This is a genomic window from Thiohalorhabdus sp. Cl-TMA (genome assembly GCF_041821045.1).
Classification (GTDB): domain Bacteria; phylum Pseudomonadota; class Gammaproteobacteria; order Thiohalorhabdales; family Thiohalorhabdaceae; genus Thiohalorhabdus; species Thiohalorhabdus methylotropha.
The window spans coordinates 171,959-229,629 of the sequence record NZ_JBGUAW010000001.1 but is presented as its reverse complement, the minus strand read 5'-3'; the positions used below and the strand labels follow the sequence as shown (position 1 = coordinate 229,629).

The window sequence follows — 57,671 nt, the reverse complement described above, 5'->3', positions numbered from 1 at the left end:
CTTCCGATACATCTTCCCCCAAAAACGGAAGAGGCTTGTTCGTCTTGGTTAACTAGGCTAGCCCTCGCCCATGGCACCAATTTAAGAACTTTGCTTCTTTGGATTTTTGGAGAAAAGGAGAAGTTACCTATTGACCTGGAAGCCGGCCTAGGTTTTAAGCATATCCGATTAATAGGAAAAGCCACAGGCTTCAAACCAGAGGAGGTGTCGAAAACAACATTATATAATGAACAAAGTAGCCCAAATGAGATTCACCTTATAAAAAACTGGGTCCTTCCAAATACCAGCTTAAATGGGCTTGATAGATTTCCTACCTTTCAATTTTGCCCTCTATGCCTAACCCAAACAAACGAACCATATTTTTTAAAAAAATGGCGCCTAAGTTTTTACCTTGTCTGCCCCGAACACAAAAATTTTTTAAGCTCCGGGTGCCCCCATTGCTATAAAAATGTTGGGTTCCAAACCTCTATCTTTAGAGCTTTTAGATTGAACATATGCCTCCATTGCGGTAAGGATATAACAAGAAAAATTGAATACACAGGAAAACTCGACAATTCAGTATATGAATTATTAAAAATTCAAGAATCCGCCTTAAAAAGAGTAAAATTTCCTGACGAAGAAATTTCCAATTACAGCCAAAAAGAATATGAACACCATTTTGAAAAAGCGATCCAACTTGCCAACTTCCCCTTATTAAAAAAGGCTACAACCTCCTTACATAACTTTTCTTATAACTCATTATCATGGGCGCAATTACTTAATAAATATAATTTTCCCACTATTTTTAATAAGGCAAAACAACATGAAAGAGCCTCAAAATTAAGGCTCGCTTCAAAATTTTTAAGGCATTTTCAGGATTACATTTACCAGTCAAACAGAAACGAAAGTATAGAAATACTAGAAAATATTAAGTTAAATTATATTCATTGGGCTATTGGAGAAATTCTCAATGGAAAAAAGCTGATCGACCTAAGTTTTATATTTGAACTGGAGAAATATAAATTTTGGCTGGCGGATGATGGCAGGTTAAAAAATTTTAATTTTGAATGGTCAGGAGAGTGGGATTTTCCCCAACCTGGGCGGTGGGGAATATTAAGTCAATTTCGGGAGGACCATTTAACACGCATTGGGATGTGCCCAGGGAAGGTCTTATACCTTTCAATAAAAGGAAATTTATAAGTCAATTTTTTCGTATTTTTTTATTAAAGGCCCAAATAATTTTTCCGAAAAACTTTAAAAAATTTACCTTCACTTCACTCTTAAAGGGGTTTTCTATTTATAAATTCTCCCTACCCCATAACAAGTCCCACGACCCATACAACAAACCCCACCCCTATAAAGCCAAGTCCAGCCTACAAGAATATTATCAGAAAAAATCAAACCGGATTCTGAGGAATAAACCATCTTCCTAGGAAACTAGGGACCCTTTGAAGGGCCACTTTGTCTATATAATTTTTTCCCCTTATATTTAATAATTCTTCCGAGGATAGTCCAGGTCGCTTAACTGGTGCTTATTAAGATTCTTCCTGGAATCACCCGTTGTAGATTTTAATATGCCGCTACTTTATTGGCTTGCTCGCGTGGAAAAGCTTGAGATGCGTGCCATTTTTGTAAGGCCAAACGCCCAGTGGCTTGTCGGTGAGTTCCGCGCCCGGATCTGTCCGAATGACCAACGGTAAGCCCCGAAACCAGCAGCCCTCCTCCATGATCCCAATCACGGGCCAGCCAGAGCCAACCTTATAGACGACACCTATTGTCTTCTTGTTGAAGCCAGCGGCAATGGCCAGGGTATTGACTCACCGTCCGTTGGTCGGCCGTCCATAAACTAGCCATCATGTGGTCCTGCGGGCAATTTCAGCTGCTCCGAATCCACGACCATGCCCTGCCGCTTTTTCCTGCGGCAAACCACCAGCCTCGTGACGTGAAAAAGTCGATACGACCTGGAATCCTAAAACGGATCAGCCCGGCCTTATTCATTTTTAGTAATGGAATGTTTTTGTGACAAGGTGCATTTATTGCTATTTTCGAAGCCGCGCCCGTTAACTTAGATACCAACATATCCTTAATGGAGGCAATTTCTTGCAAAAAGGATCGTTCACCTCGGGTTGGAGTTCCCTGATAGCAGCCTCTAACTAGCCAAGTTGAAGATTTCGTATTCTGGGAAGCTCTTAGAATTTCAACTCTACTCACGGTATTCGGAAATATCTGATGAAAATCGAGCGCGTATCGTTAACAAATTTTCGGTCCTTTGGGCCGGGATCAACCGTCATTGATTTTGAGAGGGCTGTTACTTGTTTAATCGGGAGCAATGGCGCTGGAAAAACCGCCGCTTTCCTGGCTCTCTCCAGGATTTTTGGCACCGGGTCAAATCAAAGAAAGGTTCGTCGGCAAGACTTCCACATTCCGGCTGCCACCGAAGAGCTTGAATCTGGGGCGTCCCTCGGCGTTGAGGTGGTCCTGGGTTTTCCGGAACTTGATGGCGAAGAGGATGAAGATGTCGCGGACGCCGTGCCCGAGTTTTTCCGCCAGATGGCCGCCTCAGGCCCAGGGGAAAGCCTAAAGTGCCGATTGGCTCTTCGAGCAACATGGACGGATGACGGGACACCGGAAGGTAATGTGGACGAAGAACTCCGGTGGATCACCACCCTTGGGGACGATTTCGAATGGTCCGAATGCCCCCAGGTGCAAGCCGTAGAACGTGGTTCGATTCAACTCGTTTATTTACCGGCGAGCCGGGATGCTGCTACCCAGGTTACTGCCCTGCTAAAGGGCCGGCTTTGGCAGGCAGCACGATGGTCCGACAATTTCAGGGAATGCAGTACCCAGTCAGCAAACGACCTCCAAAATGGATTTGAAAGAGAGGCGCCCACAGAGTTCATTATCCATCGCCTTAATAGACGATGGCAGGAGGTACATGAAGGAGATACGGACACAACCCCTAGGTTGCGCCTGGTCGAAAATCGGCCGGAGGAGCTAGTCAGGAAGGCGGAATTTTCTTTCTATCCAGACGAAGCTGGACAGGAAAGGGCACTTTCAGACCTTAGTGACGGACAACGCTCCCTGTTTCATATCGCCCTGACGGCGGCGACTCTTGAGGCGGAACGTGACTCACTTTCCAGTGGACAGGATGAAAGCCCATTTGAACAGGAAAAGTTGCGCCGGGCACATCTTACCCTTCTTGCCATTGAAGAACCAGAAAATAGCCTTTCCCCATTCTTTCTTTCCCGAATCATGAGGCAAGCTCGGGACCTTGGAGAGATGCCTTCGGCACAGGTAGCCCTATCTAGTCACTCTCCAGCAATCTTAAGTCGTCTCGAGCCTGAAGAGATCCGCCACTTCCGGCTCGATCAACCATTGCGCAGCACCTCGGCACGTAAGCTGGCCTTGCCGTCAGATGACCAGGAGGCAAGTCAGTACATCCGGTTAGCCGTTCAGGCATATCCAGAGATTTACTTCGCACGCTTCGTAATACTCGGGGAAGGTGACTCGGAGCGTTTCATTATCCCTCGAGTCGCCGAGGCTATGGGGATCCCACTAGACCCCTCCTTCGTACCAGTCGTGCCGCTTGGGGGTCGCTATGTTACCTATTTTTGGAACCTCTTATCAGATCTGGGGATCCCTTTTGCCACACTCCTTGATCTCGATCTGGGACGGGCACATGGCGGAGTCGCTACGCTACATGATGTCATTTCTAAATTAACTGAAGCAGGGCAAGATTTCGGGGAGAATCCGTTTGTTTTGGCAGGCGAAATCGATCCAGAGAATATCAAGGACCTAGACCCCGAAGAACTCTTAGAGGATTATGAAAATAGTCCCTGGCTCAAGGCTCTAGCCCAAGAAGGTGTGTATTTTTCGAGCCCCCTCGACATTGATTTTTCCATGCTTTCCGCCTTTCCCACCGCCTATATGCAGCCGAGGCCTGGAGGACGTGGCCCTCGGGGACAACCTGATGATATCCAAAACAAAAAAGCGGTTTCTTTAAAAACGAGCGGAAATCCCAACCTGTATCCCCCTGACTATGACGACCATTTTAAATGGTATCCGTATCTTTTCTTGGGTCACAGCAAGCCTGAAGGCCATGTTGCTGCACTAAGCCGAATCAATGCACAGAGCTTGGCACAAAATGCGCCCCCTGAGTTGAGGGCAATTATTAAGTATGCTGGTCGGAAAATCGGACTTTGGGAAGATGAAGAATGACTTTAGTCCGGCCGGAGGACTGGTATCCTCAAGGTGTTGATGAGTTAGAGCCTAAGGCATGGGAAGCTCTTAAAGCTGCAGGGAGTGTGCTCGTTACCGCGGGTGCCGGGTCTGGGAAGACCGAGTTCCTAGCGCAAAAGGCGACCTACTTTTTGCAGACAGCCCTTTGCCCTTCACCCAAACGAATTCTTGCAATCAGCTTCAAACGTGATGCCGCACGTAATCTGGCTTCCCGAATTGAGAAAAGGTGTCCGCCGGATCAGGCTCGCCGTTTCGATTCCTATACCTTCGATGCCTTCGCAAAGGGGCTGCTAGATCGCTTTCGTGCCGCCATCCCGGACCCCTATCGCCCTTCCGGTGAATATAGAATCATCTTTCCAGGAAGGACAGAATTCGAAGATTTTCTTCAGCGCCGCGAAATTCGCAGCGTGAATACTAAGCAACTTGAGTCGGCAATTATTCGGACGCGCCTTCCAATCCGCCGCAACGGCCGATTGGGGCGAATCGTCCAATCGTATTGGCAGGAACAGCTTGAAGAAAATGAGGAAGCCCTACTCTCCTTTCCAATGATAAATCGGCTCATCGATTATCTACTGCGTGAAAACTCCACAATAAAGCGGGCATTACAGCTAACCTACCCTGTGGTTTTTATCGACGAATTTCAAGACACAACCGATACCCAATTTCAGCTCATTAGAGAAGCGTTTGAAGGAAGTGGGGCTGCTCTAACCGCCGTCGGAGATGACAAACAGCAGATAATGGCCTGGGCAGGTGCGATGCACGATGGGTTTGAACGGTTTCAGGATGCGTTCACGGCCACCCATTTTTCGCTTGTTTCAAACTGGCGCTCCCATCCGGAACTGGTCCGCATTCAACAAGCTATAGCAAGCAGGATTGACCCGACGATTGAAGAGATAGAGGCACGAGGTACAAAAACTGTCGCTGGCCACATAGCCGCTATTTGGGATTTTTCTAACCGGGAAGAGGAAGCCGCAACAATCGGGGCCTGGGTTTCTCAAGAGATATTCTCAGGGGAGGTGAAGCCGCACAATATTGCGTTGCTTGTACGGATGAAGCCCAACGAAGTAGAAGAGGAGATCCGTCCCGAGTTGGCCCGCCATGGATTAAGGCTAAGAAACGAAGCACGTGCTGTCGGGGACATCCCCATTCAGGACCTTCTCGGAGAAGACCTTACGGAGATTTTTTTGCCACTCCTTCGCCTGGGTGCTTCTGAAAGGGACGCTTCCAGTTGGAATACCGCCCTTCGTAATTTCCAATACCTAGAGGCGGCTGATCCGCAAAATGATTTCAAGCAGCAGGCCATTCAACAGAACTTGGAGTCTTTCGTCCGAGTCCTTCGCGGGATTATGCGCCGTAATCCGCCTACGAGGGAAATTGCTGATGAACTGGCTTGCCAATTGCTGGAGAAGGTCGACGAAGACAAGTTACGCCAAGCTTTTCCGTTTTATCGTCGACAGCGGGATTTCGACAGGGTATGGGGCGGATTTCGCCAATTGCTAACAAAGTGTGCAGAGCAATCGCCAACCTGGTCCCAAGCCATTGACGAGTTTGTCGGTTACGGCCAAATACCCCTTATGACCATCCACAAGAGCAAGGGGCTTGAGTTTCACACAATGATCTTTTTAGGCTTGGATAACCAAAGTTGGTGGAGTCTTTCCCCCGACAAACCACAAGAACTGAACGCTTTTTTCGTAGCGTTCACCAGGGCAGAGCAACGAGCATTTTTTTCCCTTTCTAGGGAGCACGGACGGCCCGTTACGTGGCTAGAAAATCTTCTCGAGCCAGCAGGTATGGAGCGAATTCACGGTGGCAGTTTAACCGAGAGCTGAGGCTTTGATTCCTGACTTTTCCATATTTCTGTTCCTCGATCCCTGATTCAACTGCCATAAGTGAACGGTATAAATGGGGCCACCAAAACGAAATACGTTTCAGGACTGGTAACAGGTCAGAGTCTTCTTCTAGTTTTACTAGTAGGGGTGTGTACTTTTGCAGCGTACGGGCATCCCGGCGGTACCGATGATCTAGGTTGCCACAACGAAAGACAGGAAGGTGGCTATCACTGTCATTCCGGCCCCCTTGAGGGCCGGGAGTTTGCCTCGGCTTGGAAGGCGGAGAGTGCCCTTGCGGCGGAGCGTCGGGCTGGGGGACCCCATGCTACAGGCTATGAGCGGGACGCCTATGGGGGTTGGACCGACACCGATAGGGATTGTCGGGATACTCGGACCGAGGTTCTTCTCGACCAGGCCCGGGGACCGGTGGAATGGGAGACGGCGCGGGAATGCGAGATCGCAACGGGCATCTGGAGGGGCCCCTATACCGGGGAGATCTTCCGTGATCCTTCCGAACTCCACATTGACCATGTGGTACCCCTGGCGGAAGCTCATGAAAGCGGGGCCGCCACATGGCCTTCGGATAAAAAGCGTGAATTCGCAAACGATCCGGCCAATCTGCTTGCCGTGGAGTCGGGTGCCAATATGAGCAAAGGAGCGGAAGGGCCCGCCGACTGGATGCCCCCCCGTCATGCTTTTCACTGCACATACGTGAAGCGGTGGAGGAAAGTGAAAGAAAAGTGGGATTTTAAGTATGACTATATAGAGGCGACGCGAATAGAGCGAGTCCTTGAAAGGTGCGCTCAATAAGTGGCTTCGGGATTCCAGGATGGTAACCGGGGGTCGTATGACGGAGAACGTTTTCGGTGGGGCGTGGACTTTATTAAAATTGGGGGCATTAGAGGACTACCTTCACGGTTTTACCACCGCACTGAAAAAGCAAAAATTTAAGCTGCTTTATATTGATGCCTTTGCGGGTAGTGGGGCGGTTAAAACAAAATATGGGGACCCAAAGGAAGCTAAGGGGTCAGCGCAGGTGGCCCTGGATAACGGGGGATTTGATTATTATTTTTTTATTGAAAGTGATGAAGAAAGATACGAGGGTTTGAGGAGTATTAGAAAAGAACATAGCGATAAGAAAATAGCGGTTCAACTGGGGGATGCGAATTCTGTTTTGCAGGAAAAACTCCCCAATCTAAATACAACGAATTGGCGCGGAGTGATTTTCCTTGATCCTTATGGGATGGAATTGGATTGGAGAACGCTTGAAGTAATTTCAGCCACCCAGGCCCTGGATGTTTGGTATTTGTTCCCTTTGAGCGGGGTTTACCGGCAGGCTGCGCTTGATTTTTCATCCATGGATGAGGATAAGAAAGCGGCCATGGATCGGATTCTTGGTACGCAGGAATGGCGTGAAAAGATATACAAAGAGGTTGATCAAGGGGAACTGTTTGGTTCTCGACCAGTTCGAAGGGAGCCGGGCCCTGACGATCTAGAAAACTTTGCCCGAGAACGCTTGGATGGGCTATTTTCGTCGGTTCTGCCTCCCAAGCGACTATGTATGGAGAATTCCCCCCTGTTTTCACTCTTTTTCGCCACCTCCAACCCCAACCCTAAAGCGATTGGGCCAGCAAAGCGAATCGCTGGTCACATATTAAACAATCTCAGGTAATGCTGGCATTTCGTCCCAAGTTTTCCCACCTAGGTCCCGGCCGTTGGCCTTTTTGCTTCGAAGGACTCCATCTGGCCCCCAAGCCCCCCACTGTTTAAAGAAAAATGGAACTCCCTGGTCTTCGCAACGGTTTTTGATGTTCTCCACCCATGACGGTTTCATAGGCCTAGCCTTAGGCCCAGATTCTCCCCCAACGATAACCCACTGAATTCCCTCCAGGTTTATATCTCCCAGGTCCTCCAGTAAGGGCTCCGCAGATAGAAACCGCACGGGAGCAGCTACCTGCCGGAGTAGCGGGATTCTTGGCACTCCATACCTTTGGTCTTCAACTGAGACCCCTAACCAAAGGTTTTCGGGACACTCCCTCTTTTCAAAAAAGGCGGGCAGAACCTCCGCCCGCTTGGTTAGCACCTGATAGGTGTGCTGCGGCGTCCTTCGTATGACATCCAGCACCTGATCAATGAATTCCGCTGGCACTCCCTCCTGAAAGAGATCGGACATGGAATTCACGAAGTAGATGGTAGGCCGCCTACGTTTCAGAGGTTGCTCTAGGCGCTCGGACTGAATGCTCAGCTGGAACCCGTTTTCATAGCCGGGGACCCCCATCCCCTGGAGCCGGATGGAAAGGGTTTCGGCGTAGCAGTGCTTGCATCCCGGAGAAACCTTGGTGCATCCGGTAACCGGGTTCCAGGTCTCCTCGGTCCACTCGATCTTGGACATACGGCCTTTCCTAGCTAGTCCCTGACCATGGTACTGAGGTTTTTCCTGAGGAGAAAGACTAGCACTCGTTCTCTATTCGTTCTACACCCGTCTCCGATGGAACGGCAATCGTGAGAACCGGACCACCTCTGCCCTGTGCTCAAGTCTCAGAGCCCCAGCGGGCGGATGCGTCCTCGTCAATTTCCAACTTCGGAAGCTCTGCCACAATGCGACGGGTTTGCAGGCTAACCTGTACCAGGCACTTAATAAGATTGACGATGTAGTAAGGGTCATTGGAATAAGCATTAGGGTCGTTGGTGATCCCGCTCTTGTCGTCCGTGGTGACCTGATACCGCTCCAGGACCCACTCAATGGGGGATTTGCCGTTGACCTGGTAGTCGTAGGCTTCCAGTGGGATGCCGCGAAGAGTGAGGGTGTCATTGACCACAATGGTGGTCTTGTCCGGAGTTCGAGTATTGCCGCCGAAGCGCATTTTGTCGTGTACCCGGGGGTCCCGCGTTTTCCCCGGGGTAATCACTTCCTCAAGGCGAGAGGGCTGGACGTTCTCATAATTCAGGTGCCAGTCACCCAACTCTCGGCCAGCATTGCTGAAGGCCCAGAAATCGGTCACGAACGGGATCCTTGGAAGGCCTCGGCGGAGGTTGTTGCGGAATCGCTCTCGGTAGTCGTCGCTGTGGAGGAGACCATAGACGTACCAGAAGATGGCCTCCTTGGTTATGGAGGAATCTTCGTAGTGCTGCCGATAGGCCTCCAACGCCCAGTCGGTTATGGCCTCATGGCGGATGTAGCCGTGCTCATCCGGGATAGCCTCACCTGCAAGCAAGTGTTGGCCCGAGGCAGTATCCTGTCCGGCCAGGAGGTTGCCCTGTTCGCCAGGAGAGGCCGAATGCCCAACGTATTCATACCAGTAGAGGGGAAAGCACTGGCCCTTGGAAATCATTTCAAGGTCAACCACAGTATCGGCTGCCATTACCGAGAATGGTTTGGCAGCTCCTTTGCCTGTGACGGCAATCACCCAATTGGCATGGTGGGGGGTGGGGAATAGGCTAGGGAATAGATAAAGTCGGTTATTAAAAAGCCGATCATAATAGTAGAAGTCTTTGGTGAAGGGTCGATACACGGCCCGGACAACTTTTTGGGCCTCAAAGAGCTCTTTTTTGCCTCGTCGAGCGTCGTTGAATAGGTCGTCATCCCAGGCGATACGGGCAGGGTCGGTGTCCACGCTCCGCTTGGCTTCATCCAAGGAATCCGCCCCACCCGCTTCTTCAAGCTGGTCCACCTCCCTGTTGTAGGCCTTGATCATGCCGGTCATGTTTTCTTCAAGGGCCTGTCGGGAGAAGTTATAAACCCACCAATCTCTGCCGCTCATAACAGCCCGGGAATAGGTCCCGAAAATGGCCGGACCTTCTTTTTCCTTCTTGCGCCCGATAGCCGGGAAGGTGTCGAAGGCTGGATCTCCCTGATTGACCCATTCCCCTCGATTAGTGGGGCGAACAACGGTCATGGGGATTCCGCTCAGGTCCTTGTAGTGGCTCAACCAACCCAGCTTCTGCTCCCGGGTTAGGTAGTCCCCGATGTCGTGATAGAGGAGCTGGCATCCCCCTTCATGGTTTGGATCCTTGACCATTAGGGTGATGGCAACCGGTGCTCGGGAGCCTTGCCCGAAGACCTTTCCACCCTCCCGGCGGGATTCTTCCCCGGAGGTCCGTTGGTTGCCCCTTAGGTTTACCACATAGAGGTAGCTGAACTCCTCCACCAAGCTCTTGCGTAGGCCATCCGCCGCGTTCCCATCGATGAAGGAACCGTTGGTCACGAAGGCCACCACACCCTGCTCTCCGATCCGGTCTGAGGCCCACCGAATGGCGCGGATGTAACTGTCGTAAAGGCTGTTCCGTAGCTGAGCGGAAGAGTGAGCCGCATAGGTTTCCCGGATTCGCTCATCCAGGGCCGGATAGGGCTGGTTGGCGTTGGTCTCGTGTCCGCTTTCCTGCCAAGCGGAATAAGGGGGGTTGCCGACAATCACCTGTATATCGGTTTTCCGCTGCCGACGGGCCCGCTCACTGTTGGCCGCCAGCCATTCCTGCTCGCGGATATCGTCCCGCTGTGCCCCTTCGGCCATGGCGAAGGTGTCCGTCAGAACCATTCCCGAGAAGGGTCGGTGTTCCCTGGTGGCCTCGTGATAGGCGGTTTCGATGTTTATGGTGGCGATATAGTAGGCCAGTAGCACGATCTCGTTGGCGTGCAGCTCCGAGTCCATCTTTCGGGGAAGGTCTTCCGCGTCCATGAGCTGGAGTTGGAGCATCCTCACAAGGAACATGCCGGTGCCGGCGAATGGGTCGATGATATGAACCCCCTCGTCGCCTAGATTCCGGCCGAAATGCTCCTGGAGGGCGTGCTGGGCCGACCGGTTGATGAAGTCCACCACTTCGGTCGGTGTGTAGACGATTCCTAGGCGGTCCGCGATACCGGGGAAAGCTCGCTGGAAGAAGGTATCGTAGAGGTTTCGGATCACGTCCTGCTTGGACTTGTCGCTCTTGGCAAGCCGTATACGGTCCTGAACCTGGCTGTAGAAGCGTTCCAGGCCCCCGGCCTCCTCCGTGAGGGCGTACTCGTCCAGGCGCTGCATCATCCGATCAAGAGCCGTGGCCACCGGGTTGGTCTCGGTGAACTGGTTGCCCTCGAACAGGGCATCGAACACCGGGCGGGTGATGACGTGCTGGGCAAGCATCCGGATGGCGTCCGGCTCGGACACCGAGGGGCTGATGCTGCGGTGAACCTCCCCCATGAATTCATCGAAAGCGGCCCGGCCGTCCGGTTGGGCCACAACCCCCTCAATCCGTTGTATGAGCCGCTGGGCCATATCCGCGACCTCTTTGGCCCAGTTGGCCCAATATTCCCGATCGCCGAGCTTCTCCGGGATAACCGCGTAGACCGAATCGGCGATGTCTTCGATGGGTAAGGGTTGGAGATCCAGGGTAAGCTGATCCTGGCCCTCCTTTTCGTTCCCCTCACCCGAATTGCTGTCCTCAGCGGTCCCGTCTTCCACCTGGATCTTGCGTCGAAACTCGGCCTCATCCACGAGGGACTCGTCATGGGCTCGCAGGGCCTTGATGACCTTCCAAATGCCTTTGAACTGGTCATCCTTGCGGATGTAGTTGTCGAAGTTGCCCACCTGATCCCGCGGGATCCCGACGGGAAGGATGATGTAGCCGTATTCCTTGCCTTCCACCTTCCGCATGACCCGGCCCACCGCCTGGACGATGTCCACCATGGACTCGCGATTGTCGAAGAAGATCACCGAATCCAGGGCCGGCACATCGATCCCTTCGGAAAGGCAGCGAGCATTAGATAGCACGCGGCAGGTGCTGGGCTCGGCATCGCTTTCCCGGAGCCAGTCGAGGGCCTCCTGGCGCTCCATGGCGTTCATGCTGCCGTCGACATGCTGGATATCACAGGCCAAAGCATCGCTTCCGGAACGGCCAGTCTGCTCAAGGTAGGTATCCGTCAGGCCCTGGAAGGTGTCGCGAACCCGTTTGGATTGCTTGATGGACTGGGAAAAGGCGACGGCCCGCTGCATGGGTTCAGGGTCGCTGGTGAGGTCCCGTTCTTCGCCTTCCGTGGTGAGCTCCCGGACAGTGTGCTTGGCCAGCCCCTTATAGGCCCCGATGATCTTCTGGGCGAACTTGGTGTCGATGGCCCGTGTGTTGCCTTCGCGGGCGTACCTGTTGGCCAGATCCCCCATGGCCTCCTGGTCCACCGCCACGATGAGGACCTTGTAATCGGCAAGCAGCCCTCGCTCCACGGCTTGCCCGAAATCCAGGCGATGGAATTCCTCTCCGAAGGTGTCGGGGTCGTCCATGGAGTACATGGCGGCGTCCCGCTCGTCGGCCCTCTTCTTGGAAGGCTCGGCGTAAATGCGCGGGGTGGCCGTCATGTAGAGGCGCTTGGCACCAGCCACGTTGCGGTTGTCGTGGACCCGAACGAAGTGGGAGACCTTGTCGTCCTCGGGCAGGGTGAGCCCCGTAGTGCGGTGGGCCTCGTCACAAACGATCAGATCGAACTCAGGTAGTACCCCGGCGGCTTGGGCCTGTTCGATCGTTTCAATGGACTGATAGGTGGAAAACACCACGCGACGCCGGCCGTCGTCGGTGCGTTCGAACTGAGTGCCGAGGGTCTCCGGATCGGTGGTGGCGGGGAAGGCGAGGTCGTGAACCGCCAGGTCCTCGGTCTCCCGGCTCACCTTGGTATCGGAGCACACGGCGAAGGCATGGAAAGGAGCCTCAGCCTGTTGAGCCCACTCCCGGAGGGTCTGGCCCACCAGAGAAATGGATGGCGCCAGCACCAGCACCCGTTGCGCTCCCATTCGCTCCATCAGACGCAGGGAGGTGAACGTCTTGCCAGTACCGCAAGCCATGATGAGCTTGCCGCGGTCGTCGGATTCGAATTTCTCCAGGGAGGCCTGGATGGCTTCTTCCTGGTGGGGCCGGACGGATTTGGTGGGGACCAGCGGGATTTCGGTGGCCCTGGTCGGATCGAAGGCAGACCAGTCCACCCGACTTTCCTCCAGGTCCCGGAGAAACAGACGGGCGACGGGAGGCGTCTGGTTCTCCAGGGCCTTTTCCGCGTGGGAGGACCAGTGGTCGGTCGTGGAAACGATGAGACGCTGAGCGAAGTTGTGTTCCTCGCCGTCACTCGTGGCGAATCGGCGGCCCGAAGCCGTGAAGAAGGCGTCGATATCGCTGCGGCTTACGGTCTGGTCGGGCGCATAGAACTTGCACTGGATAGCCCAATAATCCCCGGTGGTGGTACGGGCCACCAGGTCGATTCCCACATCGGTGCTCCAGCGGTCCGGCCATTCGCCCCAGAGCCAAACCTCTTCGAACATGTCGCTGTACGGCGGGTGGACCCGGAGGTACTCCTGGAAGAACCGCTCGAACATGCGGCCCTTGCCGTGCTCGTCACGAGCTACCTCACGGATTTTGGCTAAGAGGCCTTTAACCGTAACCGCACTCTGGGGTTCAGTCATTTCCCACCCTTCTTCCTGTTGGTTTGGGCCGCCGGTTATTTGTCCTTCACTGTCCTGCGGAGGAACCGGATTCTACCGGGACACAAAGCGGGCCTGGGCGCATCATTTTCCACTTGGTGGTGGTTGGGATACGGGGGTAGAGGGTAACGGGTTCAGGACAGAAAATCAGGGGATGAACAGCCCCTGCTAGATATTGCAAAAAGAAAGGATGGTGATGTTTTTCCTCGACTGTGAGGCTTCCAGCTTGGATGAAAAGCATAGCTAACCCATCGAGGTGGCATGGATGGACCTTACCACTGGAATCATCCGGTCTTTCCTGATCAACCTTACCGGTATTGAGGATTGGACCGATTGGAACCTCGCTGCCCAGGGGGTGCACGGCCTGTCCCGAGCCTACCTAGCGAAACATGGGCTGCCCCCACGCCAGGTGACCGAGGAGGTCTTGTGACAGCTTGGTAGGAAGACAGTGATGGGAATGACGCCCTCAGGTACTTGGTCGACCTCGCCCGTGGGGACGTCACCGCTTACCAGATGGCCCGGGAACGGCCAACCAAAGGGCATTTACACCCACCGAGGCGCCAACGACGTGCACCACCTCCTGGAGGTCGCCAAATCCTGCTGGGAGACTAACATGGCCCTATTCTGCGCTTTTGAGGCTGTTGCGATCGGGGAATATGAGTCTTCCGTACAACAGTTTTAGGGTCTGGGGCTATGGTCTTGGCCGCCCCCAACCCATAGCATCGAGGCCCGGCCTCACCCATGGCTTTTGGGCTGCTCGGCTGGCTGGTTCCGGTGGACGTGAATTTCTCTTGAGTACCCAACGGCGGTCCCGCTCAGCCGGAAAGCAGGCCAAAGCAGAGGCCTAGAGCCAGAGCCGATTGGAAGGCGAGGTCATTGGAACATACGGGGGAGATGGGGATTTGCGAGCAAGGGCTCCGGCGGCGAGCGGTGGCGAACCGGCTATACCCTGACCTTCAGGATTTGTGCTTCTTGGCCTGGTGGTTGACCCAGAGCATTACAGCCAGACCCAACAGTCCGGCTCCAACCCCGGTCCCACCGAGCCGGGTGCTCTGGGGCCGAAAAGACAGGGCGTACCCCAGAGGATGATCACGCCAGCAAAAGATAACAGCACATAATGGCCGCCTATGCGCCTACTTTTTATCCCGACCACGACGGGCCTGGCGGACTTGACCGATGATGCTCACGGCGCCCAGAACCCCTAGGATGACGGTTCCGAACAGCATTACAATTGCTCCGTCAGACATGCTGCTCTCCTCAGGTCTTACTGTCGGATCACTTCGTGCCTTTTTGACGTTTACGATCCTGGTGCTCAGTCCAAACCACAATTGCCGCTATAATGGCGCCGTCCCCTATATGCCGATGGCCCGTACGGTATTTGCGCAGGACCCGCATAACACGCCCCCCATTACGGTCATTCCGGCCCGAGATACCAGCCGCCGGCACCGCATGCACCGCCTTCCCTTGATGCGGCAACCCTTGCATATAGCTGGTTTCCGCCCATGGGGGGTTCGGACGGTCTTTCCACACCTCTCGCATGCAACCTTTCGAAAAATTCGAGCGTAACAGGTTTGGCAATAGGCCCACTCCTCATGGATAGCTTTTACTCTTCCTTTTTCCAGCCTTCGGCCACATTCATCGCACCAATGATGGGTCCCGAGCTGAGAGTTGGGTGCAAACCTGCGCCCCAAATACATGGGCCCTCGCTTTCGGCCCGTAAGGTTGCCTCCCCGGATGGATGCCCGGCCAGGCTTACCGGATATAAGGTTGATCCATTTCTCCGGATACACCCTCCTAGAGCCGTCCTGGTTGTTCCCATCCTCCTGGGAAAGGCCTTTCTTCCGAACCAACTCCCGAGGCCCCAACTGCAAGGCCATTCCAGTTCGTTCCCGGATAACCCGCCTAAGCCACTTGTTCCCCCTGAGGTATTGCAGTAACCCTCGTACGGCTCCAAGGTAAGTGGAGCGGGTAGAGGATCGGAGGGCTCGCTCTACCAACAATGCATGCTGCCATCGCGCCAGCATGTCCTTGGTCCATTGCCAGGGACCTTCCCCGGACCATCGGGCCAGGCTAAGCAGACCTCCAATGTCACGATTCAGCGCCCGGATGGCATGCCCCTCCCGGATTCGCTTCCGACCCCATTTCGTCACCAAAAACCGGAAAAGGCTTTCCGCCTGGGGCGGCAGTCCTGTCTTCTTTAACTCCCGCATTCCCGCGGGTGCCTCCAGGTTCCCATCCGGACGGGCCTCCGCAACGAACCCCGCCTTCCGGGCCCCCAACAGGCTTCCAAGCTGTTCCTTCGTGCCCTCTTTCCCCTGGCCAACCAGCCAGGCCTTTGCGGCATCGACCTCCGCGCTGGAGAGCGAATAGGCGCCAGGAAGCAACTGTTCTTTGATGACCGATTGGTACCAGAAGGGCAAGTCGGGCAGGTCGTAGGCAAGCTCTGTGGTGCGCACTCCGGACTGGCGACACGCCTGAACGAACCGGTCCGGCCACTCCCGCAACAACCAGCCTACGCCAGTGAATAGCCCACGTCGTATCTCCACATTCAGGTAACGAAGGTGCACTTGCCCCTCGCCTTGCCCGGGCAGCGGCAGGTTAAACCCGACTTCCTGCTCAATCAGGTGCTTAAGTCCTATGCATCTTGGGTCGCACAAGGTGTTAGCGATCTGGTGGGCGCCCCGATTGAAGGCCACGGCGGGGATGATTCCCTGGCCTGGAAGCTCTACCCATCCCGTATCCAGGCCGACATCGAAAAGGGCCTGAAACCAGAGGATCTCCTCGGAAATGGGCTCAATCTTGCCCTCCTCCGTATCCCGCAGGTCTCTCCCGCAATGAAAGCAGGCGGCCAATGTCCGCCTAGGATCTTTCACCAGATGCGGGTGCAAGGGTAGGGCACAGCTTGGGCAGACCGCCAATAAGCTCACTTCGTGCACCGGGCAGATGGTTTCAAAGGTCATCCGCCATCGCCGCCGGAGGTAGGGCTCCCCATCCCCGGCCAGGCAACGGTGACAGAACTGGAGGCCCGGCCGCTTTCTGCGGCGGTGGAAGACCCCTAGTGGAAGGATGCCGAAGGTTTGGCCCGTGGGGTTAAAGGTCTCGAATAAACACCCCGCATAGGCGGCCAGGGTGGTTTCCTGCACTCGAGCAAATGGCGTTCCCGTTCGCTCCGCCAGCTCGAGCAGGAAATCCGAATCGACGGTCCTGTCCAGGTCCCGTCGCCAGAGCGGCCGATTTGGCCATTCCAGGTTGCAGAAGGTGAAAGGGGAAAGACCATGCGCCTTGGCGAGGCGGATGAGCCAGGAGGACAGGAGCTCATCTGGGGCAGGTTTGGGATGGATGGTCCAGAGGAATGATTCTAGGACACGGGCACCCACATACGGTTCCTCCTCAACGCTTGGAGGGCGGGGTCCAACCCAGAGCCCCTACCAGCTGGGAATTAATGCACTCCTCTCCGCCACGGATCGCCTCGATGGCTGCCATCCCCAGCAAATCGGCCAGCTCGCCAATGGTCCCTTCGGACAGGGCATGGAGACGGCGGGCCAACTCCCGCTCGTGGAGGTTGGATGGCCACTTCAGGGGCAGGGTCCGCTCGAAGCTCGCTAGCAGTCGCCGGAACGCCTTGTCATTCTCCCATTTGGGCAGCTCCATCGGCGTGAACCGGTTGCGCACCTGGGGATCCACCCGCAGCGCCGCCGTCGCCTCCGGCGTACCCACGCCGACAATGGGGATCTGTAAGGTATTGGTGAGCCATTTCAGGGCGTTTAAGAATTGCCGCTGCCGCTTCTCATGGCCAGCTAGCAGGTTGTGAATCTCATCCACGATGAGCATGCGGAGGCCCACGTACCGGAAGACCTTCTCAACCTGAAGGGCTTTGTTCGATACTCGATCGCTCTTCCTGAACGGAATATTCAGCTTGTAAAGGATCTCATCGTAGAACCGGGCCTCATCGGGCGTGGGTGGCGCCTCGATGGAGAGAACTGGTACGTGAATCGCTTCGCCGGAAGGGTTGTCATCCGGCGGGTGCCCTTCGAGAAAGCGATTGACGATTACCGTCTTTCCGTTGTTGGTCTCCCCGACCAGGAGCATATTCGGCATGCGGGCCTTATGGGGATGGTTAAGCAACCCCTCAAGCTTTTCCAGGACCTCCTTGGCCCGCGGATAGCCTATCCACCGCGCCTGCTGCACGATCCGGATGCGCTCTTCTGACGGAAGCTCAAGAGCCTCCCGGGCATCGGCATTCAGATGATCATGGGCTGGCTCAGTCCCTATTGTCATTGCTGCGAATTTCCACCTCGTCGAAGGGCTCGATCACATCCTCGTCCTCCTCCTCAGCCTCAGCGGAGGGGGCCTCCCTCTTGGGTGGAGGAGATTCGGATTCCAGCGATTCGGGAGCCTCACCAGCCCGCCGCCAGTCCCTGCGGCGCTGCGCCTTCCTGCGCGCCTTCCGGGTCTCCTTCTGGGCCCGCTCCTCCAGCTCCCGGAGCTGGTTGTATGCCTCGAAGATCGTATCCTCGTCAGCCCGCCCCCAAAGCTCCTGAGCCCTTTTCCGCGCTTCCCGGAGTTCCCACAAGCTCATCCTAGGCCGTCCGGCATCCCGGTAGGGAATCGGGAAGTAGCGATCCTCCTCTGGATCGAGGAAATAGACCGTGCTGATGTCCCGAGGGTCCCGACGGAACAGGAACTTCCGCTTTTCCTTCGGGTTATCTGGATCCGTGGCATGGATCCAACGGCGCAGGACATCGTGATAGTAGTGGATCTTGTCGAGCGTGATCCCGTAGGACTGGACGGTCCGCTCGAAAAGGGGCGTAAAACTCAGGCGCAGGCGCTGGGTATCAGTAGGTACCGGCGCGATTCCCCGCCCTGGGGTATCGTCGTCACCGAATATGCCTCGGATATACATCCGGACCGGAGGCATACCCAACTCGGTATGCACCTCCTCATGGTAGACCTGGGTGATCAAACGTCCCAGCCAGGTCTCGAACTCGGTCAGTGACATGAACGCTTCCCGATCAGGTTCGTAATCGCGCTTTTCCGCCACGCTCGACTTTGTAGTGCCAGGAAGGTTATGGAGTTCGGCATTGAGCGTCCGGAAGAACCGCTCCACGTAAGCGCCGTAGTCAGAGCGGTAAACGGGGCGCCATTCGATGTCGATTCCGTAATTCTTACAGGCGCTCTCCAGCATGACGCTCCGGAACTCCCGGGCGTTGTCCGACTGGATCTTGCTCATTACTCCCTGAACAGGCCATTCGGCATCGATTTCCCGCTCTGCGAGCCATTGGTCCTTGGGGAGTATCGCCTGGCTGAGACACAGGCCCACAGACTCGGCACTGGGCGGGTCAAAGGAAAGGTAAAACCCAACGATCATGCGACTGTAGATATCAATGGCCAGGGTGAGCCAGGGGCGACCCACCGGACGGCGATCGAGATCGTCCACGAGGGTGATATCCAGCTTGGTATGGTCGATCTGGACGACCCCAAGGGGTTCCCCGGCCTCCGGATGCCGGCCGGGCTTCGGGGCGAACCTCTCCCGGGCTGCCTTGGTGCCCTCGCGCCTCTTCATCTTTTCCCGCTCGCTTAGCTGGGCGATCCGGTTTCGGACCGTGTTGGGGTGGGGCGCTTCGAGCCCGGCGTTACGGCAGCGTCGCAGCACTTCCCTGCATGTATGCTGGACGCTGGGCCGGCGGGGCTTCTGGTACACCTCTTCGAGTGTGTCCGTCAGGAGCGCTTCCACCTCCGGGCTGAGGCGGCTTTTCCCTTCGCCGCCTGAGCGCGATTTGGGGGCAAGGGCGGCGACGACTCCGGCCTCCTGATGGAGACGCATCCACCGATAAAGGGATTCCGGCGAGCACCCTGTTTCTGCGGCCCGCGCTTTTACATCGGCCCGAGTCCGCTTCTCCAGCTCCAGAAGCGGCCGGATCGCCTCGAAACGCTCCTTGGCGACCTTCCAGTCCTTGTCGTGCAAGGTGGCAAGGTCCGGTGGTCCCTCCGTCGCCTCTGCTTCTTCCTCTTCAGGGGCTATATCTTGCAGGTCCGAGACGCTCAGCACCTTAGTCTCGCCCGTACTGGCGTTCTCCACCAGGAGCTTGGACGGGGTGACGAGTTCCCGGACCCGGTAGAAATGCCCTCGCCATTTGATCCTGCGACCCGGATTGAGATCGGTCAGCGTGGTCATCCCAAATCTTCCTCCCAGTCCAACCGCTCCCGCCAGCCTTCGGCCAGTTCAATGGGGCTCTTCATCGTCACGGGCACCGAGAGGTCCAAAGCGATTGCCCGGCGGGCGGCGAGGCACCAAAGGGCGGCCACCGCCTCTCCCTGGACCCGCCAATGGGGCGAGACCGACGCCACTAGCGCCTTGGGCGTGGACTGGCCGAGGCCGGCGAGTGCCTCGGCCACGGCCTCCATTAACGCGTCGTCACATTCCATTTGCCTGTAGGGCAGGAGGAACTTCACGTTCTTGAAGTACGGGGTCCGGATCTCTAGCTCGGTCAGGACCTCGAACGTCCAGCCTTGCGCTTCCGCATAGGCCCGGGCGGCGGCGAAGCGGGGCTCAAGCTCCGCCCACTTCTCCTTGAGCTCATCGGAATATTTGACCTCCACCAGCTTGCCGGGTTGACGCGCCCCGCCCCCGGCGGCCCTATATTTAATGAGAATGTCCGGGGTGTACCGTCCGCGGGCACCATCAGGCTTGGTGTACTCGATCACCACCGGCTGCTCCTCGTAGGTCTCGACCCCGAAGCCCAGATCGAACTCAAGAGCAGTCATCAGGTCCCGTTCCAGGGTGGACTCGTAAGCCGATACCCGGCCCTCCCCCCGGTTGAGGGATATGCCGGTGACGCTTCGGTAGTTCCGCAAGATCTTCCGCTTGGGCATACTTCGGACCACAACTCAGTTGCACCAACTTTTGTAAAATTTAATCCAGTGTCAACTCCTTTTGGAATAATATCAATTTCTTTTATAAATTTTTCACCTAAGTCCTTGATATGATCTGCCGGAGTGTCAATTTCTTTTGTAATTTACAGCGGCAGCCCGCCCCGTCCAGGCGAAATCACGCGGGCGCACCGGGGGGTGCTGTTCCTCGACGAGCTTCCCGAATACGACCGCCGCACCCTGGAAGCCCTGCGCGAGCCGCTGGAGACCGGAGAGGTGACCATCGCCCGGGCACGCGGCACCACGCGCTTTCCCGCCCGGTTCCAGCTCCTGGCGGCCATGAACCCGTGCCCATGCGGGCACCTCGGGGACGCCCGGCATGCCTGCACCTGCACCCCCGCGCAGGTGCAGCGCTACCGGGGTCGCCTCTCCGGCCCGCTCCTGGATCGCATCGATCTGCAGCTTGAGGTCCCGGCGCTTCCCGTGGAGGACTTGCGGCCCGGCCAGGGCACCGTCGAGGAGGACAGCACCACCGTGCGCGCCCGGGTCGAGGGGGCCCGCCACCGTCAGCTTGAACGGCTCGGTGCGCCCGCCGCCGCCCTCGGCGCCAAGGGCGTTGAGGCGCATTGCCGCCCGGACGAGGAGGGGCTCGCCTTCCTGGAGACCGCCAGCAAGCACCTGGGGCTCTCCGCCCGGGCCTATCACCGCATCCTCAAGCTGGCCCGCACCATTGCCGACCTGGCGGAGACGGACCGCATCGGTCAGGCCCACATCGCCGAGGCTGTACAGTACCGCCGATTGGACGCCGGCGACTCCGGCACCTGACGCAAATGGCCGGCTGCGCTAGAATCACCGCTGCGATCCGCCGGCGAGACCCCCGACCATGGACGACCCCTTTCCCACTGATACCGGCCTGTTCCCCACCCAGGGGCCCTGGCGGGCTCCCGAGACGCTCGGGGAAGAGACGCCGGACCGCCGGCTCCGGGCCTGGCTGGCCTGCAGCGGCTCCCTGACCCGGGCCCTGCGCGCGGCCTGCCCCGAGGGATTCGGCCTGCGCATCCACCGCCGCTTTTCCATCCTCCTGCCCCGGGAGGAGGCGGATCTGCTGCGTGTACCCGCCGGCAGTCCGGTGCTGCAGCGGGAAGTCTGGCTGCTCTGCCGCGGGCAGGAGGTGGTGTTCGCGCGCAGCTGGATCCCCGAAGGCGCCCTGTCGGACCCCGGGGAATACCCGCTGGGGGACCGGCTGTTCGAGCCGGGTGCGGGCGCGGAGCGCCTCCGCCTGGAGGCGGCGCCGGTTTCCGCTGCGGAGGGTTCCCTCTGGGCGCGCCGTTCCTTGCACCAAGTCGGGCCGGGCCGGTTACTGGTCGGGGAGGTTTTCCTACCGGCCATGGAGGCGCTATGTCCACCGCCCGACTGACCGCCAAGCTGGGCGCCTATACCCGCCTGATGCGCCTGCACCGGCCCATCGGCACGCTGCTGCTGCTCTGGCCAACCCTCTGGGCGCTGTGGATCGCCGGAGCCGGCGGCCCGCCCGCCGCCATCGTCGCCATCTTCGTGCTCGGGACCCTGCTCATGCGCTCGGCGGGCTGCGTCATCAACGACTTCGCCGACCGCGAGCTCGACCCGCACGTGCAGCGCACCGCCCAGCGACCGTTGGCAAGCGGCGAGGTGCGGCCCGCCGAGGCGGTTGCCTTGTTCATTGTGCTCTGTCTCGCGGCCTTCACCCTGGTGCTGACCCTGAACCGCCTGACCATCGCCCTGGCCCTGGTGGGGGCGGTGCTCGCCGCCACCTATCCCTTCTTCAAGCGCTTTACCCACATGCCCCAGGCCTACCTGGGGATCGCTTTCGGGTGGGGCATTCCCATGGCCTTCGCCGCGGTGCAGCACCAGGTCCCCGCGCTGGCCTGGACCCTGCTGGCGGCCAACATCTTCTGGACCATCGCCTACGACACCATGTATGCCATGGAGGACCGGCCCGACGACCTGGAGATCGGCATCCGCTCCACGGCCATCCTGTTCGGCACCTGGGACCGGGTGGCGGTGGCGGCGAACCAGGTGGCCGCCCTAACGCTGATGGCGGTGGTCGGGTATCTGGCGGGCTTCGGCCTCTGGTACGCCCTGGGCCTGCTCGGCGCGGTGGGCTTCGGCCTCTACCAGCACTGGCTGATCCGCGGCCGGGAGCGGGGACCGTGCCTGCGGGCGTTCCTCAACAACCAGTGGCTGGGCGGGGCGGTGTTCGCGGGGATCGTGCTGGAATACCTCACCGTTTGAGACCTCCCAATCGGGATTGAGCCCATAGGCAGGAACGCCAAGAACCCAAGGCAGCCCAGAATCGCCAAGGAAGGCCCAACCGGAGAAGAAGTCTGACGCTGCGGGATAGTGCAGGAAGCGCGTAATGGAGTGAAGTAAGGCCGCATCCATGAAAAGCATGTTTCTCTTGGCGTTCTGGGCGCTTTGGCGTTCGCCGTTTCCGGATTTCTTGAAAGGCCTCCAGTTTCCATGAAAGACCTCCGCGCCTTCATCAAAGACCTTGAGCACCAGGGCGCGCTCAAGCGCATCGCGCACCCGGTGGACCCCCACCTGGAGATGACCGAGATCAGCGACCGGGTCCTGCGTCAGGGCGGTCCGGCCTTGCTGTTCGAGCAGCCCAAGAACGGAGCCATGCCGGCCCTCACCAACCTGTTCGGCACGGCGGATCGAGTGGCCATGGGAATGGGCCGCTCTTCCACCGCCGAGCTGCGCGAGGTGGGCCAGCTCCTGGCCTACCTCAAGGAGCCCGAGCCACCGGGCGGCTTCCGGGAGCTGTGGGATACGGTGCCCATCCTGCGCAAAGCGCTGAACATGCGGCCCAAGGAGCGCAAGAGCCCGCCCTGCCAGGAGGTTGTGGCGGAGGGGAACGACGTGGACCTGTCCGGACTGCCGGTGCAGACCTGCTGGCCGGAGGATGCCGGGCCACTCATTACCTGGGGCATCACCCTGACCCGCGGTCCGGACCGCGACCGGCAGAACATGGGCATCTACCGCCAGCAGGTCATCGACCGCAACCGGGTAATCATGCGATGGCTGGCCCATCGCGGCGGGGCGCTGGACTACCAGCGCTGGCGGGAAGTGCACGGCGACGCGCCATTCCCGGTGGCGGTGGCGCTCGGGCCCGACCCCGCCACCATCCTCGCCGCGGTCACCCCCATCCCGGATACCCTCTCCGAGCATCAGTTCGCCGGCCTGCTGCGCGACGCGCGCACTGAGATCGCCGACGCCCTGGGCGTGCCGCTGCAGGTGCCGGCGCACACCGAGATCGTCCTGGAGGGCCACATCTATCCGGACGATATGGCGGTGGAGGGACCCTTCGGTGACCACACCGGCTACTACAACGAGCAGGAGCGCTTTCCGGTGCTCACCGTGGAGCGCATCACCCACCGCCGAGACCCGCTTTACCACACCACCTACACCGGCAGGCCGCCGGACGAGCCCGCAGTGCTCGGGCTGGCCATGAACGAGCTGTTCATCCCGCTGCTGCAGAAGCAGTTCCCGGAGATCACCGACTTCTACCTGCCCATGGAGGGCTGCTCCTACCGCATGGCGGTGGTGTCCATGAAAAAGCAGTACCCGGGACACGCCAAGCGCGTAATGATGGGCGTTTGGTCCTTCCTGCGGCAGTTCATGTACACCAAGTTCGTGGTGGTGGTGGACGACGATATCGACACGCGGGACTGGAAGGACGTGATCTGGGCGCTGACCACCCGGGTGGACCCGGTACGGGACACCACGCTTGTGGACAACAGCCCCATCGATTACCTGGATTTCGCCTCGCCGGTATCCGGACTGGGCTCCAAGATGGGCATCGACGCCACCAACAAGTGGCCGGGCGAGACCCAGCGCGAATGGGGCCATCCGGTACGCATGGACAAGGCCACCCGGGAGCGGGTGGACGGGCTCTGGTCGGAGCTGGGACTGGATTAGGGGTGTGCGCGGCCTCAGCGGCCCTAGCGGCTGCCTCCGCGGCGGACGAACAGAACGTACAGGGCGAGGCCGCCGAGCACCGCCCCCAGGATCCAGCCCGCGCTCAGCCACTGGTAGGGGGTGGCTCCGGTGCGCGGCTGGACCGTGACCCGCAGGACACCGGGGTCCTCACGGGGAATCCGGTCGAGGATCCGGCCCTCGTGGTCGGCGGCGTAGGTGATCCCCGTATTGGCTACTCGCAGCAACGGCCGGCCCATCTCCACGGCCCGCGCGCGCCCCAGCTGGGCGTGCTGGTCCGGGCCGATGGAGCTCCCGAACCAGGCATCATTGGTCACGTTGACCAGCACGTCCGCGCCCAGCCGGACGGTGGTGGCCACCTCGCGGGCGAAGGCGTCCTCGTAACAGATGGACAGGCCGGCCCGGTGGCCGTCCAGCGCCAACGGCTCGGCTCGCTTACCGGGGACGAAGGTCCCGCTGCCCGGCACGAATTTCTCGGCGAAGAAGAGCAGGGACCGCAGCGGGATATACTCGCCGAACGGCACGAGGTGTCGCTTGCGGTAGCGGCTACCGCCGCCGCGCCCCAGCGTGATGGCGGAATTGAAGTAGCGCTTGCGACCACCGCGCCATTGCCGCTCCGGGATGCCCAGCAGCAGGTTCGTCCCGCGGGCGCGGGCAGCGACGTCCAATCCACGCAGGTATTTTCCCGCCTGATCCGCGAACAGCGGCACGGCCGTTTCCGGCCAGACCACCAGGTCGGCGTCTAGATTGGAAACGGTGAGACGCCGGTAGCGATTGAGGATGGGCTCGCGGTGGTCGGTGTCCCATTTCTTCTCCTGGGGCACTGCTCCCTGGACCAGGGCGGCCCGCAGTGGACCGCCGGACGGGCTCGTCCACGACACCCCGCCCGTCGCGGCACCCAGGGCCACCACAATGCCGGATGCCCCGATCCAGGCGAGGCCGGCTCCCGGGCGCCGCCGGTAGACCAGGTAGGCCAGCGTCAGGGCCCCGTTGATGAAAGCCGCCGCCAGACCGGTGCCCAGGCCGCCCAGAACCGGGAGCAGGCCCGCCAGGGGTCCCTCCAGCTGGGTCACGCCGAGGGTCAGCCAGGGGAAGCCGGTGAAAGCCAGACCGCGCATGCCCTCCAGGGCCACCCAGAGGAGGGGCAACCCCAGGGCCATGCGCCAACGGCGCGCACCGCCGAGTATGCCGCCGAGCATCACGAACAGCGCGGGGTACAGGGCGCAATAGGCCACCAGAAGGGCCCAGGTGGGCAGCGCCAGAGACAGGGGCATGTGGCCGAAGGTGAGGATGGTGGGCAACAGCCAGTGCAGGCCGGCCCCGAACATGCCCAGGCCGAAGGCCAGACCGCGCCGGAAGCGCTGCCCGGGGGAGGCGTACTCGGTGGCCAAGAAGAGGGGAATCAGCAGTACCCAGGCGAGCGGGTACCAGCCCCACGGCGCGAAGGCCAGGGGAGCAAGGAGTCCGGCGCCCAGGTAGGCCGCATCGCCGGCCAGGGCCCGGACGAGGCGGCCGGCCGCCACTTCGCTGCGGCCCGTCAGGGTCCGGGATTGCATCAGCGCCGCTCAGCCGGCACCGTTTTGGGTCCCCGCTTCCGCCTCACTCAGCTCCACCACCCGGATGCTGCGTATGCGGCGCCGGTCGGCGCGGATCACCTCCAGGAGCAGGCCGTCGATCCGCACGGACTCCCCCACCTCGGGAAGATGGCCCATCTCCCGAACCATCCAGCCGCCCAGGGTGTCCACCCCTTCGGCCTCGAGATGCGCGCCGAAGCGGGCGGCGAAGGTCTCCAGGGGGATCTGGGCATCCACCTGGAAGCGGCCCCGGCCGCGCTGCTCCACCATGACCGCCTCGATATCGAATTCGTCCTCGATCTCGCCGACGATCTCCTCCAGGACATCCTCGATGGTGACCAGCCCCGCCGTGCCGCCGAACTCGTTGACCACGATAGCCATGTGGTTGCGGCTCGCGCGGAACTCGTGAAGGAGGCTGTCCAGGTGCTTGCTCTCGGGGACGAACACCGGGGCCCGGATCACCGAGAGGAGGTCGAACTGCGCGCGCTGCTCGGCGGCCCAGTAGCGGAGCAGGTCCTTGGCGTAGAGTATGCCCCGGACATCGTCGCGGTCCTCGCCCACTACGGGCAGGCGGCTGTAGCCCACCTCGACGATGCGGGGGATGAACTCCTCCGGCGCCTCGTCCGTGCGGACCACCTCCATCTGGCCGCGCGGCACCATGACGTCCCGCACGCGGGTCCCGGAGATCTTGAAGATCCCCTCGATCATGTTCAGGTCTTCGGGGTCCAGCAGGCTCTGGTATTCCGCCTCCCGCAGGACCTCCAGGAGATCCTCGCGGGATTCGGGGGCTGCCCCGAGCCCCCGCGCCAATCGCTCGATCCAACCTCGTCGTCTCGGCCCTTCTTCCGCCACCGCCTTACTCCTCCGCATAAGGGTCCCGGAATCCCAATTGGGCCATCACTTTGCGCTCCAGGTCTTCCATGACCTCCGCCTCGTCGGGCGCGATATGGTCGTAGCCGAGCAGATGCAAGGTGCCGTGCACCACCATGTGGGCCCAGTGGGACGCGGACTCCTTCCCCTGGTCGGCCGCCTCCCGGGCAACCACCTCCGGACAGATCACGATGTCCCCCAACATGGGCTCCCAGGGTCCCGGAGGCAAATCGGCGGGAAAGGAGAGGACATTGGTGGGTCCCTCCTTGCCCCGGAAGCCGCTGTTCAGCTCGGCGACCCCCGCCTCATCCTCGGCGCGGACCACCACCTCACCGGCCGGAACCTCTTCGGGAGCACCGGCCAGCGCGGCATGCACGCACTCCTGGATCCACTCGGGATCCGGGATGTCCATGGCGTTTTCGGGACATTGCACCACCACCGGATGGGCGTGCGCTTGGCCCTCGGAGGCGGATACGGAATCACTCACGGTCGCTACCTCACCGCCCCACGATCGAGGCGGATACGAAGTCATCATGACGCCGGGAACGCGCTCCGGCAATGGGGTTCGGCAAGAATACGCAGGTAAGGGATTCGGTCACGCGTCGAATGCACGCTCTAGGCAAGCCAATGGTTCCGAGCTCCGCCGGTTCAGCCCACTTGACCCAGAACGGCTTCCTGGCTCATCCGGCCCCGCAGGGAATTGGGAAGCGCCTCGGTGACGGTCACCGGCACCAGTCTTCCCACGGACTCTTCGGGCGCGGCAAAGTTCACGATCCGGTTGCACGGGGTGCGGCCCATGACCTCGTTCGGGTCCTTGCGGCTGGGTCCTTCCACAAGCACCTGCACCTCGCGGCCCACCAGAGCCCGGCTCTTCTCCATGGCCTGCTGATTGAGCCGTGCCTGGAGGATGGTCAGGCGCTCCTGCTTCACGGATTCCGGAACATCATCCCGCACCTCGGCGGCCAGGGTTCCGGGACGCGGGCTGTACTTGAAGGAGAAGGAATGGTCCAGGTCCGCCTGCGCCACCAGGTCGAGGGTATCCTGGAAATCCTCGTCCGTCTCGCCCGGGAAGCCGACGATGAAATCGGTGCCGATGGACATGTCCGGGCGGACGGCCCGCAGGCGCTCCACCTTCTCCAGGAACTCCGCGCGGGTGTGATTGCGGTGCATGCGCGCCAGAAGCCGGTCCGATCCGGTCTGCACCGGGAGATGGAGGTGCGACACCAGCTCGGGCAGCTCGGCGAAGGCCTCGATGAGGCCTTCGCCGAACTCGTTGGGATGGGAGGTGGTGAAGCGCAGCCGGTCCAGACCCTGGATGCCGGAGAGGTAATAGAGCAGTAGGCCGAGGTCGGCCTCGGTGCCGTCCTCCATGGCCCCCCGGTAGCCGTTCACGTTCTGGCCCAGGAGGGTTACTTCCCGCACGCCCTGCTGGGCCAGCTCGTAGCACTCGGCGAGGACATCGTCGAAGGGGCGCGACAGCTCCCGGCCGCGGGTATAGGGCACCACGCAGAAGGTGCAGAACTTGTCGCAGCCTTCCATGATGGTCACGAAGGCGCGGGCCTTCTCCACCCGCGGCGCGGGAAGGTGGTCGAATTTCTCGATCTCCGGGAAGTCCACATCCACCACCCCGGAATGCTCCCGCTCGGCCGATGCGATCATCTCCGGCAGCCGGTGGATGGTCTGCGGACCGAACACCAGATCCACGTAGGGTGCCCGCTGCCGGATCCGTTCCCCCTCCTGCTGGGCGACGCATCCGCCCACGCCGATCAGGGTTCCGGGCCGGGCCTCCTTGAGCGGCCGCCAGCGCCCCAGCTCCGAGAACACCTTCTCCTGCGGCTTCTCCCGGACCGAGCAGGTATTGAGCAGCAGGATATCCGCTTCGGCCGGATCCTCGGTGCACTCCACACCGAGGGATTCGTCGAGCAGATCCACCATCCGGGTGGAATCGTGCTCGTTCATCTGGCAGCCGAAGGTACGAATGTATAGCTTGCGGGGCATAGGCTGGCTTCGAGCACAGGTGGATTTGTCATCAAACCGGCATTATAGGGCCTGGAAAGGTCCGGGGCCAAGGATCCGTTCCCGGGGACCGGCGCTTGTGGAAACCCTGCATCCTCTTCCCTCTGCTGTTCAATGGGTTAGGCTGGAACCAGTGGTAATCCGGCGGCGGGAATCCTGGCCGTTGGTCAGCCGGTACGTCGGCACTGAGCCAAAAAGGGGGGGCTCCGTGGCTTTCAGCTTGTCATTCTTCGGGCACGGCCTGCGGGTCGGTTCGCGTCCGTTGCAGCCCGTCCCCTACGCCTACCCTGGCGCTATGCACGGGGCCTCAGCCTCACTCCCCGATCCCCGTTTTCGGCCGCGGTCACCCGCCTGGCCCGTGCGGTATGCCCCCCTTTCCCTGCTCAGCCCGGCTATTCCTCGCACCGGATCGCTTTCCCAGCCCATCCGGCAAATCTCCTGAGGAGGAAAGAGTCATGAGCAATCTCGTCCGCTTCCCCGAAGCCAGCCACGTCTACCAGCACTCCGAGGTCCAGCTCGATCACGATCTTGGGGCGGCCATCTTGAATATGGCACCGCAGCCGCGGCCCTCCTTCACCCCGGCACTGCTCGCCGACATCGAGGCCTTCCAGCAGGAAGTGGCGGACCGCATCCGCCAGCAGCAGGCGCAAGGGCGCACGCCCGACATCCGCTATACGGTGCTCGCCTCCAACCTGGAGGGCATCTACAACTTCGGCGGCGACCTCAACCGCTTCGTCGAGCTGATTCGGGCCGGTGATCGCCAGGGTCTGCTCGACTACGCACTGGCCTGCGTGCGCGCCGGGCATCAGTTCTCGGTGGGCCTGGACCTGCCGGTGACCAGCCTGGCGCTGATCGAGGGCCGGGCGCAAGGCGGCGGGTTCGAGGCGGCGCTCTCCTGCAACGTGCTGATCGCGGAGCGCGGCACCCAAATGGGCTTCCCGGAGGTTCTGTTCAATCTGTTCCCGGGAATGGGCGCCTACAGCTACCTGTCGCGGCGGATCGCCCCCTCGCTGGCCGAGCGCATGATCCTCTCCGGTCGGCTCTACGAGGCCGAGGAGCTCTACGAGATGGGGGCGGTGGATGTGCTAGCCGAGCCCGGGGAGGGCCGTGAAACCCTGGCGGAATACATCCGGGAGGCCGAAAAGCACAATTCGGTGCACGGGCTGCTGCGGCGCATCCATTCCGCCCACAACCGCGTCCCCTTCGAGGAGCTGCGGGACATCACCGAGCTCTGGGTGGACTCCGCCCTGCGGCTGAGCGAGCGGGAGCTCCGCACCATGGAGCGCCTGGTCCGGGCGCAGGACCGCCGTATCAGTGTGGACGCCAACCAGGCCCGCTGAGCGCCGGGCGCACGCCGGCGGTTAGCGGTGCAGCTGACCGCTGGCGTGCACCAACAGGGCCGGCCGGGCCCGCTTGAGCAGATCGTGGAGGCCGTCGAGCTCGTAGCGGATGGTACCGACGGCGAGATCGGTGGCGGTCGCGTTCTGCAGCCGCTCGCAGACATTCGCCACCGCCTCCACGCCCAGGTTGGCGGCGCTCCCCTTCATGGCGTGGGCCAGCCCCTGGAGATCCTCCAGGCGGCACTCCTTCGAGGCCGCTTCCATTTGCGCCAACCGATTCTCCGAATCCCGCAGGAAGTCCTGGATCAGCTTGGACAGAAAGGCCGGATCCTGGCTCATGCGCGACAGCTCTTTCAAGGTCCGCTCGGAAACCAGGCTGCCGTCCTCCGTATGCCGGGGGTCCAGCCCCCCCTGTGGCGTGCCGGCACCGGTCTCCGCCCCGGTGGCACCCATGCCGGTATCCGCATCCGGCATCATCACCCGCTCAAGCGTCTCCAATAACCGCTGGGCCTCCACGGGCTTGGTCAGGTAGGCGGCAACGCCCGCTTCCTCCGCCTCCCGCACCGCGTCGCTGGTGACATTGGCCGTGAGCAGCACGAAAGGTAGGGGATTGTCGGAAATCTCCATGAAGCGGTACAGCTTGACCACCTCCGTACCGCTGCGCTCCGGCATGTGCATATCCAGGATGGCCAGGTCGAAGGCCTCCTCCTCCAGGGCCTGGAGCGCTTCCTCGCCGTCCGCGGCCATGCGCGTGCGGAAACCGCCCTTTTCCAGGATCATCCCGAGCACGTCCCGGTTGGTGGGATTGTCCTCCGCCACCAGTATGTAGCCCTGGCGACCCCGGCCGCCGCGCTCCATTCGCCGCTTGGCGAGGTCCACCACCCCCTCGTCCTGGGGCAGCTCCGATTGCAGGGCATAGAGGGCGTTGAACAGCAGCGGCTTTTCCGGCGGCAGGTCGAGGATGGAATCGAAATAGGCCTCGAAGCCCCGTAGCCGGTGGCTCTCCGGATCGCGCCGGAGGAGAATCAGCCCGGGCCGGGCCTGCGCTCCCGGGGAAGCGAAGCAGGAGAGGAACCCGGCGGGGTCGAGCAGCTCGCCTTCGTCGGCGATAATGCCCCGCAGCCCGTGCGTCTGCTCCCCGAGCCGGGCGAGCACGGCATCGGTACCGACCACCACCTCTCCCTCCAGCCCCCAGACCCGGATCCAGTCGGTCAGGGTGGCGCTGAGCACCCGGTCCCGGGTGAGCAGAAGCACCTTCCCGCCGCTTCCCAGCGCGCCACCGGCGGTGCCTTCCTCGGGCTCCTCCCACGGCAGCGTGACCCCGAACAGGGTGCCGTGGCCGGGGATGCTTTCCACCTCGATGCGGCCGCCTAACAGGTCCACGAGCTGCTTGGAGATGGCCGTACCGAGCCCCGTGCCACCGTAGCGCCGGGTTATGGAGCCGTCGGCCTGGGTGAACACATCGAAGATGTGCTCCTGCACCTCCTCCGCGATACCGATCCCGGTATCCACCACTTCGAAGTGCAGCCACCGACGGCTATCCGGGCCGGGATAGGGCGCGACGCGCACCTCCACGTGGCCCTGCTCGGTGAACTTGATGGCGTTGTTGAGGAGATTGATGAGGATCTGTCGCAGACGGACCTCGTCGCCCCGCACCCGGTAGGGCGTATGGGGGTCGATGTGCAGGTCCAGCCGGAGGCCCTTCTGCTCGGCCTGGTGGGCCAGCATATCCACCGTGCCCTTCATGGTGGCGTACAGGTCGAAGTCGGCGGTCTGCAGCGTCAGCTTGCCCGCCTCGATCTTGGAGAGGTCCAGGACGTTTTCCAGCAGCTCGAGCAGCGCGCGGGCGGAACGGTGGATCGTCTCCGTGAAATGGCGCTGCATGGGGGTTAGGGAGGTATCCTCGAGCAGATCGATCATCCCGATGACGCCGTTCATGGGCGTCCGGATCTCGTGGCTCATGTTCGCCAGGAACTGGCTCTTCGCCCGGTTCGCGGCCTCCGCCTCCGCCCGTGCCCGGATTAGTTTTCCGAGCAGAACCGAGAAATAGAGGGGCAGGACCACGAGGCCCACCCAGAGCCCCCACGCCAGCGTGGTGTTGTCCCGCCAGAAGGGATTGGTGAGGATCACCCCCAGGAATCCCGTGAGCGCCAGCGTCATGGATAAGTACAGGTAGCCCTGGCCGAAGCGCAGCCCGTTCCCCACTACCACCCAGATATACACGATGTACAGGGGAGTCAGCGTCTCGCCGTAGATGGCCATGAGCACCGAGGGGGTGCCGTGATCGGCGACGTTCCCGAGTACCCGGCGCACATGGGAAATCCTCGGCCGCAGGCCGATCCAGAGCAGAAGCGCCAGGGAGAAGAGAAGAAACGCGCCCAGGATCTGCAAGGCCCCGGCCAGGACCATTACATCGCCGTAATAGAGGCTTCCGTAGACGGAAAGGTAGGCGGTGACGACGCTGGCCACGCCCAGCCGCACCACGGCCTGCTCGTGCTCGGAATCCGGCCGTCCCCGGTACCGGCTCAGGAGGGGGCCGAGCAGGGCGTCAAGGCGGGAAGAGATCCGGACAATCCGGTACATGCACGGGCATCCTTAGCTCCGGAGGTACGGGGAATGGTACCTGTACCCACCGGTTTACACCATGTCGCGCCAGGGAGAACCCGGACAAAAAAAGCCGCCCCCGTGGGGGCGGCTTCGATGAATGGTGGCGGATCAGGGATTTGAACCCCGGACACACGGATTATGATTCCGTTGCTCTAACCACTGAGCTAATCCGCCAGAAGGCTACTTATTTTAAAAATCGGCTCCGGGCTGTCAACCGTTCCGTCAAACGTTGAAGCGGAACAGGATCACGTCGCCGTCGACGACGGTGTAATCCTTGCCCTCCGAGCGCATGCGGCCCGCCTCCTTGGCGGCCTGCTCGCCGCCGTATTCCGCGTAATCCGGGAAGCTGATCACCTCGGCGCGGATGAAGCCGCGCTCCATATCGCTGTGGATCTCGCGGGCCGCACGGGGGGCGGCGGAGCCCTCGGGCACGGTCCAGGCACGCACCTCCTTGGGGCCGGCCGTGAAGAAGGTAATCAGGCCGAGGAGCTGGTAACCGGCACGGATGACCCGGTTCAGACCAGGCTCCTCCATGCCGAGCTCGGCGAGGAATTCATCCCGGTCCGCGTCCTCGAGCTCCATCAGCTCGGCTTCCGTGGCCGCGCTCACCACCACCACCCCGCTGCCCGAGCGCGCGGCGTAATCCCGGACCGCCTGGACCGCGGCGTTGTTCTCGCCGGTTTCTCCCTCATCCACGTTGGCCACGTACATGATGGGCTTGAGGGTAAGGAGGTGGAAGCCCTTGAGGGCTTCCCAGTCCTCGGCGCCCAGATCCAGGGTGCGGGCCTGGCCGCCCTCGGACAAGTGGGTCTGCAGCCGGGCGAGGAGATCGCGCTCGGCAATGGCCTCCTTGTCGCCGCTCTTGGCGTTTTTGGCGGCCTTGGCGTGGGCCTTCTCCACGGATTCCAGGTCGGCCAGGACCAGCTCGTTCTCGATGGTCTCGATATCGCGGACCGGGTCCACGCCGCCGGCGACGTGGGCCACGTTCTCGTCCTCGAAGCAGCGCACCACGTGGGCGATGGCGTCCACTTCCCGGATGTGGGCGAGAAACTGGTTGCCCAGGCCCTCGCCCTCGGCGGCCCCGGCCACCAGCCCCGCGATGTCCACGAAGCGGATGGCGGTGGGAGTCACGGCCTCGGGCTGGACCAGCCGCGCCAAGTCATCCAGCCGCCGATCGGGCACGGGAACCACCCCGACATTGGGCTCGATGGTGCAGAACGGGTAGTTCTCGGCCTGGATTCCGGCGCGGGTCAGGGCATTGAACAGGGTGGACTTGCCTACGTTGGGCAAGCCGACGATTCCGCACTGAAATCCCATGGGGCAGTCCTGATCTGAAAAAACCGGAGGTCAGCTTCCGGAGGAAGCCGGAGCATGGAGCCTATTGAGGGCCTGCTGCCATCTCCCGGCAACCAAGTCGGGCAGTACCTCGTAGGCACTATCCATAGCGGATTGCATGCGCTGCCGCTCCCCGGGCGCGGGACGGCCGAGCACATAGGGCGTCACCTCGGCACTGCTGCCGGGGTGGCCGATGCCGAGGCGAAGGCGCAGAAAGGCCTTGGATCCCAGCTGTTCCGTGAGGTCCCGCAGGCCGTTATGGCCGCCGTGCCCGCCGCCTGCCTTGAGCCGGGCCACTCCGGGATCCAGGTCCAGCTCGTCGTGGACCACCAGGATCTCCTCCGGGGCGATGCCCTTGGCCCGGGCAAAGGGGGCAGCGGAGTGACCACTGCGGTTCATGTAGGTCTGGGGCTTCATGGCCCAGAGGGGCTGCCCGTCAACCTGCCATTCCGCCATCTCCGCCTGGTACTTGCGCTGGACCCTCCAGCGGGCACCCAGGCGGTCGGCAACCCGGTCCACCCAGTCGAAGCCGATGTTGTGCCGGGTGTTGCGATACCGGGAGCCCGGGTTGCCCAGGCCGACGACCAAGCGCAGCACTAGCCGGGCCTATTCCTCTTCTTCCCCGGCCCCGGCCTCTTCGCCTTCCCCGGCGGCCTCCTCGGCTACCTCTTCCGCCACGGCGGCTTCGGGCTCGCCCTGGACGCCGGCCATGTTCACCACCGCCTGGTCACTCTCCTCGTCGACATTCAGCTCGACGCCCGAGGGGGCCTTGAGGTCGGAGAGGTGCAGCGTGTCACCGACCTCCATGCTGCCAACGTCCACTTCGATGTGGTCGGGGATGTTGGCGGGCAGGCAGGTTACCTCCACCTCGTTCATGAGGGTGGAGACCGTGCCGCCGGCCAGCACGCCCGGAGCCTTCTCGTCGTTGACCACGTGCAGGGGCACGTTGAGGCTCAGCTTCTGGTCCGCCTGCACCCGCTGGAAGTCCACGTGCAGGGCCTTCGGCTTGTAGGGGTGCATCTGGACTTCACGGACCAGTACGTCCTGGCGCTCGTTGAGGCCCTCGATGCTGATCAGGCTGGAGAAGAAGCCTTCGTCGTCCATGAGCTGCATCAGCTCGTTCTCGTTCAGGGCCACCATGTGCGGGTCCTTGCCGGCCCCGAAGACATTGGCCGGCACCCAGCCCGTGCGCCGCATCCGGCGGCTGGCCGGGGTGCCCTTTTCCTTCCGTTCCACTGCGTTGAGGGAATAGTCCGCCATCGTTGCAAGCCTCGCGCTCTTGAGACGCCTGGATTCTTATTCGGGAAACAGGGAGCTCACCGAATCCTCGCGGTTCACCCGGCGGATGGCTTCCGCCAGGAGCTCGGAAATGGTCAGCACCCGGATCTTGGAGCTCGCCGCCGCACGCTCGCTCAGGGGGATGGTGTCGGTTACCAGCATGGTATCCAGCCCCGAGCTATCGATGTTGTCCATGGCCTCGCCGGAAAGCACCGGATGCGTCACGGCGGCCATGACCGACTTGGCCCCCTTCTCCTTGAGGGCCGTGGCGGCACGGCAGAGGGTGTTTGCCGTATCCACCATGTCATCAACGATCACGCAATGGCGTCCTTCCACGGAGCCGATGATGTTCATCACCTGGGCCTCGTTGGCCCGGGGACGCCGCTTGTCGATGATCGCCAGCTCGGCGTCCAGCCGCTTGGCCAGGGCGCGGGCCCGCACCACGCCACCCACGTCGGGGGAGATCACCACCAGGTTCTCCAGGGCCATGCGGTTGAGCTCTCCGAGCAGGACCGGAGAAGCATAGATATTGTCCACCGGCATGTCGAAGAAGCCCTGGATCTGGTCGGCGTGCAGGTCCATGGTCAGGACCCGATCCGCGCCGGCGGTGGTGATCAGATCCGCCACCAGCTTGGCCGTGATCGGGGTGCGCCCGTTAGCCCGGCGGTCCTGCCGGGCGTAGCCGTAATAGGGCACCACCGCCGTTATCCGCGCCGCCGATGCCCGCTTCAGGGCATCGAGCATGGCGAGCAGCTCCATGAGCTGGGTGTTCGCCGGGGCGCAGGTCGGCTGGATCACGAAGACGTCGCGCCCCCGGACATTCTCCAGGAATTCGACGTGGACCTCACCGTCGCTGAACGAGCCAACCTCGGCCTGGCCGAGCGGCACCCCGATATGATGGGCGACCTTCTCCGCCAGGTCCCGATTGGCGTTCCCCGTAAACAGGGCCAGATCGGAATTGGCCATTCAGGGGGGCTCCGTCGTTGTTCCGGGCAATGGGTGAACTGGGATGGAACCGTCTCGAGGCGGTCTCACGACCGCAGGCGGACCCGTTTTCCAGGATCCGCCTGCGGCAGGGCGCTTCGCATCGAATTTGGCTGGGGCGGCAGGATTCGAACCTGCGAATGCCGGAATCAAAATCCGGTGCCTTACCGCTTGGCCACGCCCCAATCGCATGAATCGGATCCGCCGACGCGGATCATTCCTTCCCGTCGGCGCCGAAGGCCCAATCGGCAAGCGGGTGCCGGTTGCGCCCCCGGGCAACTTCCGCCCCCCAGGAAGCTGGCACTCGGGCGCGCAGGTCCTCAGCCTGGGCCCGGTCCCCGCATTCCGCAAACAAACAGGCCCCAGACCCCGTGAGGCGTCCGGGCCCCGCAGCGTTTCGATCCAGCCAGTGTCGGATCCGGGCCACTTCCGGATGCAGCCTTTCCACCACAGGAGCGAAGTCGTTGCCGCACCGCCCCTGCGAAAAGTCCATTATTGTCACTGCCGGGTGATCCCGTGTCAAGGAGCGGTCCCCGAAGGCCTCTCGGGTGGAGACGCCCTCGCCGGAAGGCCAGACCAGCAGGTACCAGGGCTCGGGCAGATCGGCCACCGGGCTCAGCCGCTCGCCCACCCCCTCGGCCCATGCCGCGCTGCCGCCAATGAAAACCGGAACGTCGGCACCCAGGACCGCGCCCAGATCGGCCAGCTCGGGCCGCGAAAGCCCGCACCCCCAGAGGCGGTTCAAGGCGAGCAGCGTGGTCGCGGCGTCGCTGCTGCCGCCCCCGAGGCCGCCTCCCACCGGAAGGCGCTTCTCCACGGCGATGCGTACCCCGCCGGTGTGGCCGCAGTGGTGGGCAAGCAGGCGGGCCGCGCGCAGGGTCAGATCCGCCTCCGCGGGTATATCCGGAAGGGCGCCGTCCCGCTCGAACAGCGGCTCGGAAACGGGCAGGAAGCGCAGGGAGTCGCCCCAGTCCAGGAACTGGAACAGGGTCTGCAGGGTATGCATGCCGTCCGCGCGGCGGCCGGTAATGTGCAAGAACAGATTGAGCTTGGCGGGGGCCGGCAGGGTCAGCCCGCCCCCAGGATCGGGGCTTGGGATGGATGGAGCCGGTCGGGACGCCGGGGCACCGGGCGCTACCTCGGACCTCCGGGCGCTCACGCGCTCCGCCCCTTCGCCGGGTCGGCGTCCTGCTGCAGATGCCACTGATCCACGCGTAGATGCAGCTCCACATCCTCGCGCGTCACGCGGAGATCCACCGGCAGCCATACGCCGTCCACCTTCCGGTATTCACCGTAGGTAACCCGCCATGGACCGGATTTCAGCGTTAGGGGACGGCCCCGGTCATCGAGGGTCTCGGGAATGCGCTTGCCCCGGGCCAGGCCCAGGGCCCAGCGCGCCATGGGCCCGAAGGGGACCTGCCAGCCCAATTGCCGCCGCAGCACGGCCCGGGCCCTCCAGCCCCGGTACACCTCGCCCCGGGCGTTTCGGACCCGCAGGCCCTGCCCGCCGCGGCGCACCTCCATAACGGTCTGCCCGAAGGGGTTGCGCACCTGTATGTGACCACCCCGCGCATCGCCGGTCCAGCGGACCCGCACCTGGCCGCTCTCCTGGGGCCCCCGCACACTCACCCGGCCCATGAGCCGCCATTGCTCCAGTTTCGACAGGATGCCGGCCCGCTCGCGGTAGGCCGCCACAGCCGCTTCCCGGTCCTCGGCGGGCTGGGGGCCGAGTCCCGCACAACCGCTCAGGAGCAGAAGGACCAACAGAAAGCCCGGTAGTGTCTGCCTCACTGTCCTTCCTGATGCAGACGGCGTCGAAGCTCGCGGGCCAGGGCGGAGTCCTGCTCCGCCCGATTCAAGGCGCGGCGCCAGACCTCCCGGGCCTTTTCGGCCTGCCCCTGGGCCTCGAGCACTTCGCCAAGGTGGGAAAGGATCTCCGCGTCCTCGGCGCTCCGGGCCAGGGCGCGGCGGAGGTAGGATTCCGCCTTTTCCAGTCGCCCCAGCCGGAAATAAGCCCAGCCCAGGCTGTCGAGGATATAGGCCTGCTCCGGTTCCAGCTCGTTGGCCTTCCGGAGCAGCTCGAGGGATTCCCGCAGGCGCACCCCGCGGTCCGCCAGGCTGTAACCGAGGAAATTATAGGCCTGGGCCTCGTCGGGGTCCTGCTCGATTACCTGCCGAATATCCGCCTCCATACCGGCATAATCGCCGAGCTGCTCCCGAATCAGGGCCCGGGTGTACAGGAGGTCCGTATTGCCGGGATCCTGCTGCAGCCCCTGGGTGGCCACCTGCTCGGCGGCCTTGAACTGATCCATCTCGAACAGCACCCGGGCTTCCAGCCGGTAATACTCCGGCTCCTCGGGATGGAAGGAGCGCATCTGCCGGACCAGCTGCAGCGCCCGCTGCAGGTCGCCCAGCTTCACCGCCGCCACGGCCTCCTGCATCCGGGCCTGCTCCAGGTACTGGCCCCCGCTGACCCGGCTGAAATAATTGGCCGCCGTCTGGAAGTTCTCCAGCGCCCCGGCCACCCGGCCGAGGTAGAACAGCGCCTCGTTGTTGCCCGGATCCAGCTCGACAACCCGCCGCAGCGCGGAGTGCGCCTTTTGCCACTCCTCCTGCTGAAAGCGGGCGAGGCCGAGGCCCATTTGCACGGCGGGATCCTCGGGGCTTCCCGCAGCCAGCCCCTTGAATACCGCCTCCGCTTCCCCAGGACGACCTATGGCCAGCAGCCCCTGGCCGTAGCGGAGCCGGGCCTGTTCGGCCCCGGGGTGGTCGGCGATAAAACGTCGCAGCACCTCCACCCCCTTCTGGACCTCGTAGGTCCTGGCCAGCTCCACGGCCGCCGCCTCCCAGTCCGGCCGCATCTCCAGGGCCCGCTGCAGGAACGTGGCGGCCTCGCCGCGCTGCTCCAGACGGGCCAGGATGTGGCCGTAGGCCAGCTGGGCGGCCGCGTTGTCGGGGTTCTGCTTGGCGGTTTGCCGCAGCACCTGAACGGCGCTGCTGATACCACCCGACTGAGCAAGCCGCTCGCCCGCCTCCAGGTAAAGCCCGTCCGCCCGAGGGAAGGCATTCACCAGCGCATCCAGAGCGGCCACCGCCTTCTCCGGCTGGCCCGCGAGCAGCCGGGCCTGGGCGAGGGCGAACAGCGGCTCCGGCCGGTCCGGCGCCACCTGCCGCCACTCCGTGGCGTAGGTGACCGCCTTTTCCCCTACTCTGGCGTGCAGGGCGGCCTCCACGGATCGCCCGTATAGATCCGTCCTTCCGGTCACCTGCGCGGCCCGGGCGTACCAGTTAGAGGCGGTCCCCATGGCGCCTTCCCGGCGCGCCATTTCCGCGGTCAGATAGGCGTACAGCCCCCGTTGGAAACGGTCCCCCTCCGGCCCGTGCAACGGCGCCACCTCCCCGCCGCTGCCGGCGGATTCCGCACTGGGGGGAGAAGAGGGAGCGGTCTGGCAAGCGGCCAGGATTCCCGTCAACGCGCCGACGAGAAGAGGCCGCCCGAATGGGAAACGGGCAATCACGCGGGTATCGATCATTCCGGGATCCGGGAGAGGGACGCTGGCGGTTGCACCTGGAAGCGGAGCCGGGCCGCACCGCCGGCATCAGGGAGATCCGGCGCGGCCTCGTTTTTCCGGGCCAGAAGCGCCTTGCGGATCGTTTCTTCCCGTTGATTGTCCCATAGGCGTGACAGGGTGTCCAAAGCCACCGGCGGCCTCCTTCGCGCTACGGTTGAATTTAGGGCCACAATGGCGCAGTATCCTTCGGTTGCCATGCCCCGAATCCATCCGTGGAACACTACCCCCTGTTGCAGGCATGGTGCGGGGTAAGCGGTTCCTTCGAGCTGGTCGCCGCAGTAAACTGCGAATCCCATGCATCTCCTCGCCATCGGCGTAAACCACAAAACGGCCCCCGTGGCCATTCGTGAGCAGGTTTCCTTCGGGCCGGAAACCCTCCCGGACGCCCTGTTGGACCTCACCCAGCAACGGGGTGTGCGGGAGGGCGCGATCCTGTCCACCTGCAACCGCACCGAATGCTATTGCGCCGTCCCCGACCCCGTGGCGGGACGGGAGGCGATCGTTACCTGGCTGGCCAGCTTCCACGGCCTGACCCCGGAAGAGCTCGAGCCGCACCTCTACTCCTACCAGGACCGCGAGGCGGTAACCCATGTGTTCCGGGTCGCCGGAAGCCTCGACAGCCTGGTGGTTGGCGAGCCCCAGATCCTCGGGCAGCTCAAGGACGCCTATCGGCGCGCCTACAACGTGGGCAGCCTGGGCCCCCTGCTCAACCGGGTGTTCCACCACGCCTTCAAGGTGGGCAAGCGCATCCGCAGCGAGACGGATATCGGCGGCCAGGCCGTCTCCGTGAGCTACGCCGCCGTGGAGCTCGCGCGGCGCATCTTCGGGGATCTCTCCGATTCCCGGGTGCTGCTCATCGGAGCCGGGGAGACCATACAGCTCGCCGGCCGCCACCTGCACGAGGCGGGGGTATCGGGGCTGCTGGTGGCCAACCGCACGCTGGACCGGGCGGAGGAGCTGGCCCGGGAGCTGGACGGCCGGGCGCTTTCCCTGGAAGCCGTGCCCGACATGCTGGGGGAGGTGGACATGGTGATCTCCTCCACCGGTGCCCCCGCGCAAGTGCTGGAGCGGGCCTGGCTGGAGCAGGCGCAGAAGCGGCGCAAGCGCCAGATCATGTTCATGGTGGACCTGGCGGTACCCCGGGACATTCCGGAGGATGCCGAGCAGATCCCCGGCATCTATCTGTACACGGTGGACGACCTGCAGGCGGTGGTCGAGGAGAACCTCCAGGCCCGCCGCCAGGAGGCCGAGCATGCCGAGGTGATCGTCGAGGCCACCGTGGAGGAATTCCTGCAGTGGCTGCGCAACCAGGAGATCGTGCCCACCATCAAGGCCATGCGGGCCAAGGCGGAGGCCATCCGCGAGCAGGAGCTGGAGCGCACCCGCAAGCGCCTGGGCACCACCCTGCCCGAGGAAATGGAAACCGCCCTGGAAAAGCTCTCCGAGGCCCTGGTAAGCAAGCTGCTGCACGAGCCCACCATGCAACTGCGCCATTGCAGCGAGAACGGCAACGGCGAGGAGCTGATCGAGGCCACCCATCAGCTCTTCCGGCTGGATGAGGATTCATGAAACAGGCGATTCGCCACAAGCTGGAAAATGCCCGCAACCGCCTCGACGAGCTGGGCCACATGCTCTCCGACGCCGCACTCATGGAGAACATCGAGGAGTTCCAGGCCCGTTCCAAGGAATATGCGGAGCTGGAGCCCATCGTCAAGGCCTTCGGCGAGTATGAGCAATGGGAGGACGAGGCGGCCCAGAGCCGGGAGCTGGTCGAGGATCCGGAGCTGGGCGAGATGGCCCGGGCCGAGCTGGAGGAGGCCGAGGCCAAGCTGGAGGAGCTAGAGGACCGGCTGCAGCGCCTGCTGCTGCCCAGGGACCCCAACGACGAGAAGAACGTATTCCTCGAGGTCCGGGCGGGAGCCGGCGGCGAGGAGGCCGCCCTGTTCGCCGGCGACCTGCTCAAGATGTACACCCGCTACGCCGAATCCCAGGGCTGGAAAACGGAGATCATGTCCGCCAGCGAGAGTGAGCGGGGCGGCTTCAAGGAGGTGATCCTCCAGATCCGGGGCCAGGGCGCCTACAGCCGGCTCAAGTTCGAGTCCGGCGGCCACCGGGTGCAGCGCGTCCCCGAAACGGAGACCCAGGGCCGCATCCACACCTCCGCCTGCACCGTGGCGATCATGCCCGAGGCGGAGGAGGTGGAGGTGAACATCGACCCCAACGACCTGCGCATCGACATATTCCGCGCCTCCGGGCCCGGCGGCCAGAGCGTGAACACCACCGACTCGGCGGTGCGCATCACCCACCTGCCTACCGGGGTTGTGGTCTCGTGCCAGGACGAGAAGTCCCAGCACAAGAACAAGGACAAGGCCATGAAGGTGCTGCAGGCGCGCCTCTACGAGGCGGAGCGGCAGCGCGCCGACCAGGAGCGCGCCGATCAGCGCCGCTCGCTGGTGGGCAGCGGCGACCGGTCCGAGCGGATCCGCACCTACAACTTCCCGCAGGGCCGCGTCACCGACCACCGCATCAACCTGACCCTCTACCAGCTCGAGCAGGTGCTGGAAGGCAACCTGGACCTCCTCATCAACCCCCTGATCACCGAGGACCAGGCCGAGCAGCTGGCCCAGCTAGAGGCCTGACACCCATGGCCGGCGCCTGGACCGTGCGGGCCGTGCTGGAGTGGACCGCCGGCCACCTGGCCGAGACCGGCAGCGAGTCGGGGCGCCTGGATGCCGAGCTGCTCCTTTGCCACGCCCTCGGCGTGGAACGCCTCCAGCTCTACCTGGACCCCGACCGCCCCCTGGACGAGAGCGAGCGAGCCGCCTACCGGGAGCTGGTTCGGGCCCGCGCCCGCGGGGCCCCCGTGGCCCACTTGGTGGGCGAACGGGAATTCTGGTCCCTGCCGCTTCGGGTCACCGCTGACACCCTGATTCCCCGGCCCGATACAGAAGTGCTGGTGGAGCAGGCCCTGGGGCACCTGCCGGAAGGGCAGCCGGGGCGCGCCCTGGATCTGGGCACGGGTACCGGCTGCATTGCCGCCGCCCTGGCCCGGGAACGGCCGGAGCTGCAAGTGGACGCCGTGGAGGCCAGCCCGGAGGCGGCAGCCGTGGCCACCGACAACATGGCGCGGCTCGACCTCGAGGATCGCGTAGCCGTGCATACGGGGAGCTGGTTCGAGCCACTCGGGGATGCCGTTTACGACCTGATCGTCTCCAACCCGCCCTATATCCCCGAGGCGGATCCGCATCTGGAAGCGGGCGACGTTGCCGCCGAGCCCCGCGAGGCCTTGGCCGCCGGCCCGGAGGGCCTGAACGCCTACCGCACCCTGGTTCCCGCCGCCATCGAGCACTTAGGCCCCGGCGGCTGGCTGATGCTGGAAATCGGCTGGGACCAGGGGGATACGGTTTCCGCGCTTTTCGAGGAAAACGGCTTCACGGAAGTGGCCGTGCACCGCGATTATGGGGGGCGGGACCGGGTCGTGGTGGGCCGCCGGCCCGCGACTGGCTGACCGAAATGTCGAGAAAACGCCAAGAAGCGCCTATCCCGTTCAGGGACCGCTCCGGATGTCCTTCTTTTCGGATTCTTGCTTGGTGTCCTTGGCGGTTCGCAGTCCTGGCTTCTTGACGTTTTCTCGACGTTGGACCCCTGAAGGGAACCAACATGGACGACCTCACCGACGAACAGCTCGATCGCTACGGCCGGCAGATCCTGCTGCCCCGCATGGGCGTGGAGGGCCAGCAGCGGCTGCTGGAGGCGCGGCTCCTCCTGATCGGGGCCGGCGGGCTGGGCGCGCCCGCCGGCCTCTATCTAGCCGGCGCCGGGGTGGGGGAGCTGACAATCGCGGACGCCGACGAGGTGGCGGCCTCCAACCTGCACCGGCAGGTCCTGCACGCGGAAAGCCGCGTGGGCTGGAACAAGGCGGAGTCCGCGGCGGCGGCCCTGTACGAGCTGAATCCGGAGGTCCGCGTCCATCCCCGGCCCGAGCGCCTGCACGGCGCGGCGCTCGACGAGGCGGTGGCCGGGGCCGATCTGGTGGTGGACGCCAGCGATAACTTCGATACCCGCTACGCGGTCAACGCGGCCTGCCTGCGCCATCGCCGGACGCTGGTCTCCGGCGCGGTAATCCGCATGGAGGGGCAGGTCACGGTATTTCCCTTCGCCGACGAATTGACCCCCGCCTGCTACCGCTGCCTGTACCGGGAGGCCCCGGATGCTTCGGAGACGGAGCGCTGCGCCATCACCGGCGTCTTGGGCCCCGCCGCCGGCCTCATCGGCACCGTCATGGCCGCCGAGACCATCAAGCGGCTGGCCGGCATCCCGGAAGGCCTGGCCGGCCGCCTGCTGCTGATGGATGCCCTGACCATGGATTTCCGCACCATCAAGCTGGCCCGCGATCCGCAATGTCCGGCCTGCTCCGCCTTCCAGCCCGCCTCCTGAGGGCCATGGAGGCCGAGGCCGCCGCCCGGCCGGAGGAGGAGGTCTGCGGCCTCCTCTCCGGCCACGGAAACGTGGCCGATACCTTGCTTCCCGTTGAGAACGCCCTCCACAGCCCGCACGCCTTCGACATGGAGCCCGCCGGGCTGCTCGACGCCATGCGCAATATTCGGGAGTCCGGCGGAGAGCTGGTGGCCATCTACCACTCCCACCCCTTCGGCCCCGCCTACCCGAGCCGTACCGATGTGGCCTCCAACCAGTATCCGGAGGTGGCGCACGTGCTCATTGGCCGGGAGGGAGCGGAGTGGCGGGTGCGGGCGTTCCGTCTGGATGACGGGGTAGGGGAGCTGACGCTGAAGACCGTCGCGGGGTAGTGGGGGCCATGACAGCGCGGGGCCGCCATCACAAGCGACACCCCGCGCACGCATGCGGATAACGGGAGGGGACGGGCCGGTCAGCGTAGCTGACCGGGGCTGGCAACCCGGTTACCGGCGGCACCGGGGCTCGCCGAGCCCCCTGGTTCATCACGCCCGACTTGACGGCGGCTCCGGGGCTTACTGGAAAAGCCCGCCTTCCAGGATCGCCCACTGGGCGGACCACTGGTGGGTAGGGTCCACGCGGAAGTTTGAGCGGGAGTACTGGTTGATCCGTCCGTGCACCACGGCCACCAGAAGGTTGGCGGCGGCCAGGGCGTCCGTTTCCCCGGACAGCTGCGACGACAGTCGGGCCCGCTTCAGGACTTGCTTGAGCTGGGTCTCCAGACGCTCCAGGAGCTGGTTGACACGGCCCTTCAGACTGTCCGATTCCCCCTGGATGGACTCCCCCAGCATGAGGCGGGCGAGCCCGGGATTCTTGCCCGCGAAGCCCAGCCACAGGCGCAGGATGGACTCGCACTGCTCGCGCGGGTCCTCCTCCGCCTCCACGATCCGGTTCACGCGGGTGAACAGGCTCTCCTCGATGAACTCGATGAGCGCCTCGAACATCTGGCTCTTGCTGCCGAAGTGACGGTATAGCGCCGCCTCGGACACGCCCACTTCCTGCGCCAAGGCCGCCGTGGTTACCCGCCCATCCGTATTGTTCTCCAACATGCGCGCAAGAGCCTGGAGGATCTCCTCGCGCCGTTGCCCCTTTCTGGCCAAATCGGTTTCCCCTATTACTGCGCCCGTGCCGCCGTTCCCCGTATCAGGGTCCCCACTCCCGCGTCGGTGAAGACCTCCAGCAGCAAGGCATGGTCGACGCGCCCGTCGATGATGTGGGCACTTTGCACCCCGCCGGCGACAGCGTCCAGACAGCACTGGACCTTGGGAAGCATGCCGCCGGCGATTGTCCCGTCGGAAATGTAGCCGTTTACTTGCGCTTGGTCGAGCCCTGTCAGCAGGTTTCCGTCCGTGTCCAGGATACCAGGGACATCGGTGAGCAGGACCAGTTTCTCGGCGGCCAGCTCCTGGGCCAGGCGCCCGGCTACCAGATCGGCGTTGATGTTGAAGGTCTCCCCGTCGGGCCCCACCCCGATGGGCGCGATGATGGGGATGAAATCCCCCGTGTCCAGTGTCTGGACCACCTCGGGGTGGATGGACTCCACCTCGCCGACCAGGCCCACGTCGATGATCTCCGGGGCGTCGGCCTCGGGGCTTTCCCGGGTAACCTGGAGCTTGCGGGCCCGGATGAGGCCGCCGTCCTTGCCGGACAGCCCCACCGCATTGCCGCCGTGCCGGTTGATGAGGTGGACGATCTCCTTGTTGACATGGCCGCCCAGCACCATCTCCACCACTTCCATGGTGTCGGCGTCGGTGACCCGCATGCCGGCGATGAACTCGGTCTTGCGGCCCATCTCCTCCAGCGTCTTGCCGATCTGGGGGCCGCCGCCGTGGACGATCACCGGGTTCATACCCACCAGCTTCATGAGCACCACGTCGCGCGCGAAGCTCTCCTTGAGCTGGTCGTCCACCATGGCGTTGCCGCCGTACTTCACGACTATGGTGGAGCCGTGGAAGCGGCGGATGTAGGGCAGGGCCTCGTTGAGGATGTGGGCCGTATCGGCCGGTGTATAGCCGTTTTGCACACTCATAGGATATAGCGGGACAGGTCTTCGTCGGTGGCAAGATCGCCAAGGTGCTCGTCCACGTAGGCGGCGTCCACGGTGAGGGTTTCGCCGCTGCGCTCGGCGGCTTCGAAGGAAACCTCCTCCAGAAGGCGCTCCATGACCGTGTGCAGGCGGCGGGCGCCGATGTTCTCCGTGCGCTCGTTCACCTCGAAGGCCACCTCGGCGATGCGCTGCAGGCCGTCCTCGGTGAAGGACAGCGCCACCCCTTCCGTTTCCAGAAGCGCCCGGTGCTGGTGGGTGAGCGCGGCCTGCGGCTCGGTGAGGATGCGTACGAACTCCGCGGTGCCCAGGGCATCCAGCTCCACCCGGATGGGCAGGCGCCCCTGCAGCTCCGGGATCAGGTCCGAGGGCTTGGTGAGATGGAACGCCCCGGAGCCGATGAACAGGATGTGATCCGTATTCACCATGCCGTGCTTGGTGGACACGGTGGAGCCCTCCACCAGCGGAAGCAGGTCGCGCTGGACACCCTCCCGGGACACGTCCGGGCTGCCGCTCCCGGAACCCTGCCCGGAGCCGGCCACTTTGTCCAGCTCATCGATGAAGAGAATGCCGTGGTTCTCCACCCGCCGGACGGCGCGATCGCGGATGTCCTCCTCGTCCACCAGCTTGGCCGCCTCCTGGTCGGTGAGGATCTGGAAGGCCTCCTTCACCGTCACTTTGCGCGTCTTGGTCTTGCCCTGGCCCAGACCCTGGAGCATCTCCTGGAGCTGGCTGCCCATCTCCTCCATGCCCTGGGGGACCATCATCTGCATGCGCGAGCCGGACTCCTGGACCTCGATCTCCACCTCACGCTCGTCGAGGCGCCCCTCGCGCAGCATCTTGCGGAATTTCTGCCGGGTCTCGGAGTCCTCGTCGCCCTTGCCGTCCCGCGCGGGCGGCAGCAGGAGGTCGAGCAGCTCTTCTTCGGCGGCGTCCTCGGCGCGGCGCCGGACGCCCTCCTTGGCCTCCTCCCGGACCATCTTGATGGCCTGCTCCACCAGGTCGCGGACCATGGACTCCACATCCCGGCCCATATAGCCCACCTCGGTGAACTTGGTGGCTTCCACCTTGAGGAACGGGGCGTTGGCCAGGGTTGCCAGCCGGCGGGCGATCTCGGTCTTGCCTACGCCGGTGGGCCCGATCATCAGGATGTTCTTGGGGGTGATCTCCTGGGCCAGCTCGCCGCCCACACGGTTGCGCCGCCAGCGGTTGCGCAGGGCCACCGCGACGGCACGCTTGGCCTCCTGCTGGCCGATAATGTATTTGTCCAGCTCCCGGACGATCTCCGGCGGGGTCAGCTCACTCATTGCTGTCCAGGACCTCCACCGTGCGGTTGGCGTTGGTGTAGATGCAGATCTCGGCGGCGATGTTCAGGCCGTGGTGTACGGTATCCACGGGATCCATTTCGGTGTGCTCGGTGAGGGCCCGGGCCGCGGCCTGGGCGTAGGGACCGCCACTGCCGATGGCGATGAGCCCGCCTTCCGGCTCGATGACGTCACCGTTTCCGGAAAGGATCAGTGAGGACTCGGCATCCGCCACCGCGAGCAGGGCCTCCAGGCGGCGCAGGGCGCGGTCGGTGCGCCAGTCCTTGGCCAGCTCCACCGCCGCCCGCTTGAGGTTGCCGCGGTGCGCGTCGAGCTTGCCCTCGAAGCGCTCGAACAGGGTGAAAGCGTCCGCCGTGGAGCCGGCGAAGCCCGCCAGGACCTGCTCGTGGAACATGCGCCGTACCTTGACGGCGTTGGCCTTCATGACGGTGCTGCCCAGGGTTACCTGGCCGTCGCCGCCCATGGCGACGCGGTGCCCCCGGCGCACGGAGAGGATGGTTGTGCCTTCGAAGTCGGCCATGGATGCGCCTTCCGTGGTTAAGTGGCACGCGGAAGTCCGGTGAAGCGGAACATTATAGCTTCTAGAGGGTTAGTCCTCACTCTCAGCGTCGGAGGTTCCGCGGCGGGCCCGGGGATGGGCACGGTCATAGGCCTTGGAGAGCTGCTGGATGTCCAGGTGGGTATAGATCTGGGTGGTGGAGAGGTTGGCGTGGCCAAGGAGCTCCTGCACGGCGCGGAGATCCCCGGAGCTCTCCAGCATGTGGCTGGCGCAGCTGTGGCGCAGGGTGTGCGGAGACGCGGCCCCGCCGGAGAGACGGCGCACGCGGTCCTGCATGGTGCGCACGGACATGCGCCGGCCGCGCTTGGTGATGAACAGGGCAGCTTCCCCCTCGGCGGCCCGTTCCGCCCGGGCGGGAAGGTAGGCCTCCAATGCCTCCAGGGCCTTGCGGCCCACGGGCACCAGGCGGGTCTTCCGCCCCTTGCCCACCACCCGCGCCTCGCCGGCGCCGCGATCGATGCCGGAAACGTCCAGGGCGGCGGCCTCTGCGACGCGCAGGCCGCTGGAGTACAGCAGCTCGAGCAGCGCCTTGTCGCGTAATCCCTCGAACCCCGGGTTGGAGCGATCGAGGAGGGCGGAGGCCTGGTCGGGCGCCAGGACGCGGGGCAGGGATTGCTGCATGCGCGGTGCCCCCACCTGCTCCGCGGGGTTGGTGGCAACCAGCCGCTCGCGGATCAGGTAGCGATAGAAGCTGCGCAAGGCCGACAGGGAACGGTGGATGGAGCGGGCCGATTGGCCCCGCCGGTGGAGATGGGCAACGAAACCGCGCACCTGCTGGGGGCTCACCGCGTCCCATACCGGGCTGTCCGCCTCCAGGTAGGCGCGAAAGGCCTCCACGTCGCGCCGGTACCCGGCTACGGTACGGGGAGACAGGCCCCGTTCCTCGGCCAAATGGCCCAGGAAGCGCACCAGGGGACTGCCGTCCGCTTCCGGTTCGGACATGCGGCCCTACTCGCCGCCCGCCAGGAGGACCCCGGCAAGCTCGGCCAGCCGCTCCAGATAGGTAGTGCCCATTCCCGGCTCGAACCGCGACGCCTCCCGGCTGGCCAGCCCCAGCAGCCCGAACAGCCGGGTCCCCTCCCGCAGCGGCACCAGGGCGTGGGACTGGAAGGTCAGCTCGTCACCGTACAGGGCGCGGGCAACGGCGGGATCCTGCACCGGCCCCAGGCTGACGCGATCCTCCGTCACGAAGCGGTTGCGTATCCAGCTGAGCGGGGCCAGGAAGCGGTCATCCAGCTGGCCGGCGAGCTCGTCCTGATCCACGCGCAGGCCCACGGCATCCACCCGGAAGTTCTCACGCACCCCTTCGAGCAGGGTATGCACCAGCTCTTCCTGGTCCTGGCTGCCCAGGAGGTCGATGGTCAGGCGATGGAGGTGGGTCGCCACCCGGTCGTTGTCCCGGGCGGTCCCGACCAGCCGCTCGAGATCTTCCTCCAAGTGGGCGATCCTGCGCTGCAGCTGCAGAGCGCGCGCGTGCTCCAGGGAAACCACGGTGGCCTCCGCGCCGGGCCCCAGATCGAGCTCTTCCAGCAGCTCGGGGTGGTCCCGGAAGAGGCGGGGATTCTCCCGGAGGATGGTACGGAGATGTTGTACGGGGTCTTGTTGATTGGTCTGCGCCATAATCCCTGCTTGGTGCCCGGAACACTGATTATTGTCAAGAAAAAAGTCTGATTTGCTTCCCGAAACCGGGCTTGCAAGAATTATCGCCTTGACAAGGCCATCCCGCCACCCTAGGTTTGCCCCGGCCCGCGACAACCAGTGCCCATGGCGATAGAACAGCTAAAAGCCCTTCTTTCCGATGACCTTGCAGCCGTGGACCAAGCGATCCACGAGCTCCTGGACTCGGACATCCCGCTTATCCCGCTGCTCGGCAATTATGTCATCGACAGCGGGGGCAAGCGGCTTCGCCCCATGGTCCTGCTGGCCGGAACCCGGATGTTCGGCTACGAGGGCGATCGCCATACGGTACTCGCGGCGGTCATCGAATTCATCCATACCGCCACCCTCATGCACGACGACGTGGTGGACGCCGCCGAGCAGCGGCGCACCCGACCCACCGCCAACGCCCTGTGGGGCGCCCAGGCCCCGGTGCTGGTGGGCGACTTCCTGTTCGCCCGCTCCTTCCAGGCCATGGTCGCCGACGGCGATATACGGGTGCTCGATATCCTCGCCACCGCCACCCGCGAGCTGGCCGAGGGCGAGGTCCTGCAGCTTCAGAACACCCACGACCCCGAGGTGGACGAGGCCAACTACCTGCGGGTGGTGACGGCCAAGACCGCCACCCTGTTCGAGGCGGCGGCGCGCTTGGCGGCGGTGATCAACAGTCGGTCCGGTGAGGAAGAGGAGGCCATGGCCGCCTACGGCCTCAACCTGGGCGTGGCCTTCCAGCTCATCGACGACGCCCTCGACTACAGCGCCACCGCGGAGGCCTGGGGCAAGCAGCTGGGCAACGACCTGGAAGAGGGCAAGCCCACCCTGCCCACCATCCACGCCCTGGCGCACGCCGACCACCAGGGACGGGACGCTATCCGGCGCGCCCTGGAAGAGGAAGGCGTAGCCCTGCTCGACCCGGTACGGACGGCAATTGAAAGCACTGGGGCCATTGAATACACTGTGCAGGCGGCCCGTGAGCGGGTGAAAGCCGCCAAGGACGCCTTGGCCGGTCTTCCGGAGACCGAAGAGCGCAGAGCCCTGGAATCCCTGGCGGACTTCGTCGTAACCCGGGATTTCTAGCCTTATACGGAACGCTTCCGGTGCCCGGCTGTCCGACCATTCGGAACCGCGCGGGACCCTGCCACCAACGGCCGGTTCCGGTTCGAGATCGGGGTGTAGCTCAGCCTGGCAGAGCACCGCCTTCGGGAGGCGGGGGCCGGAGGTTCGAATCCTCTCACCCCGACCATGTTTCCAGCCTGAACCATCCGGGGAGGCGCTTCAGGGCACACGCCCCTAGCGCGGCCTGTTCAATGATTCTTCGCCTGATCGCCCTCGCCATCCTGCTCTTCTTCGCCTACCGGGCCATCCGCCGCGTCCTGTCCAAGCTCCAGCCACCCCAGGCGGACAGCCGTATTCCCGACTCCCAGCCCGTGGTCCCCTGCAAGAGCTGCGGCACCTTTGTGCCCAAAAAACAGGCCCTGGAGGACGGGCAAGGCCATTTCTACTGCTCCGACAAATGCCGCGAGGCCTTCCGGCAAGAAAACTGAATCCGCTCCACCTCCCGTTTGCGCGTACGGACTTTGTCGCACGCGGCGACCATTTTTGTCAGGACACCCCCTCATCCTCCCGCGGGACAGCCTGTATTCGGCAAGTTTACTCTTGGCACATCAATTGCTTATTCCAGCCTCGCGGGCCACGGCCCACCGGATACCGGACAAACCCCACAGGAGGAGCACCAATGCTCAAAAAGCTCACCGCCAAGAAGGGCGAAAAGGGCTTCACCCTCATCGAGCTGATGATCGTGGTGGCCATCATCGGCATCCTCGCCGCCATCGCCATCCCGCAGTTCGCGCAGTATCGCGAGAGCGCGAACAACTCCGCGGCGCAGAGCGATGCGCGTAACGCCATCACCTCGCTTGTGACGGCCATGTAAGGCTTTCCCTACGCCGCCACTGATCGATCACTAGGAGAACAAAGATGAATAAGAAACTAGCCTTCGCTCTTCCTCTGGCCCTGGGTTCGCCCCTCGTGGCAAACGCCGCTACTACCATCGATGGCACGAGCGGGAGCACTTCCAAAACTGGAATCACCACCTCGACCCTTAGCAACCTGCGTAGCGGGGCGAGCGTGGATATTCAGGTATCCTCAGGGGTAATCCTGAAAGTCGAGGACGGCACCGCTTCTAATGTCGGTGCCAGCGATATCGCCGTGACCTCCTGCCATGAGGGTGGGAGCGCTGCATACTTCGGGGATACCGGTGGTGGCAGCATTCAAAAGGATGCCGATTTCGGCACCGGAAAGTGCACCTCCAGCAACCTGGGCTACGATACGGTTTCCAGCGGCTGAAGAATCAGCCTGCAGGTTTTAAAGGGGAGACCTTTGGGTCTCCCCTTTTTTAGTTTTCGGAGTAACCAGCCGCTCGAATGAAGGGCAACAACTCCTCCCAAGCCTCCCCGAAATACTCCCTGTAGCGCCGCCAGCGGTAGCGGGCATGCTGGTAAAGGGGCTGGGTTACCTGAGTTCGGCTCGGAGTGGCTACCCGCCCCCGGCCGCGGGCAGTGTCCCGGTAGGCCCGAACTCCTTCTTCCCAGGGCAGCCCAAGGAAGTCCAGAAGCGCCCCCACGACACCGTCAAAGTCCTCCACCAGCTCCTCGTATCGGACTTCGTGGACCTGCATACCGGGGAAAAGCCATCGGATCTGACCCCAGAGCTCCATCACTGCCCGATAGTAATTTGAGCCTGCTGCCAAGGAATGAAAATTCGCCATTTCCGTGTTAGGCACAAATAACTGCATGAAGGCACTAAGAACACAATCTGCAGGGTGCCGACGAGCAAAGATAAACCTAGCATCCGGGAATAAACGGTAAACCATCCCCGCATCGACCGTGCGGAGGGGCATCTTGTCCACCAACATTGGGTTTTCAGGATTCTCACTGTTCTCGGCAAGAGTCCGCCGATAGAATTCTTGCAGTTCCGCTATATCCCGGTCAGTTAGCTCCACCAGCCCTTTGAGGTCCCCACCAAACTGTCGCCTAAGCTCCCCCAACACCGCTTCGAAAGCCGGCTTCTCCTCAATTACCGCCATTTGGCTATGACTGGAAAGAACCTGATCCAGCAAAGTGGTTCCCGACCGAGGAAACCCAAGCAGAAATACCGGCGGATTTTCCCAGCCCGTGGGCCGGGAGGAAACCCGCCAGTGGCGGACCCAATTCTCGTTCATAGAGGATTTCAAACGAGCAATCCGGGACTGCGAAACCTCCTTGGGGAATCGGCGCGCCGCCGAGCGGGCCGCGAAACGGTCATTGGCCTCCTGAAAATGGCCCATGGCCCGATCAACCTCTCCCCTTCTGTCATACAAAAAGCCGAGCTCTGAATGGTAGCGAGGAAGTTTTTCGAAGGACTCTGGCAAACTCAACAAGCCTTCCAAGGCCTCCGCGGTGGCGCCTTCCTGACGAAGGAGTTGGAGTTCGAGGAAGCGAAGGTCTTCGTCTTCCGGAAACCGTTCCCGAGCCGTCTGTAAAAGTTCCATTGCCTCGGCCCGACGGTTCAGCTCCTCCAGCGCTCCAGCCTCCTGGAACCAGAAACTAGGTTCCCTTGAATACCCTCTCCGAGCTTTCCGAATTTCTGCTAGGCCAGCCTCCCCCGACCCCATCAATATAAGGGTTCTGCCCCATAAGGTCCTGGCTTCATAATTATCTCGGACCCCTAGGGCCTCACGGGCACTTGCATGGGCAAGGCGGAATTGGCCCTGGGCCAAATGGATCCGGGCGGCTATAAGGTGGGCGGGAAGATGGTCCGGACAGAAGGACAAGGCGTGGTTCACGGAGTGTTCCGCCGCATCCAGGCGATCGCGGTTGTAATGGAATGCGGCGGCAATCATGTGGGATTTGTGGCAGTGTGGTGCCAATTCCAGAGCACGGGCCACCCATGGTTCCGCCTGTTCAAATTTTTCCTGCTGAAGCAATAGATCCGCAAACAGTCGGATGGGGAGGGCACTCTCCGGCCTCTCGGCCATCGAGGAGGCCAGCATTTCCTGTGCTTCTTCTGTCCTGCCCAACTGCTCGGTCACTTGGAGCCATCCCTGCCAGGCCTCCTCGTCTTGCCGTTCTTCCAAGACCTCCTCGAACTGAGACTGGGCCCCCTGCAGTTCCCCCGACCACAAGGCCAGCCATGCTCGTTCCAGTTTTTCCGGGATTTGTTGGCAAACCGGTCTAGCTTCTAGGAGTTCTGCCGCTTTCTGCATTCCTTCCATCTTGCGCAGGCACCTTACTCGCGCAAGTTCTAAGTCCCCTTCGAGACCTAAGGGCTCAGGATCTATTCCGGCTTCTCCCGCGGCACGAAAACAGGCCTCCGCCTCTTGAAAGCGCTCAGCCCTTTCCAATGCCTGACCCAACAGAACATTGATGCGGCCACGCCGGGATGGCTCCCACATCATGGCCCGCCGGAAAGAATGGATTGCATCCTGCATTTGCCCACGTGCCAATTGGCGCTCACCCAGCCGGGAAAAGCTTCTAAATTCCTCTCTAGCCTCCGTGGGTAATCGCTCTTCCAGGCCCGCGGCCCGCGCCAGGGGCCGGATATGGATTGCATATCGGGGCCACCGCTTCACCGAGCTTTTATATATGGGCTGGCGAACCTGGGACATGCTGGCGGTTCGGACTGTACGCTTTGTTTCAAAGAAACGGAGGCATTCTTCCTCCCACTCCAACCCGCAATGGGCAAGCATCTCCCGAACCCATCGCCCAGGATCAGTCACCAGGTCCTCATACTCCACCTTGAGAAGGAAACTCGAGGGCAGCACCTTCTGCCAATGACCCATTTGTTCCTGGAATCCGTGCAGGTAACGCCCCAAGGTTTCCAGATCAAAAGAAAAATCAACGGATTGGGAAAAGCGAAGGGAGAACATGGAAATACCGGAATCCAAGGGATCCCGGCTTGCAAAGATCACCCGAGCATTCGGGAAAAGAGCCCGGATCAAACCAAGATTATGGGCATTGCCCGGGGTCTTCTCGACGATTCGGTCTGCACCAGGGGCAAGCTCCCGGAGCTTATGCATGTATGCCGCACCTAGCTCTGAACACCGCTCGGGGGAAAGGGAAGAGGCACTTCCTCCGCCCTCCGCGTTTCCGTTGATCCCCAGGTAATCCCGTAACACACCTTCCACCAGGCCACTTTCCCCAACACCGGTCACCCGGGAGTGGCTCGCGAGAATCTGTTCGATCAGGGTGGTGCCGGAACGCGGGGTGCCGACCACGAATATTGGCTCTGACTCCTGGTCCCCCCACGTGGCCAGCTGATCTATCACCTCCTTCGAATATACTTTCCGTAATTCCCTCCAATGGGAAAGAAGCTGTTCGGTCTTCCGGGCGTCCGCTTGTTCCTCCTCAGCCTGGTTCGCCTCCAGCCAATAGAGGAAAGCCGCATCATGCTCTTTCCGGGAATCGGAATAGGCGCCCAAAGAAAAGCCCAATAGGCTCCGCCCATCCCGGTCCAGATGCGGGTCGTGAAATAGGGACTCTGCCTCCCGCTGAGGGAATGAAACATCCAGACGACCAGCGAGCGGGGCCAACGTATAAAGGGCTTCAAAATTGCGGGGATCGTCCTGGAGCACGGCTTCAAGGCGGGCGGCAGCCTTTCCCTGGGACCCCACCTCTTTCTCGGCTTCGGCCTGCTTGACTTCCAAAAGGGGGTGGCTCAGCCCTATTTGCCGGGCCTTTTCCGCGGCCTCAACGGCATGTTCAGCCCGCCCCATTTGCAGTAATAGGGCCACCAAATGAATGTGCGGGAGGAGTTGCTCTGGGTCTTTCGCACACGCTTGGGTTAATTGGTCTAAAGCACCGGGGAGATCCCCTTGCGACCAAAGGGCCACACCAAGATTGGTATGCGCTGCGGCCATGTCGGGTTCGATTTCCAGGACCTGCCTATAGGCCGCCTCGGCCTCCACCCCCCGGTCAACCTGCTGCAGGATCCGGCCACGTTCGTTCAGGGCGGCGGCCATGGTGGGGTCGAGGGTAAAGGCGTACTCGTAGGCCCAAAGGGCCTCGTCCAGGCGGTTCTGGTTTTCCAGGAACTGGCCGAAGTTGTAGCGAAATAGGGGGGAATCCGGCCGCAAATCGATGGACTGGCGGATAAGCTCCTCCGCCGCCTCCGGTTCACCCTGCTGGAATTTAGCCATGCCGAAGAAGTGCAGGGCATTGAAAGAAGCGGGATCAGCTTCGAGGGCCCTCTGATAACAAGCCTCGGCCGAGGCCAAATCCCCTTGCTGGTGAAAACCCAGGCCGTGCTGGACCCATTCGGCGGCGGTTTGCTGCGTCACTGGAGAAGACTCCCGGTTCAAGCACGAATTTGACGAATAGGGCATTCCCGGATGGTACCATTCGCTCATTCGTTTTCTTCCCAGCAATGGAAGGGAGGGGGCATGGGCTGGCACGCCTGGACCGCCATTCGGCTCGGACTCCGCCGACGGAGCCTGTTTTTCCTGCTGGTCTTAGGGTTGTTGGTGATTATCGGCGGGGCATTGTTCTCCAGCTTTTCCGGGCGGCAGCCCACAACAGTCGCCATGAACCTCAGCTTGTCGACCTTTCGAATCATCGGGGTCCTGCTGGCTCTCTTCTGGATCCAGGAGCTCTTTGTCAAAGAGCTGGAGCAAGGCAGGCTGCACACGCTCCTAAGCCTTCCTCGGCCCAGGGAGCAGTACCTGCTGGGACGTTTCTTAGGCATCGGTGCCTTATTGGCCGGAACCCTCTTGCTTTTCGGGGTCCTTTTATGGTGGCTGGGGTTCTGGGTCTCCAACGGATACAGCCAGGGCACTCCTGTCCATAATGGCTGGCCTCTCATCCCCGTGATGGCCTACCTCTGGCTCGATCTGCTCACCATCACCGCCTTTGCCCTGCTCATGGGGACCCTTTCTACAACCCCCCTGCTCCCGTTCGGCCTGGGCCTGGCTTTCGCATGGGCCGCACGTACCCTTGGACCGGTGCTCGGTTACCTCTATGGGAGCCAGCAGACCACACCGGGTCTGCGACAAACCTTCGGCGACGGGCTTCAGGCCCTGCAATGGGCCCTGCCCGACCTGAGCCGCCTGGACCTCCGCGCCGGAGTGCTGTACGGCCAGTGGCCCCCCGGAGAGACTATGGCCGCAGGGGCAGGGATGGCCCTGGGCTATACCATCCTCCTGTTGGGGCTGGCGGTCTGGCGTTTTAATATCCGGGAATTCTCATGAGCCGGCTCCGGCCTCCCGGGATTGCGGTCTTTCTGATTTGCGCCGGTTTGGCAGCCTTTGCCGGAAGCACCAAGCACTGGGCGAAAGAGGGGCCAGAAGGGCGACTCCTTGATGTCCGCCTCCAGGTGGTCCCCCCAGCCCCGGTTGCCCTGGCTCTGGCCTTTGGCGACCGCTACCTGGCCAGCGACCTCGCCGCCCTGCGCGCCCTGGTGGCCGCCTCCAACATGGAGGGGGATGCGGAAGAGGCCCTCTTCGCCTCCATGCTGGAATTGGCGCTGACCCTCAATCCCGCCCAGGAGGATTCCTATTACCTGACGGAGGCCTACCTCCCCTGGCAGGGCCGCGTTTCTCAGGCTCAAGAACTGTTGGTAAGCGCATCCCGGGCCCGTCCCTGGGACTGGCTCCCCCCCTTTTTCCAGGCCTTCAACCTCTATTACTTCCGCAACCAGCCCATAGCGGGGGCCCAGATCCTGCAGGAAGCCGCTGAC

General features: G+C 62.4%; 47 protein-coding genes, 3 tRNA genes and 1 pseudogene (2 of these 51 running past the window's edge). 23 read left to right on the top strand and 28 right to left on the bottom strand.

Annotation, left to right across the window (positions count from 1 at the left end):
* The 5 genes from ACERLL_RS01020 to tcmP all read left to right on the top strand — a co-directional run.
* Positions 1 to 1,179, top strand: partial view of a TniQ family protein gene (locus tag ACERLL_RS01020; protein WP_373654190.1) — the 3' portion only. The gene continues 42 nt to the left of window position 1, outside the view; the window shows 1,179 of its 1,221 coding nt (coding positions 43–1,221); the start codon falls outside the window, past its left edge; its stop codon occupies positions 1,177 to 1,179.
* Positions 1,180 to 2,208: 1,029 nt separating this feature from the next.
* A complete protein-coding gene (locus ACERLL_RS01015; RefSeq protein ID WP_373654189.1) occupies positions 2,209 to 4,197 on the top strand; it encodes an ATP-dependent nuclease in 1,989 nt (662 codons plus the stop codon).
* Positions 4,194 to 6,047: a UvrD-helicase domain-containing protein gene (locus tag ACERLL_RS01010; RefSeq protein WP_373654188.1), complete on the top strand. Its 1,854-nt coding sequence runs from the start codon at positions 4,194 to 4,196 to the stop codon at positions 6,045 to 6,047. Before ACERLL_RS01015 ends, ACERLL_RS01010 begins: the two co-directional genes overlap by 4 nt.
* A gap of 60 nt (positions 6,048 to 6,107) precedes the next feature.
* A complete protein-coding gene (locus tag ACERLL_RS01005; protein WP_373654187.1) occupies positions 6,108 to 6,857 on the top strand; it encodes an HNH endonuclease in 750 nt (249 codons plus the stop codon).
* Positions 6,858 to 6,894: 37 nt separating this feature from the next.
* Positions 6,895 to 7,719 carry a three-Cys-motif partner protein TcmP gene (gene tcmP / locus ACERLL_RS01000; protein ID WP_373654186.1) on the top strand — a complete coding sequence of 275 codons (825 nt, stop codon included), beginning with the start codon at positions 6,895 to 6,897 and terminating at the stop codon, positions 7,717 to 7,719.
* Here tcmP and ACERLL_RS00995 read toward each other — a convergent pair.
* Positions 7,702 to 8,439, bottom strand: coding sequence for a DUF5131 family protein (locus ACERLL_RS00995; protein ID WP_373654185.1), 738 nt, complete (start codon positions 8,437 to 8,439; stop codon positions 7,702 to 7,704). The genes tcmP and ACERLL_RS00995 overlap by 18 nt on opposite strands.
* 139 nt (positions 8,440 to 8,578) lie before the next feature.
* The gene (locus tag ACERLL_RS00990) at positions 8,579 to 13,465 is read right to left on the bottom strand and encodes a DEAD/DEAH box helicase (protein ID WP_373654184.1); all 4,887 of its coding nucleotides are present in this window, start codon (positions 13,463 to 13,465) and stop codon (positions 8,579 to 8,581) included.
* A 2,585-nt stretch (positions 13,466 to 16,050) separates the two neighbouring features.
* Between ACERLL_RS00990 and ACERLL_RS00985 the strand changes: the two genes are divergently transcribed.
* A complete protein-coding gene (locus tag ACERLL_RS00985) occupies positions 16,051 to 16,377 on the top strand; it encodes a hypothetical protein (RefSeq protein WP_373654414.1) in 327 nt (108 codons plus the stop codon).
* A 36-nt stretch (positions 16,378 to 16,413) separates the two neighbouring features.
* Here ACERLL_RS00985 and ACERLL_RS00980 read toward each other — a convergent pair.
* The 4 genes and pseudogenes from ACERLL_RS00980 to ACERLL_RS00965 all read right to left on the bottom strand — a co-directional run.
* Positions 16,414 to 16,860 (bottom strand): annotated as a pseudogene (locus ACERLL_RS00980) (TniQ family protein); the annotation flags it as partial.
* 13 nt (positions 16,861 to 16,873) lie between these two features.
* Positions 16,874 to 17,671, bottom strand: coding sequence for a TniB family NTP-binding protein (locus ACERLL_RS00975; RefSeq protein WP_373654183.1), 798 nt, complete (start codon positions 17,669 to 17,671; stop codon positions 16,874 to 16,876).
* A gap of 73 nt (positions 17,672 to 17,744) precedes the next feature.
* The gene (locus ACERLL_RS00970) at positions 17,745 to 19,658 is read right to left on the bottom strand and encodes a Mu transposase C-terminal domain-containing protein (RefSeq protein ID WP_373654182.1); all 1,914 of its coding nucleotides are present in this window, start codon (positions 19,656 to 19,658) and stop codon (positions 17,745 to 17,747) included.
* A complete protein-coding gene (locus ACERLL_RS00965; RefSeq protein ID WP_373654181.1) occupies positions 19,655 to 20,338 on the bottom strand; it encodes a heteromeric transposase endonuclease subunit TnsA in 684 nt (227 codons plus the stop codon). The genes ACERLL_RS00970 and ACERLL_RS00965 overlap by 4 nt, the downstream gene beginning before the upstream one ends.
* Positions 20,339 to 20,479: 141 nt before the next feature.
* On the opposite strand from ACERLL_RS00965, the gene ACERLL_RS00960 reads away from it, so the two are divergent.
* The 4 genes from ACERLL_RS00960 to ubiD all read left to right on the top strand — a co-directional run bounded on the left by ACERLL_RS00960 (position 20,480) and on the right by ubiD (position 24,313).
* Positions 20,480 to 21,178: an ATP-binding protein gene (locus tag ACERLL_RS00960; protein ID WP_373654180.1), complete on the top strand. Its 699-nt coding sequence runs from the start codon at positions 20,480 to 20,482 to the stop codon at positions 21,176 to 21,178.
* Between the two features lie 58 nt (positions 21,179 to 21,236).
* Positions 21,237 to 21,770, top strand: coding sequence for a chorismate--pyruvate lyase family protein (locus ACERLL_RS00955; RefSeq protein WP_373654179.1), 534 nt, complete (start codon positions 21,237 to 21,239; stop codon positions 21,768 to 21,770).
* Positions 21,752 to 22,624 (top strand): 4-hydroxybenzoate octaprenyltransferase, encoded by an 873-nt coding sequence (gene ubiA / locus ACERLL_RS00950; protein ID WP_373654178.1) that lies wholly within the window; start codon positions 21,752 to 21,754, stop codon positions 22,622 to 22,624. The genes ACERLL_RS00955 and ubiA overlap by 19 nt, the downstream gene beginning before the upstream one ends.
* Positions 22,625 to 22,852: 228 nt before the next feature.
* Positions 22,853 to 24,313 carry a 4-hydroxy-3-polyprenylbenzoate decarboxylase gene (gene ubiD / locus ACERLL_RS00945; RefSeq protein ID WP_373654177.1) on the top strand — a complete coding sequence of 487 codons (1,461 nt, stop codon included), beginning with the start codon at positions 22,853 to 22,855 and terminating at the stop codon, positions 24,311 to 24,313.
* Between the two features lie 23 nt (positions 24,314 to 24,336).
* On the opposite strand, the gene lnt is transcribed toward ubiD, so the two are convergent.
* From lnt to miaB, 4 genes are all read right to left on the bottom strand, one after another.
* Complete coding sequence (gene lnt, locus ACERLL_RS00940) at positions 24,337 to 25,887, bottom strand: apolipoprotein N-acyltransferase (protein WP_373654176.1); 1,551 nt, start codon at positions 25,885 to 25,887, stop codon at positions 24,337 to 24,339.
* A gap of 9 nt (positions 25,888 to 25,896) precedes the next feature.
* Positions 25,897 to 26,757, bottom strand: coding sequence for an HlyC/CorC family transporter (locus ACERLL_RS00935; protein WP_373654175.1), 861 nt, complete (start codon positions 26,755 to 26,757; stop codon positions 25,897 to 25,899).
* 4 nt (positions 26,758 to 26,761) lie between these two features.
* Positions 26,762 to 27,187: an rRNA maturation RNase YbeY gene (gene ybeY / locus ACERLL_RS00930; protein ID WP_373654409.1), complete on the bottom strand. Its 426-nt coding sequence runs from the start codon at positions 27,185 to 27,187 to the stop codon at positions 26,762 to 26,764.
* 236 nt (positions 27,188 to 27,423) lie between these two features.
* The gene (gene miaB, locus ACERLL_RS00925; RefSeq protein ID WP_373654174.1) at positions 27,424 to 28,773 is read right to left on the bottom strand and encodes a tRNA (N6-isopentenyl adenosine(37)-C2)-methylthiotransferase MiaB; all 1,350 of its coding nucleotides are present in this window, start codon (positions 28,771 to 28,773) and stop codon (positions 27,424 to 27,426) included.
* 473 nt (positions 28,774 to 29,246) lie between these two features.
* On the opposite strand from miaB, the gene ACERLL_RS00920 reads away from it, so the two are divergent.
* On the top strand, positions 29,247 to 30,131 hold the full coding sequence (locus ACERLL_RS00920) for a crotonase/enoyl-CoA hydratase family protein (RefSeq protein ID WP_373654173.1): 885 nt from the start codon (positions 29,247 to 29,249) through the stop codon (positions 30,129 to 30,131).
* 21 nt (positions 30,132 to 30,152) lie between these two features.
* On the opposite strand, the gene ACERLL_RS00915 is transcribed toward ACERLL_RS00920, so the two are convergent.
* From ACERLL_RS00915 to ACERLL_RS00865, 11 genes are all read right to left on the bottom strand, one after another.
* Complete coding sequence (locus ACERLL_RS00915; RefSeq protein WP_373654172.1) at positions 30,153 to 32,714, bottom strand: ATP-binding protein; 2,562 nt, start codon at positions 32,712 to 32,714, stop codon at positions 30,153 to 30,155.
* Positions 32,715 to 32,836: 122 nt separating this feature from the next.
* A tRNA-Met gene (locus ACERLL_RS00910) sits at positions 32,837 to 32,912 on the bottom strand.
* Between the two features lie 48 nt (positions 32,913 to 32,960).
* Entirely contained in the window at positions 32,961 to 34,055 is a 1,095-nt protein-coding gene (ychF, locus tag ACERLL_RS00905; RefSeq protein ID WP_373654171.1) for a redox-regulated ATPase YchF, read from the bottom strand.
* 30 nt (positions 34,056 to 34,085) lie between these two features.
* Entirely contained in the window at positions 34,086 to 34,670 is a 585-nt protein-coding gene (gene pth, locus ACERLL_RS00900) for an aminoacyl-tRNA hydrolase (RefSeq protein ID WP_373654170.1), read from the bottom strand.
* A 9-nt stretch (positions 34,671 to 34,679) separates the two neighbouring features.
* On the bottom strand, positions 34,680 to 35,333 hold the full coding sequence (locus ACERLL_RS00895; RefSeq protein ID WP_373654169.1) for a 50S ribosomal protein L25/general stress protein Ctc: 654 nt from the start codon (positions 35,331 to 35,333) through the stop codon (positions 34,680 to 34,682).
* A gap of 36 nt (positions 35,334 to 35,369) precedes the next feature.
* Complete coding sequence (locus ACERLL_RS00890) at positions 35,370 to 36,317, bottom strand: ribose-phosphate pyrophosphokinase (RefSeq protein ID WP_373654168.1); 948 nt, start codon at positions 36,315 to 36,317, stop codon at positions 35,370 to 35,372.
* Between the two features lie 128 nt (positions 36,318 to 36,445).
* Positions 36,446 to 36,520 (bottom strand) — tRNA-Gln (locus tag ACERLL_RS00885).
* Positions 36,521 to 36,549: 29 nt separating this feature from the next.
* Complete coding sequence (ispE, locus tag ACERLL_RS00880; protein ID WP_373654408.1) at positions 36,550 to 37,434, bottom strand: 4-(cytidine 5'-diphospho)-2-C-methyl-D-erythritol kinase; 885 nt, start codon at positions 37,432 to 37,434, stop codon at positions 36,550 to 36,552.
* Positions 37,435 to 37,490: 56 nt separating this feature from the next.
* Positions 37,491 to 38,126, bottom strand: a complete 636-nt coding sequence (gene lolB / locus ACERLL_RS00875; protein ID WP_373654167.1) for a lipoprotein insertase outer membrane protein LolB — start codon at positions 38,124 to 38,126, stop codon at positions 37,491 to 37,493.
* Positions 38,123 to 39,868, bottom strand: a complete 1,746-nt coding sequence (locus tag ACERLL_RS00870; RefSeq protein WP_373654166.1) for a tetratricopeptide repeat protein — start codon at positions 39,866 to 39,868, stop codon at positions 38,123 to 38,125. The genes lolB and ACERLL_RS00870 overlap by 4 nt, the downstream gene beginning before the upstream one ends.
* On the bottom strand, positions 39,865 to 40,038 hold the full coding sequence (locus ACERLL_RS00865) for a hypothetical protein (RefSeq protein WP_373654165.1): 174 nt from the start codon (positions 40,036 to 40,038) through the stop codon (positions 39,865 to 39,867). The genes ACERLL_RS00870 and ACERLL_RS00865 overlap by 4 nt, the downstream gene beginning before the upstream one ends.
* A 163-nt stretch (positions 40,039 to 40,201) precedes the next feature.
* On the opposite strand from ACERLL_RS00865, the gene hemA reads away from it, so the two are divergent.
* The 5 genes from hemA (at position 40,202) to ACERLL_RS00840 (ending at position 44,715) form a co-directional block, all read left to right on the top strand.
* On the top strand, positions 40,202 to 41,476 hold the full coding sequence (gene hemA, locus ACERLL_RS00860; RefSeq protein ID WP_373654164.1) for a glutamyl-tRNA reductase: 1,275 nt from the start codon (positions 40,202 to 40,204) through the stop codon (positions 41,474 to 41,476).
* Positions 41,473 to 42,546 carry a peptide chain release factor 1 gene (gene prfA / locus ACERLL_RS00855; RefSeq protein ID WP_373654163.1) on the top strand — a complete coding sequence of 358 codons (1,074 nt, stop codon included), beginning with the start codon at positions 41,473 to 41,475 and terminating at the stop codon, positions 42,544 to 42,546. Before hemA ends, prfA begins: the two co-directional genes overlap by 4 nt.
* Positions 42,543 to 43,415 carry a peptide chain release factor N(5)-glutamine methyltransferase gene (prmC, locus tag ACERLL_RS00850; RefSeq protein WP_373654407.1) on the top strand — a complete coding sequence of 291 codons (873 nt, stop codon included), beginning with the start codon at positions 42,543 to 42,545 and terminating at the stop codon, positions 43,413 to 43,415. The genes prfA and prmC overlap by 4 nt, the downstream gene beginning before the upstream one ends.
* 152 nt (positions 43,416 to 43,567) lie before the next feature.
* Positions 43,568 to 44,344: a HesA/MoeB/ThiF family protein gene (locus ACERLL_RS00845; RefSeq protein ID WP_373654162.1), complete on the top strand. Its 777-nt coding sequence runs from the start codon at positions 43,568 to 43,570 to the stop codon at positions 44,342 to 44,344.
* Positions 44,308 to 44,715 (top strand): M67 family metallopeptidase, encoded by a 408-nt coding sequence (locus ACERLL_RS00840; protein WP_373654161.1) that lies wholly within the window; start codon positions 44,308 to 44,310, stop codon positions 44,713 to 44,715. Before ACERLL_RS00845 ends, ACERLL_RS00840 begins: the two co-directional genes overlap by 37 nt.
* Before the next feature lie 180 nt (positions 44,716 to 44,895).
* Here the strand turns inward: ACERLL_RS00840 and slmA are convergent, their stop codons facing one another.
* The 6 genes from slmA to ACERLL_RS00810 form a co-directional block, all read right to left on the bottom strand.
* Positions 44,896 to 45,480 carry a nucleoid occlusion factor SlmA gene (gene slmA / locus ACERLL_RS00835; RefSeq protein WP_373654160.1) on the bottom strand — a complete coding sequence of 195 codons (585 nt, stop codon included), beginning with the start codon at positions 45,478 to 45,480 and terminating at the stop codon, positions 44,896 to 44,898.
* A 14-nt stretch (positions 45,481 to 45,494) separates the two neighbouring features.
* Positions 45,495 to 46,409, bottom strand: coding sequence for an acetylglutamate kinase (argB, locus tag ACERLL_RS00830; protein WP_373654159.1), 915 nt, complete (start codon positions 46,407 to 46,409; stop codon positions 45,495 to 45,497).
* The gene (hslU, locus tag ACERLL_RS00825) at positions 46,406 to 47,731 is read right to left on the bottom strand and encodes an ATP-dependent protease ATPase subunit HslU (RefSeq protein ID WP_373654158.1); all 1,326 of its coding nucleotides are present in this window, start codon (positions 47,729 to 47,731) and stop codon (positions 46,406 to 46,408) included. Before hslU ends, argB begins: the two co-directional genes overlap by 4 nt.
* Positions 47,724 to 48,269, bottom strand: coding sequence for an ATP-dependent protease subunit HslV (hslV, locus tag ACERLL_RS00820; protein WP_373654157.1), 546 nt, complete (start codon positions 48,267 to 48,269; stop codon positions 47,724 to 47,726). The genes hslU and hslV overlap by 8 nt, the downstream gene beginning before the upstream one ends.
* Before the next feature lie 69 nt (positions 48,270 to 48,338).
* A complete protein-coding gene (locus ACERLL_RS00815; RefSeq protein ID WP_373654156.1) occupies positions 48,339 to 49,250 on the bottom strand; it encodes a tyrosine recombinase XerC in 912 nt (303 codons plus the stop codon).
* A gap of 6 nt (positions 49,251 to 49,256) precedes the next feature.
* Entirely contained in the window at positions 49,257 to 49,928 is a 672-nt protein-coding gene (locus tag ACERLL_RS00810; RefSeq protein WP_373654155.1) for a DUF484 family protein, read from the bottom strand.
* A gap of 192 nt (positions 49,929 to 50,120) precedes the next feature.
* On the opposite strand from ACERLL_RS00810, the gene ACERLL_RS00805 reads away from it, so the two are divergent.
* From ACERLL_RS00805 to ACERLL_RS00785, 5 genes are all read left to right on the top strand, one after another.
* A complete protein-coding gene (locus tag ACERLL_RS00805; protein ID WP_373654154.1) occupies positions 50,121 to 51,041 on the top strand; it encodes a polyprenyl synthetase family protein in 921 nt (306 codons plus the stop codon).
* An 89-nt stretch (positions 51,042 to 51,130) separates the two neighbouring features.
* Positions 51,131 to 51,207 (top strand) — tRNA-Pro (locus ACERLL_RS00800).
* A gap of 64 nt (positions 51,208 to 51,271) precedes the next feature.
* Positions 51,272 to 51,508 carry a PP0621 family protein gene (locus tag ACERLL_RS00795; RefSeq protein WP_373654153.1) on the top strand — a complete coding sequence of 79 codons (237 nt, stop codon included), beginning with the start codon at positions 51,272 to 51,274 and terminating at the stop codon, positions 51,506 to 51,508.
* A gap of 191 nt (positions 51,509 to 51,699) precedes the next feature.
* Positions 51,700 to 51,894 carry a prepilin-type N-terminal cleavage/methylation domain-containing protein gene (locus ACERLL_RS00790; RefSeq protein WP_373654152.1) on the top strand — a complete coding sequence of 65 codons (195 nt, stop codon included), beginning with the start codon at positions 51,700 to 51,702 and terminating at the stop codon, positions 51,892 to 51,894.
* A gap of 44 nt (positions 51,895 to 51,938) precedes the next feature.
* Positions 51,939 to 52,307 carry a hypothetical protein gene (locus ACERLL_RS00785; protein ID WP_373654151.1) on the top strand — a complete coding sequence of 123 codons (369 nt, stop codon included), beginning with the start codon at positions 51,939 to 51,941 and terminating at the stop codon, positions 52,305 to 52,307.
* A 49-nt stretch (positions 52,308 to 52,356) separates the two neighbouring features.
* Here ACERLL_RS00785 and ACERLL_RS00780 read toward each other — a convergent pair whose 3' ends face one another.
* A complete protein-coding gene (locus ACERLL_RS00780; RefSeq protein ID WP_373654150.1) occupies positions 52,357 to 56,277 on the bottom strand; it encodes a sulfotransferase in 3,921 nt (1,306 codons plus the stop codon).
* A 102-nt stretch (positions 56,278 to 56,379) separates the two neighbouring features.
* Here ACERLL_RS00780 and ACERLL_RS00775 point away from each other — a divergent pair, with 102 nt between their 5' ends.
* Both ACERLL_RS00775 and ACERLL_RS00770 read left to right on the top strand, forming a co-directional pair.
* Positions 56,380 to 57,183, top strand: a complete 804-nt coding sequence (locus ACERLL_RS00775) for an ABC transporter permease (RefSeq protein ID WP_373654149.1) — start codon at positions 56,380 to 56,382, stop codon at positions 57,181 to 57,183.
* 125 nt (positions 57,184 to 57,308) lie between these two features.
* Positions 57,309 to 57,671, top strand: the beginning of a protein-coding gene (locus tag ACERLL_RS00770; protein WP_373654148.1) for a hypothetical protein. Its footprint extends 369 nt past the window's final position; 363 of the gene's 732 nt are visible here — the first part of the coding sequence; its start codon is at positions 57,309 to 57,311; its stop codon lies off the right edge, out of view.

Coding starts and splice junctions, on each gene's coding strand:
- ychF (WP_373654171.1), bottom strand. CDS start 34,055: ATGGGATTTCAGTGCGGAATCGTCGGCTTGCCCAACGTAGGCAAGTCC.
- ACERLL_RS00785 (WP_373654151.1), top strand. CDS start 51,939: ATGAATAAGAAACTAGCCTTCGCTCTTCCTCTGGCCCTGGGTTCGCCC.
- ACERLL_RS00915 (WP_373654172.1), bottom strand. CDS start 32,714: ATGTACCGGATTGTCCGGATCTCTTCCCGCCTTGACGCCCTGCTCGGC.
- ACERLL_RS00990 (WP_373654184.1), bottom strand. CDS start 13,465: ATGACTGAACCCCAGAGTGCGGTTACGGTTAAAGGCCTCTTAGCCAAA.
- ACERLL_RS00795 (WP_373654153.1), top strand. CDS start 51,272: ATGATTCTTCGCCTGATCGCCCTCGCCATCCTGCTCTTCTTCGCCTAC.
- ACERLL_RS00870 (WP_373654166.1), bottom strand. CDS start 39,868: ATGATCGATACCCGCGTGATTGCCCGTTTCCCATTCGGGCGGCCTCTT.
- ACERLL_RS00920 (WP_373654173.1), top strand. CDS start 29,247: ATGAGCAATCTCGTCCGCTTCCCCGAAGCCAGCCACGTCTACCAGCAC.
- ACERLL_RS01015 (WP_373654189.1), top strand. CDS start 2,209: ATGAAAATCGAGCGCGTATCGTTAACAAATTTTCGGTCCTTTGGGCCG.
- ACERLL_RS00815 (WP_373654156.1), bottom strand. CDS start 49,250: ATGTCCGAACCGGAAGCGGACGGCAGTCCCCTGGTGCGCTTCCTGGGC.
- ACERLL_RS00995 (WP_373654185.1), bottom strand. CDS start 8,439: ATGTCCAAGATCGAGTGGACCGAGGAGACCTGGAACCCGGTTACCGGA.
- argB (WP_373654159.1), bottom strand. CDS start 46,409: ATGAGTGTGCAAAACGGCTATACACCGGCCGATACGGCCCACATCCTC.
- ACERLL_RS00895 (WP_373654169.1), bottom strand. CDS start 35,333: ATGGCGGACTATTCCCTCAACGCAGTGGAACGGAAGGAAAAGGGCACC.
- prfA (WP_373654163.1), top strand. CDS start 41,473: ATGAAACAGGCGATTCGCCACAAGCTGGAAAATGCCCGCAACCGCCTC.
- ACERLL_RS00845 (WP_373654162.1), top strand. CDS start 43,568: ATGGACGACCTCACCGACGAACAGCTCGATCGCTACGGCCGGCAGATC.
- hemA (WP_373654164.1), top strand. CDS start 40,202: ATGCATCTCCTCGCCATCGGCGTAAACCACAAAACGGCCCCCGTGGCC.
- ACERLL_RS01010 (WP_373654188.1), top strand. CDS start 4,194: ATGACTTTAGTCCGGCCGGAGGACTGGTATCCTCAAGGTGTTGATGAG.
- ACERLL_RS00970 (WP_373654182.1), bottom strand. CDS start 19,658: ATGACCACGCTGACCGATCTCAATCCGGGTCGCAGGATCAAATGGCGA.
- ACERLL_RS00955 (WP_373654179.1), top strand. CDS start 21,237: ATGGACGACCCCTTTCCCACTGATACCGGCCTGTTCCCCACCCAGGGG.
- hslU (WP_373654158.1), bottom strand. CDS start 47,731: ATGAGTGAGCTGACCCCGCCGGAGATCGTCCGGGAGCTGGACAAATAC.
- ubiD (WP_373654177.1), top strand. CDS start 22,853: ATGAAAGACCTCCGCGCCTTCATCAAAGACCTTGAGCACCAGGGCGCG.
- miaB (WP_373654174.1), bottom strand. CDS start 28,773: ATGCCCCGCAAGCTATACATTCGTACCTTCGGCTGCCAGATGAACGAG.
- tcmP (WP_373654186.1), top strand. CDS start 6,895: ATGACGGAGAACGTTTTCGGTGGGGCGTGGACTTTATTAAAATTGGGG.
- ybeY (WP_373654409.1), bottom strand. CDS start 27,187: ATGGACATCCCGGATCCCGAGTGGATCCAGGAGTGCGTGCATGCCGCG.
- ACERLL_RS00810 (WP_373654155.1), bottom strand. CDS start 49,928: ATGGCGCAGACCAATCAACAAGACCCCGTACAACATCTCCGTACCATC.
- hslV (WP_373654157.1), bottom strand. CDS start 48,269: ATGGCCGACTTCGAAGGCACAACCATCCTCTCCGTGCGCCGGGGGCAC.
- ACERLL_RS00890 (WP_373654168.1), bottom strand. CDS start 36,317: ATGGCCAATTCCGATCTGGCCCTGTTTACGGGGAACGCCAATCGGGAC.
- ACERLL_RS00790 (WP_373654152.1), top strand. CDS start 51,700: ATGCTCAAAAAGCTCACCGCCAAGAAGGGCGAAAAGGGCTTCACCCTC.
- ubiA (WP_373654178.1), top strand. CDS start 21,752: ATGTCCACCGCCCGACTGACCGCCAAGCTGGGCGCCTATACCCGCCTG.
- ACERLL_RS00775 (WP_373654149.1), top strand. CDS start 56,380: ATGGGCTGGCACGCCTGGACCGCCATTCGGCTCGGACTCCGCCGACGG.
- ACERLL_RS00840 (WP_373654161.1), top strand. CDS start 44,308: ATGTCCGGCCTGCTCCGCCTTCCAGCCCGCCTCCTGAGGGCCATGGAG.
- lnt (WP_373654176.1), bottom strand. CDS start 25,887: ATGCAATCCCGGACCCTGACGGGCCGCAGCGAAGTGGCGGCCGGCCGC.